The sequence below is a fragment of the Streptosporangium sp. G11 genome (assembly GCF_051192615.1).
Lineage (GTDB): Bacteria > Actinomycetota > Actinomycetes > Streptosporangiales > Streptosporangiaceae > Streptosporangium.
This window is the reverse complement of sequence record NZ_JBPJUQ010000057.1, coordinates 1-56557: the sequence shown is the minus strand read 5'-3', so window position 1 is coordinate 56557 and position 56557 is coordinate 1. Positions and strand designations below refer to the sequence as shown.

Sequence of the window (56557 nt, the reverse complement as noted above, 5' to 3'; positions counted from 1 at the left end):
GTGGTGCCGGTGCCGCTCACCCCCAGGAAGACGTATCCGCCGCGCACCCAGGCCGACAGCGAGTAGGACGAGGACGGCCTGACGCTGACCGTCTGCTGGCAGCGGGCCTGGTCCGAGCCCTGGGGGGTGGCCTGCAGGGCCCTGGTCCCGCCGTGTACGGGCGAGGAGACGGTCGTGGCGCCCGAGGAGGCGGAGCAGGTCCACCCGCTCAGCCCGTTCTCGAAGCCCGGGTTCGTCGCGATGTTGGCCGCGTGGGCCGGTGTCGCGACCAGCATCGTCCCGCCGAGCGCCAGCACGGCGGCCGCGGCGAGTTTCCTGAGATGCATCCGATGTACCCCGCAAAGATCTTTAGGAGGGTGTCGTGGGGGCACGACCCGCACCCCGGGTAGGGGGTGCGGGTCGTGCCGGCCGTACGGGTCGTGCCGGCCGTACGGGTCATGCGGGCCGTACGGGTCGTGCCGGTGGTACGGGTCCGGTCGTTCCGGTCGTGCGGGCTCGCGCCGGGCGTCTCCGCTCGGAGCGGGCCCGCACGGTGCGGGTCAGAAGCCGGCGGTGACGCGGGTGAAGTCCCAGTCGTTCTGGGCGATCCCGCTGCAGTTGGAGGTCACGCCGCCGCCCGGGCAGGGACGGTCGCGGTTGACCGCCCAGTAGGCGAAGCGGGTCAGGCCCTTGGACTTGGCCCAGTCGCGGATCTGGGTCCAGGCCGCCACCGTGGTCAGCTCCTGCTGGTCGGACAGGCCGTTCATGCCGGAGATGCCCATCCGGGCGTACGCCTGCGCGTCGGTCCAGCCGTTGGCGGCCTTGAGGGCGTTCTTCAGGCCCTCGGAGGCGTTGACGGTGTCGTTGTAGATGTTCGAGGCGCCGAAGTCGAACGGCATGATCGTGTAGTTGTCGATCGGCACGGCCAGCGCCTTGGCCTGGTTGATCAGGCGGATGCCGTGGGAGGTCGGGCCGGTGGTCGAGGTGCCGAAGGTGACGGCGATCTTGACGTTCGGGTTGTTCTGCTTGACGATCTTCAGGCCGTTCAGGATGCGGTCCTGGACGGTGTAGTTCTCGAACTCGTCGGTGTTCTCGATGTCGAAGTCGACGACCGCGGGGCCGACGGCGTTGATGACCTGCTGCACGGCTCCGGCGAAGGCGGCCGGGGTGGAGCAGTTCGGGCCGAGCTTGTTGCCCGACCAGCCGCCGAAGGAGATCTGCACGCTGCCGCCCGCGGCCTTGATCTGGTTGATCGCGGTCTGGTCGGTGCCGCCGGTCAGCGGCCTGGAGCCGTCCCAGGCGGGGTTGCAGCCACCGCTGGACAGGATGAACGCCATGGTGAAGGACTTCACACCGGTGGCGCTCATGACGGTCGCGGGGTTGGGCGGGTTGCCCCAGCCCATGTAGAGGTACGGGGCTCCGGGCATCTTGCCGCCCGGGTCGGGGTTGGTGCAGCCGGTGGTGGTGGCGCTCACCGCGCCGCTGGCGGCCGACTCGCCCTGGGCGTTGTAGGCCTTGACCGTGTAGGTGTGCGAGGTGCAGGTGCCCAGCGAACCGATGGTCGCGCTGGTGCCGGTCACCTGAGCCCGCTGCGTGGCGCCCTCGTAGACGCGGTAGCCGGTGACGGTGCCGCTGGAGGCACCCCACGACAGGGAGATCGAGGAGTTGGTCGTCCCGGTCACCGACGGGGTGCCGGGCGTCCCCGGGGTTCCGGGGTTGGTGCCGCCGGCGCAGGACGCGCCGTTGAGGGTGCAGTTGGACGGGGTCGCGCTACCCGGAGAGCCGTTGAAGCCGAAGCTCGCGGTGGCCCCGGGAGCCAGGGTGCCGTTCCAGCCGACGTTGGTGAAGGTGAACCGCTGCCCGCTACGGCTCAGCGACGCGTCCCAGAAGGACCCGATGTTGGCACCCGAGGGCAGATCGAAGGCGACCGACCAGCCGTTGATCGTGGTCGTACCACCGTTGGTGATCGTGTACTTGCCCTCGAAACCGGTGCCCCAGTTGGAGACCTTGGTGAAGACGGCGGTGGGGGGCGCCGCGAAGGCGGGGGTCGCGACCATCGACAGGCCGAGTGACATGCCGAGCGCGGCCAGGACCGCAGTCAGTGTTCGTCGAAATCTCATGGCTCTTCCTCGGTTGGGGGGTGCGAGGTGTTGGGGGCGTTGGGGATGCGGGGTGTTCGAGGTGCGGGATCCGGGGCCTGCCCGGCCGGGTCGTGAGTCGTGGGAGGCCGGGCAGGTCCGGGAGGCGGGAGGCTAGGGCAGGGTCGCGAGGTGCGGCTTGACGGTCCGGGAGAAGTTCCAGTTGTTGCTGGCGTCCCAGTTGATGGACCAGGTCATCGCGCCACGGATCCCGGGGTAGGCGCGCGGCGGCACGAAGCTTCCGCAGTTGGTCCTGGTGGCCAGGCAGGTCAGGGCCTGGTTCACCAGGGCGGGGGCGACGATCCCGCCGCCCGCCGCGCCGGGTCCGGCGGGCAGGCCGAGCGCCACCTGGTCGGGGCGGAGGCCGTTCTCCAGCTGGATGCAGGCCAGCGCGGTCATGAAGTTGACCGTGCCCTGCGAGTAGGCGGCCATCTGGTCGCAGCCGAGCATGGAACCGGAGTTGTAGAACTGGGTGTGGACGACGGTGAGGATGTCCTTGATGTTCAGCGCCAGCTTGAAGTACTCGCCGCCGGTGGACTGCATGTCGATGGTCTGCGGCGCCATCGTGATGATCAGGTTCGCCCCCGCCTTGGCCCGCAGCGACCGGAGCGCCTGGCCCATGTAGGTGGAGTTGAGCCCGTTCTCCAGGTCGATGTCGACGCCGTCGAAGCCGTAGCTCTGCATCAGGGCGTAAACGGTGTCGGCGAACTTGGTCGCGGCGGCGGCGCTGGCCACCTGCACGCGGCCCGCCTCGCCGCCGACCGAGAGGATGACCTTCTTGCCGCGGGAGTGCAGGGTCTGCACGTCGGCCCTGAACTGGGCGTCGGTGTAGCCGCCGAGGGAGGCGGACAGACCCGGGTCCACGCCGAAGACGACCTCACCGGGGGTGGCGGTGGCCTCGCCGAAGGAGACAGCGACCAGGTCGTACTCGTTGGGTACCGCCGACAGCCGCAGCTCGACGGCCGGGTTGTCGAAGTTGTGCCAGTAGCCGGTGAGGAAGTGCTTGGGCAGCGGGCCGCCGCCGGTGCAGCCGGTCGTGGTCGCACTGGCCGGGTCGCTCTTCGGACCCTCGCCCGCGGAGTTGTACGCCGCCACCGTGTAGGTGTGCGCCTCACACACGCCGAGCCCGGAGACCGTCGTGCTCGTCCCGGTCACGGTCGCCCTGACCGTCGATCCCTCGTACACCCGATAGCCCGTCACCGTCCCCGACGACGCGCCCCACGACAGCGCCACGCTGTTCGCGCCGCCCGTCGCCGACACCGCGCCCGGCTTGCCGGGGGCGCCGCTGGTGCAGCCGGTGGTGGTGGCGCTCACCGCGCCGCTGGCGGCCGACTCGCCCTGGGCGTTGTAGGCCTTGACCGTGTAGGTGTGCGAGGTGCAGGTGCCCAGCGAACCGATGGTCGCGCTGGTGCCGGTCACCTGAGCCCGCTGCGTGGCGCCCTCGTAGACGCGGTAGCCGGTGACGGTGCCGCTGGAGGCACCCCACGACAGGGAGATCGAGGAGTTGGTCGTCCCGGTCACCGACGGGGTGCCGGGCGTCCCCGGGGTTCCGGGGTTGGTGCCGCCGGCGCAGGACGCGCCGTTGAGGGTGCAGTTGGACGGGGTCGCGCTACCCGGAGAGCCGTTGAAGCCGAAGCTCGCGGTGGCCCCGGGAGCCAGGGTGCCGTTCCAGCCGACGTTGGTGAAGGTGAACCGCTGCCCGCTACGGCTCAGCGACGCGTCCCAGAAGGACCCGATGTTGGCACCCGAGGGCAGATCGAAGGCGACCGACCAGCCGTTGATCGTGGTCGTACCACCGTTGGTGATCGTGTACTTGCCCTCGAAACCGGTGCCCCAGTCCGAGGTCTTGGTGAAGACGGCGGTGGCCGAGGCTGCCTGGGCGGGGAGTGCGACCGTCATCGCCAGGACGAGGGCCGCCAGGGCGACGAGAGAACGAGCGATGGCGCGTAATTTCACGTTTACCTCATGCATTCGGTGGGGGGTGACCGTACGACCCGCGCCACGTGGGGGGTGCGCGGGCGCGAACGTGGGCGCGAGCCGTACGGCGGGGTGGGCACGGTTCCGCCCGGGGGCGGGACCGTTCCGTCGATCGATGCGGGACGCCGGGGGCCGCCGGGATCGGCGAGTCGTCAGCGGGTCGCCGTCACGCGCTCTGGACGTCGCCGACCGGCGGGTGGCGCCGCCGGCATCCGGCGTCGGTGCTCCGAGGACAGGCCGCGCCCGGCCTTGGGGAGGATCAGGGATCCGGCGGGGGCGTCCGTGGTGGCGCGCTCGCTCGTGGCTCCCGGGCGCCGGTGCTCGCCCGTGGCTCGCGGGCCCCGGCCTGAGGCCTCGGGACGGGCGGCGGCGACGGCGGCGCCGATGGTGGCCGCGGCGGCCGTGCCGGTGGCGGGCGCGGCGATGGCCGCGATGGCGGGGACGGCCGTGACGCCGGAGACGGCGGTGGCGGCGGTGATGCCGGGCGCTGGCAGGCCGGGGTGAAGGCTTGCAGCCGGAGTCAGGACAAGTAAGGGAAAGGTGCGCCGCATGATCGCTCCCATGGACGTGGAACCTGGGGGGTGAGGCGTCCGGACGGTCGGACCTTCAGCGGCGACGGCTGCCGCCGTCGCGTTTTCGCAGCTAGAAATCGGTCGGAGGGGACGCACGGGCCATGGGCACCCCCAGTCGGCATTTCTTTTAGGAAAGTTTCCTAAGAGTTGTCGCGATCGTAGCCTTGACAGACTCCTCCCACAAGGCCCAAAAATGTCCATCGCCGACGCCGTGTCAGGACACGTTCCACCGGTCGCCCCCGGCCACCCGGAGGAACGGCACGGCGACCCCTCGCTCGCCGCCCTCCCCGTCCGCCACTCCCGCGACGGCCCGGCGACGGCCCCGGGGCACGATCCCGTCGCCCCCGGACGACGCGGTCTGCCCTGTCCGATTAACCCGGATCATCGCGTCCGGAAAACCGGATAAGGGGTATATATACCTTTAGGCGGTACGGTACTGGTGCATCCGTAACGCCCTCTGGAGTATCGCCGTGTTCTTTGGCATCACCGACATCTGGACCTACGTGGTCGGCGCCTTCTTCATCATCCTGTTGCCCGGCCCGAACTCGCTGTACGTGCTCAGCACCGCCGCGTCACGCGGGGTGAGGCAGGGCTACCGGGGGGCGATGGGGGTCTTCGTCGGCGACACCGTCCTGATGGTGCTGGCGGCGGCGGGGGTCGCCTCCCTGCTGAAGTCGACGCCGATCCTGTTCAACGTCGTCAAGTACGCCGGCGCGGGCTACCTCGCGTGGATCGGGTTCCAGATGCTCCGGTCGGCCTGGCGCTCGCGGCGCTCTCCCGGGACAGAGGCCGGGACCGGAGCCGAGGCCGCGGGGACGGTTCCCGCGCGGGAGCGGGGCGCGGAGAGCGCCTTCCGCAAGGCCCTGATCGTCAGCCTGATGAACCCGAAGGCGATCCTGTTCTTCATCTCGTTCTTCATCCAGTTCGTGGACCCGGCCTACGGCACCCCCGCGCTGTCGTTCCTGATCCTGGGCGCGATCTGCCAGCTGTTCAGCGTGCTCTACCTGTCGGCGCTGATCTTCGGCGGGACGTTCCTGGCCGGCCAGTTCCGGGCCCGCCGCGGGCTGTCGGCCGCGCTGCGGACGGGCGTGGGCGCGCTGTTCATCGGCTTCGGCGCGAGGCTGGCCACCGCGACCATCGGCTGACGCCGGCCACCCCGGCCCCTGGGGGCGCCGGCCACCGCGCCCCCTCGGGCGACACCGGCCGCCGCGGCCCCCGGTCGGCGCCGGCTACCGCGAGCCCTGGTTGGCCTTGATCGCGACGCTGACGAGCGAGAGGAACAGCTCGGCGTCGGCCCGGCCCTCGATGGACATGGCCACCCACCCGGCGTCGGCGCCGGGGGTGACCCGGTGGCAGTCGGTGAGCACCCGGGCCCACCGGTCGATCACGGGTTTGGTGAGGAGGAGCTCCGCGGTGTGGTCGCCGGACATCCTGACGATCTCCCGGCCGCCGGCCCGGAACCCCAGCCCTTTCCTGGTGCGCTTCAGCGCCAGGTCCGGCCAGCGGACGAGCTGGGCCGCCACATTCTCGACACCCTCGGTGGAACGGCGGGACGCGTGCGTGCGCAGCACTGCCATGTCTCTCATCGTCGTGGACCGGACCCGATCAGGAAAGCTCCCGTTTCTCAACCGTTACCGGCATAGTGATCCTTTTTGTGAATCGTAATGATCCGCACCTGTCTCATCCGTTATTGCAGTGTTATTGAGTTGTTTTCACGAGAGCACGGGACGGGGTCAGGTACCGTGAGTGCCCGGGCGAACACCGGGAACAGCCCTCTCCAGCAACCCCCTGCGACGGCCTGACATGCTCATGTCATGCCGGGGTAGGCGTGAACGCCCAGCGCCTGCCACCGCACCAGTCCGTGGAGTGTCATGAGCCACCAGCCCATCGTCCTCCCCCGCCTCGCAGCTCTCGCCAGGCAGGCGGCGCCGAAGCTCCTGGAGGGCGTCGTCGCCCCCCTCGCCGTCTTCTACGCCGCGCTGGCGCTCCTCGGCCTGAAGGGCGCGCTGATCGCGGCGGTCACCTGGGTGTACGCGGGAGTGGGGTGGCGGCTGGTCCGGCGGATCCCGGTGCCCGGGACGATGATCCTCGCCGTCATCGCGATCACCGTGAGGGCGCTGCTGGGGTTCTGGACCGGGAGCGCGGTGATCTACTTCCTCCAGCCGGAGCTCGGGACGATCTGCATCAGCGTGGTCTTCCTCGCCTCGGTGCGGTTCAACCGCCCGCTGGTGCAGAAGCTGACCCTCGACTACATCCACCTGCCCTCGGCCGTGCTGAAACACGAGCGGGTCCGCCGGTTCTTCGCCCGCATCACCCTGCTGTGGGCCTTCGTGCTGCTGGCCAACTCCGCGGTGAGCATCTGGCTCCTGCTGCACGAGTCGATCGGCACCTACCTGCTGGTCCGCACCGCGGCCGTGGCCGCGATCAGCGGCCTGGCGGTGGCCTTCTCCCTGTACGCCTTCCGCCGGATGCTGCGCCGCCTGCACTACGACCCCGTCACCACCCGGGCCATCGCCGCCCCGTCCGCCTAGGACGCCCGCTCCCCCGTACGAGGAAACCGCCGCGCGGTAGACGTACGAAGAAGGGGGCAGGGAGGTTTCATGGTCATCGCGCAACAACCGAAACGCTGGGCCGGGTTGCCGGTATTCGCCGTCGCGCTCGTGCTGGTGGCGGTGGTGGGATCGCTGGCGGCCGTCAACGCCCGTGGTGAGTACCTGTCACTGGAGCGACCGCCCTGGGCTCCGCCGCAGTGGCTGTTCGGCCCGGCCTGGACGGTCCTGTACGTCATGATCGCCGTGTCCGGCTGGCTCGCCTGGTCGGCGCGCGACCTCACCCCGGCACTCGGCGTCTACGCGGTCCAGCTGGTCCTCAACGCGGCCTGGACGCCGCTGTTCTTCGGCGCCGGACAGTACGGCCTGGCGTTCGCCGAGATCGTCGTCCTCTGGCTCGCGATCGTGCTCACCATCGTCCTGTTCCGGCGGATCAGCCGCCCGGCCGCCTGGCTGCTGGTGCCCTACCTGCTCTGGGTGACGTACGCGGCCTCACTGAACTTCGCCATCTGGCAGCTCAACTGAGCCGCGTCTCCACCGTAAGGAGGAGAGGCCCCCGCCCAAAGGAGGGGGTGGCTCAAGCCGTTCGAGCGATGTGAGCGACTCCGTCCGGTTCCTAGGGTCGACACGACGGACCCCCGGTGATCTCAGGGGCGTGCTCTGAGAACACCGGGGTTCCTCCCCGATGTCCCGGGATCACCGGGCCGTCAGCCTGCTGCGTGAGACATCCGCGACCCCCCGGCTGGAGCCCGACGTGACACAGGCCATCCTCGACGCCCTGCACGATGTGATGACATCCCCCTGGATTTACCTGGTGCTGTTCGCGCTGGCGATGCTCGACGGGTTCTTTCCCGTGGTCCCGGCGGAGACGTCCGTCATCACGGCCGGGGTGTTCGCCGCGGCCACCGGCGCGCCCGACCTGCTCCCGGTGATCGTGGTGGCCGCGCTGGGCGCGTTCGCGGGCGACCACATCTCGTACGCGATCGGGCGTACCACCAACGACCGGCTGCGCAACGGCAGGCGCAGCCGCAAGGCGTTCGCCTGGGCGGAGCGGGCGCTGGCCGAGCGGGGCGGGCTGGTCCTCGTGGTGGCCCGCTACATTCCCGGCGGCCGGACCGCCTGCACCCTGACCATGGGCGCGGTCGCCTACCCCCGGCGCTCGTTCGCCCTCTTCGACGCCGTCGCCGCGGTGTCGTGGGCGGTTTACTCGGGGCTGATCGGCTACGTGGGCGGCGCGGCCTTCGAGAACGATCCGATCAAGGGGCTGCTGCTCGGTCTCGGCATCGCCCTGACGATCACCGCCGTGGTCGAGGTCGTCCGCTACCTCCGCCACCGCCGCACCGCGCCGGAGGCCGAGACGCAGCTGGTCGCCTCCCGCGACTGACGGCGGGACCGCGCCCGGACCCGTGCGGACCCGTGACACGGAGGCGCCCGGCCACGGAGGCGCCCGGCCACGGAGGCGTCGTCCAGGCGCCCCGGCCCTCCCCGGCGCGCCGGGCCTCGACCGCCCGCGCGAGCCCGTACCGAACGCCCGGTGTTCACGACCGCCGCCAGATCAGGGTGTGCCACCGGTCGTCCTCGGCCGCCGCCAGGACCAGCCGGTCATCGTCGACGTTCAGCTCACGGACCTGGACGGTGCCGGCGAAGGCGGGGTTGAGCGCCACCTCGACGTCGTGGGCGACGTGGCCGTCGCGGACCTCGTAGCGGCCCGCGTAGGCGAAGAACGACGTGAACGCCTCGGCCAGCGCCCCCGGGGGCGCCTGCCGGGGACTGACGCCGGGCAGCGGGGCGCGCCCGGCCCGCGCGATGGTCGCGCTCATGTGGCCGTCGGGGGTGTAGCAGAGCAGACCCACCGCGTCCGTGCCGAAGGGATGCGAGACCTTTCCCCCGGCACCGACGATCCGCCACTCGACCAGGCGCCAGGCGCCCACGAGATTCATGCCCGCGAAACTACGATAAGAAAAGCCAGCAGGTCAACAGCCCCGACGCGAATCTCGGGGAATTCCCTGCGAAGTCAGGGTGAACCCCTATGGCTCCGGCACCTTCCGCCGGGGGACGCTTCGACTGTTCACCGCAAGCCCTTCAACGGACGCCTCCACGAGGTGATCCGGTCATCTCGCCATGTCTTCATCTGCTTGGGAGGAGTGCGCATGATTGTGCTGGCGGCCGGCCTGGCGTTGCTGGGTTCCCTGTTCTTCGCACTCGGTGCCGCGCTGCAGCAGTTCGAGGCGGCGGGCACGCCCGGCGCCGGCCTCGGGCATCTGGTCAGGCGTCCCCGATGGCTGCTCGGCGGCCTGGCCATCGCGGGCGGCACGGCCCTGCACATCGTCGCGCTGAAGTACGGCCCGCTCACCCTGGTGCAGCCGATGGGCGTGGCCAGCCTCCTGTTCGCCCTGCCCTGCGCCGCCGCCCTGCAACACCGCAGGCCGCGGGCCGGTGAGCTGGCCTCGGCGGCGGTGATCGCCATCGGGCTGATCGGCCTGGTGATGGTGGTGCCCGAGCACAGCGGGAAACCGCACCTCAGCACCGGGGAGGCGGTGACCCTGCTCGCGGGGGCGGCCACCGCCGCCCTGGTGCTGTGGGTCCTCGCCAGGCAGGTCTCCCCCGCCGCGCGGGCCTGCCTGCTCGCCATGGGGGCGGGCGTGCTGTACGGCGCGACCGCCACGCTCACCCGGGTCCTGGTCGACGGCAACTGGGAGCTCTGGTTCCTGCTCGCCGTCCCGATGCCCGCCCTGATCGCGCTGGCGCTGCTCCAGCGCGCCTACGCCGTCGGCCACTTCGGCGTGGCGTTCGCCGCCCTGCAGGTGGCCGACCCCCTCACCGCCGTCGCCTTCGGTGCCCTCCTGCTCGGCGAACCCCTGCCGACGGGCGCGGCGAGCACGCTCACCGCGCTGGCCGCGGCCGCGCTCACGGCCGCCGGAACCGTCGCGCTGGCCCGTACCACTCCGATGTCCCCCTCGCACGACGTGATAGCACGATGAACGGAGCCTCGATGGCCATGTCAGTCACCACCCTGCACACCCCCGTGCAGGGACCCGCCCTCCTTCCCTCCCGGCCCCGCCGGGTGCTGATCGGGGCCGACACCTACCCGCCGGACGTGAACGGCGCCGCCTACTTCGCCCACCGGCTGGCCCAGGGGCTGGCCGAGCGGGGGAACGAGGTCCACGTGGTGTGCGCCTCGGACGAGGGACCGGCCAGGACCGAGCACATGGACGGGGTGACCGTGCACAGGCTGCGCTCGGCGCCGGTGCTGGTCCACCCGACCATGCGGGTCACGGTGCCGACCCGGCTGGACCGGCTGATCGACAGGATCGCCCCCGATGTGGTCCACGTGCAGGCGCACTTCGTCGTCGGCCGCGCGGCGATCTCCGCCTCCCGGCGCGCCGGCATCCCCGTCGTGGCGACCAACCACTTCATGCCCGACAACCTCTTCCAGTTCGCGCACATCCCCGGACGGCTCCGCGAGAAGGCGGGCGCGCTGGCCTGGAAGGACTTCAACCGCGTCTTCTCCAGGGCCGACCGCGTCACCACGCCCACCGAGATCGCCGCCGGCCTGCTCACGGGCAAGGGTTTCGGCCCCCCGGTGGAGCCCATCTCCTGCGGCATCGACCTGGCGAGGTTCCAGCCGCGCGCCGAGCCGAAGGCCTGGGCCCGCAAGGCCTTCGACCTGCCCGACCGGGACACGATCGTGTTCGTCGGCCGGCTGGACGAGGAGAAGCGACTGGACCAGGTCATCCGCGCCCTGCCGCACGTGCTCAACCACGCCGACGCGCAGATCGCGCTGGCGGGCACCGGCGGCCAGCGGGCCGCGCTCGCCAAGCTGGCCGACCGGATCGGGGTCGGGGACCGGGTGTCCTTCCTCGGGTTCGTCCCCGACGAGACGCTGCCCCAGGTGTACGCCGCCGGTGACGTCTTCGTCATGCCGGGCGTCGCGGAGCTGCAGAGCATCGCCACGCTGGAGGCCATGGCCAGCGGCCTGCCGGTCGTCGCCGCGGACGCGATGGCCCTGCCCCACCTGGTACGGCCCGGCGAGAACGGCCACCTGTTCCGGCCCGGCGACGTCCAGGAGCTGGCCCGGCACCTGGGCGCCCTGCTCGCCTCGCCCGAAACGCGCGCCACGATGGGCGCCGCGAGCCGCGCCATCGCGCTGACCCACGACCACCAGACCTCCCTGAGCAGGTTCGAGAGGATCTACCAGGAAGTGGCGCGGTGACGTCTGGGGCGGCTCGCCGGGGGGCGGAGACGAACTCCGAGACGATCCACCGGCAGGCAGGGCGATGAACTCCGAGGCGATCCACCGAAAGGCGGGGCGATGAACTCCGAGGCGACCCAGCGGAAGGCGCGCCGATGAACGAGGGCCCGCCGTCTCGCTGGCCGGGCGTGGCCGGACCGCTGTTCGCCCTGGCCGCGATGGGCTACGCGCACCTGGTCGCGGCGGACACGGTGAGCCCGCTGGACGGCCTGATCAGCGACTACGCGCTGCTCGACGACAGCGCCTGGGCGATGGTGTGCGGCACGATCGCGCTGGCCATGGGCTGCCTCTGGGTCGCGTACCTGCTGGCCCGGGTGGAGCCGGTGCGCGGCGCCGCGCCGCGGGCGCTGTTCGTGGCCGCGGCGCTGGGACTCCTTCTCACCGCCGCGTTCCCCACCGACGCGGCGCCCGGCGTCGTCTCGATCGCCGGGGAGATCCACCGCTGGTCGGCGGCCGTGGTCTTCACCGCGCTGCCCTGCGCGGGGTGGATGCTCGGCCGCCGGTCGGGAAACGGCCCCCTGGCCGGGGTCTCGGTCCTGTCGGCGCTGCTCCTCGCCTGGTTCCTGGCCGCCCACCCGGGCTCGCTCACCTCGGACCTGATCGACGGCGCCGACCACTACGGCCTGGTGGAACGGCTGCTGGTGCTCTCCGAGATGGCGCTGATCCTCCTGGCCGCCCTCTGGTCGGACCATCGCGACGGCGTGGCCGGTCACCCCGCCCATCGGTCGGCCCTGCAGCATCAGGGCATAACGGTCCCCGCGCAGCCCGGCCCGGACGACACCCGGCACCCTCGCCAGCCGATCGGTCTCGGCTGATGACGAAGGGGCTTCCTGGAATCGCCCACGGGCCAGTAAATGAGACATGCGGCACGTACCTATTACGGCCTTACCTACGCTAACGTAGGTTACGGTTGCGTAGTCTTCGAGGGAGAAACCTGATGCGAGAGTTCAGTGAGACCGAGCTGCTGCTCGAACTTGAGCCTGTCGTCGCGGGGGAGCTGGACCGGCACCACAAGGTGGCCAAGGAGTGGTTCCCGCATGAGTATGTCCCCTGGTCGGAGGGGCGAAACTACGACGGCCTCTACGGCGGGGACGCCTGGGTCGAGACCGACACCAAGATTCCCGAGGAAGCCCGCATCTCCCTCATCGTCAACCTGCTGACCGAGGACAACCTCCCCAGCTACCACCACGAGATCGCCACGACCCTGGGTCGCGACGCGGCGTGGGGCACCTGGGTGCACCGCTGGACCGCCGAGGAGGGCCGCCACGGCACCGCCATCCGCGACTACCTGACGGTCACCCGCGCGGTCGACCCGGTCGCGCTGGAGCGGGCCCGGATGGTGCACATGGGCGAGGGCTTCACCAACTCCTACGAGGGCGTGCTCGCCTCGGTGGCGTACGTCTCCTTCCAGGAGCTGGCCACCCGCATCTCGCACCGCAACACCGGCAGGGCCTCCGAGGACCCCAACTGCGAGCGGCTGCTCGCCCGGATCGCCGCCGACGAGAACCTGCACATGCTCTTCTACCGCAACCTGCTCAACGCGGCCTTCCAGCTCGCCCCCGACCAGACCATGCGCGCCGTGACCGACGTCGTCACCACCTTCCAGATGCCGGGAACCGGCATCGAGGGCTTCACCCGCAAGGCCATGACGATCGCCAACGCCGGGATCTACGACCTGCGCCTGCACATCGACGACGTCCTGCAGCCGGTCCTGCGCCAGTGGGACGTGTTCAACATGAAGAACCTCGGCGCCGAGGGTGAGAAGGCCCGCGAGGAGCTCTCCGACTTCCTCGGCCGGCTGGAGACCACCGCCTCCCGCTTCGTCGAGCGCCGCGAGGCCCGCCGCGCCCGCCAGGCCGCCGGGGCCTGATTCCTTTTCCGGCCGCCGCGTCCCTCTCCGCGGTACCGCATCCCTGTCCGGGCTACCGCGGCATCCGCTTCGCGGTGGCCCGGCGTCAACCGCCGTCGCCCGGTCATCCGGCACGCTCTCTGCCGCGACCTCAGCCGCGCGCGCGGATCAGCATGACCAGCCCGGCGACGAACGACCCGAGCAGGACCGGCGACAGGACCGCGAGGCCGCCCCACACGAAGAGGCCGAGATAGCCGAGCGCGGACGAACCGTACGCCGGGTCGGCGTCAGCGGCCGCGAACAGCCCCAGGCCGAGGACGACACCGGCCACCGTGAGCGCGATCGGCGTCCACAGGAGGGCGCGGGCCCACACGCGGTACGTCCGGCTGCGGACACGCCGGGCCGACGGCACGTTCGGCTGCCGGGGATACCCGACGGATTCGCTCATGCCGCATTTGTACCAGCCCGCGTGGGTCCCGCACCGCGATTCAGCGGCCCTGGCGGCCTTCACGTTCCCGGTGGGCCCTGGCTTCCCGACGGCGCAGGTTGACCCGGCCCTGCCATTCGTAGATCGCGTCGTACCCCGCCATGCCGAGCGCGATCAGGCCCAGGAGGCCGGTGATCACCGTGACCGGGATCAGGTTCAGCGCCCTGCACAGCACGGCCACGACCAGGAGCCCGACGCCGACACCGAGGCTCCACCTCCCAAGGCCGCTCATGTCGCCACCAGCTCTCCGGGCAGCGCACGCGACCCGTTCGTCCCGACTTCCTGGAGTGTGTATGTCACCGGTGTCCGTTCGTCGTCGTGCCCGTTGCCCCGCAACACGCGGAGTACGCGGAGTACGGAGCATAGAAGATCCCCATACTGGGCGTGTACGGCCGTTCTGACAACACCGCCAGATTCGTCGGACATGACCTGGCTGTACCGTCCCGGCAGGTCGGCGACACGGCTGACGGGTGGTTGACCTCCGGGCTCGGTGTCTCTCAGACCGTGGCGACCAGTTCGCGAGCCGGGGAGCCGCCGGCCCCCGGCCGCAGGCTGCGCAGGAGGAGCAGTACGAGCAGGGCGGCCATGCCGGTCGTGACCGGGGGGACGAGGAAGGCGAACGCCGCGCCGAAGCGGTCCACGAGCTGGCCCGCGACGGACGCGCCGGCGGCGATGCCCACACCGACGGAGCCGTTGAGCCAGGTGAAGGCCTCGGTCCTGACCTCGGCCGGGATGAGGCCCTCGATCAGGGTGTAGCCGGTGATGACGGCCGGGGCGATGACGAACCCGGCCACGGCGGCTCCGGCGTACAACAGCGGCACGGATCCGGCGAGCGTCAGGACGACGGTGGCCGCGGAGAGCAGTCCGAGGGCGGCGGCCAGCCTGACCGGGGCGCCGACCCGCCAGCGGACCATGCCGTAGAGGATGCCCCCGACGAAGCTGGCGCCGGAGAAGGTCGCGTACACCGGTCCGGCGGCGGTGGCCTGGCCGAGGGCCGCGGTGTAGGAGGTGACGCCGACCTGGAGGCTGCCGAAGACGCTGCCGAGGGCGACGAAGGCCGCCGCGAGCACGGCCACGCCGCGCAGCCGCAGCACCCCGTGCTGGGAACGGACCCGGACCGGCATCGGTTCGGGGGCGCCCCTGCGGACCCCGGCGAACGCGAGCGTCCCCACCACGACCATGACGAGCGCCACCGACAGCGCCCACACCGGCGAGAAGCCGGTCGAGATGGCCACGAGCAGCACCGGGGCGAGGGTGAAGGTCAGCTCGTCGGTGATGGATTCGAGGGCGAAGGCCGTGTCCAGCCTGCCCGACCCGCCGAGCACGTGCGCCCAGCGGGCGCGGACCATCGAGCCGACCTGCGGCATCGTGGCCCCGGCCAGCGCCGAGACGACCACCAGCCAGACCGCGGAGGCGTGCGCCGAGGCGAGCACCAGCAGGGCGCCCAGCGCGGAGGCGTGCACGATGACCTGCGGGACCAGTACCCTCGCCTGTCCGTACCTGTCGGCCAGCCGCCCGGTCCGCGGGCCCACCAGCGCGGGTGCCACCGCCGCGGCGGCGGCGGCCACACCGGCCGCGCCGTACGAGCCGGTGGACCAGTGCACGAGCAGCAGCACGCCGAGCTGGAGCATCGCGTTCGGGAGGCGCGCGACGAAGGCGGGAAGAAGGAAGCGCCACGCCCCGGGCGAACCGAGCACGGCGAAGTATGAGGTCAACGGATCTCCGTCCATCATCCAGACGGAGACTCCGCCCGGTTCGGGAGCCCGCCGGGGAGGCGGGCTTCGACCGGGGTTGATACCGCTTTCGCGGCCGCCGTGCGGTCATCGTGTGCGTCCATCCTGAACGCACCGACGAGCCACCTTATGCCATCTTTCTCACATGCGAGGGCCGGGGGGTGTGCGAGGACCCGGAACGGCGGTCGGCGGCCTCCTCACCCGAGGAGATCGGATCGTGGTCTTCGGCGGATCGAAAGCCGGCGAGTCATCGTGGGGTGTGAGCGGTGACGTCCTTCACGCGGTCGAGGTCGCCCCGAGGCGAGTCCCACGGGGATCCGGCGCCGACGGCCGAGCGCAGCAACGGCCACGCCAGGACCGCGAGGGCGGCGGCCAGGGCTGCCACGGCCACCATCGCCCCCGGCAGGCCGATCGTGTCGGCCCAGCGCCCCACGTAGACCGGACCGGCGAGAAATCCCAGGTAGGCCACGGTGGTCACCACGGACGTCGCCCTCCCCCTCGTCTCCTCGCCCACGTGTGCCGCGACGACGCCCATCAGCATGGGGAAGAGCACCGCGGTGCCCGCGGCGGCCAGGGCCAGTCCCAGCAGGACCACCGGGACGGCCGTCGCGACGGAAACCAGCGCGGTCCCGGCCGCGGCCGTCATGGCGCCGGAGACGAGCACGGTTGTGGCGTGCCGGGAACCGACCGCGCCGGCTGCGAAGCGGGTGAGGGCCACGACGGCGGCGAAGACCGCCGGACCGGCCGCGGCGAGCGCGGGCCCCGCGTCGGCCACGTCGGCCAGGTAGACCGCACCCCAGCTCTGGTGGGCGTTCTCCACCGCGAAGGCCAGCGCGCCCAGGCCGCCGACCACGAACAACGGGAAGAGGCCCACGGCGTACCCTCGCCGCTCGCCGTCCCGGGCGGCCCCCGCCGCGACCGGGATGATTCCCTCGGTGACCGGAGCAGTCCCTTTGAGGACCGAAGCGACCGGAGCGGCCCCTTCGACGACCGGGACAGTCACCTCGATGACCGAGGCGTTCCCCGCCTCGTCCGAGACGGCCCCCTTGACGAGCGGGGCCGCCCGCCGATCGGCCACGACGCTGAGTGCCGCGCCGACCGCGGCCCCCGCGACCAGCAGGAACGGTACGACGACCGGCACCCCCAGGCCGCCGAGCAGCAGCCCGGTGGAGAGGCTGCCGACCACCACCATGGCGGAGAAGGTGCCGTGCGCGCGGGTGATGACCGGCCTGCCGGACGCCCGCTCCGCCGAGGCCGCCGCCGCGTTGATCGCGACGTCGGCCGCCCCCGAGGAGGCTCCGAGCAGCGCCAGCCCCGCCGACAGGCTCCAGAAGTCGCGCCCGGCCACGGCCACCAGCGTCCCCACCGCGCCGAGCGTCACCAGCAGGAACGCGGCCACCCGCAGCCCCCAGCGGTCGACCGCCCTGCCGGTGACGAGCATCGCGGGCAGCGCCCCCGCCCCGACGAACAGCAGCGCCGTGCCCAGCTGCCCGTCGCTGAGCTCCGCCTGGGCGCGGATCGCGGGCACCGAGGCACCCCACACCCCCCAGAAAGTGCCGAATGCGGCAAAGCCCATATAAGCCGTACGCGCCCGGACCCCGCTCTTTCCTCCTGACATGCGTGTAACGATACACATATCTGCTGTGTATCGATACACAGCTATCCTCGGCCCATGAGCGGACGGGCGAGGCGACGCCGGGTGACCATGGCCGAGGTCGCCCGCGCGGCAGGGGTCTCGGTGATGACCGTCTCGTACGCCTACGGCCGGCCGGGCCGGGTCTCCGACGAGGCGCGGGCCAGGGTCCGCGAGGCCGCCGAGCGCCTCGGCTACCCGGGCCCGCATCCCGGCGCGCGCTCGCTGCGCAGCGGCCGGACCGGCAATCTGGGCGTCGTCCTCGGCGAGCACCTCACCTACGCTTTCGACGACCCGCAGGCGACCCGCTTCCTGTCCGGCGTCGCCCAGGTCTGCGCCGACCACGGCATGGCACTCACGCTGGTCCCCGTCACCGGAAGCCCCTCCGACGTCGACCGGGTCACCGAGGCCGCCGTCGACGCCTTCGTGGTCTGGACGACCGCCGACGACGACCCCGTCATCGACGCCATCTCCGCCACCGGCCTGCCCGCCGTGATCCACGGAGGGCCGCGCCGCGACGGCCTCTCCTTCGTCGCCGCCGACGACCGCGCCGCGGCGACGGCCGTGGGCCGCGAGGTCTTCGCGGGGGCGCGGCGGCCCGGGGTGCTGAGTTTTCCGCTCGACCGCGCGAGGATTTCCAGCATCGCCTTCGGTGCCTCCGGCGGGCCACCAGGAACCACCGGCACCGGTTCCGGCGATGCCTCCTCCGGAACCGCCGGAGTTTCCCCGCCCACCTCCGGAGCCACCTCGGACGACGCGTCCCCGGGCATCGACCCCGACGCCTCGACCTTCCGGGTGACCCGCCAGCGCCTGCGCGGCTACCGCGACGCCTGGGCCGAGACCGGCGGCGACTGGTCACAGGTCCGCGTGGCCGTCTGCTCCGTCAACAGCGCCCGCGAGGCCGAAACACTCGCGGCCGAGCTGCTCACCGGCCCGTACGCCTGCGACGCGATCGCCGCCATGGGCGACGAGCTGGCCCTCGGCGTCCTGCGGGCCGCCACCCGTCTGGGCCTGGCCGCCCCCGGCGACTTCACCCTCAGCGGCTGGGACGACTCCGACGCCGCCGCCCCGGCCGGGCTCACCACCGTCGCCCAGTCCCTCCGCGACCAGGGCGCCCGCTGCGCCCGTACCGCCCTCGACCACCTCACCCCGGCCGACCGGGAAACCGACGTCGCCTGGCAGTTGATCAGCCGTTCCTCCACTCAGCGACCTTGAAGGTCACTCCAGGCCGCCACCGCGCCGCCCGGGAAGGAAAGCCTGGGTCACGGCTGGTACGGCGGGGCGACTCCCCATCCCCAGCGCGGGACCGGTGCCTGCGGGGGCGGGGTGGCGCCCGGCCGGGAGTTCTCCACCGCGAGGCGGGTGCCCCACTCGATGTATCCGGCGAACGCCGCCCGGAACTCGGGATCGGCGGGGAGTCCCACCTCATCGGCAGTGTCCATCAGCAGGCTCACCCACCTGCGACGCTGCCGCTCGGTGAGGTGCTTGCCGAGATGCTGGGAGAGCATGTGCGGGTAACCGCCGCGCTCGCGGGTGTAGCGGTCGGGGCCGCCGAAGACCTCCGCCAGCCACAGCGCGACGTACTGCGGATGGTCCGGGTCCATGTGCGCGAACAGCGGGCCGATCACCTCGTCCTGGCGCACGTGGCCGTAGAACGTCTCGGTCAGCCGCTCGAACGCCGCCGCGCCGCCCGCCCAGTCGAACAGCGTCGGCTCGGTTTTCTCGAGCACCGGCTCGGTCTTCTGGAGCACCGGCTCGTAGTGCCGCATCTCCTCGATGTCCGCGACGTACGGCTTTATCTCGGCGAAGAACTCCGTGAAGTGCTCGCTGCCGCGGAAGCCCTCCAGGTGACCCTTCGCCGAGGTCCAGACGATGCGCAGGATGTAGATGCCCGGCTCGTCGGCACACCTCGACAGCTCGTAGTCCAGGCACTGGGGCGCTCTGCCCAACGGCACCGCCGCCCGGCGGTAAGCGGCCTCGAACTCCTCGGCCTGGGGGACGCGGTAACGGATGTACTCAACGATCATCATCTCCACCTTAGAGAGATCAAGTAAGCATGTAATCACCCTATAAGGCCGACGATCGCGACCGGAAGGGCCGATCCCGCTCCCCCACCGGCCGCGAGGAAACGCGGTCGTCACGATGTCCACCCGGCCGACGCGGAACGGCGGGCGGATGCCGTAGAGTGAACATTGGTTCATTCAAAATTGCCGATCACCGGATGCCGAGGAAACCCCGATGCCGCGCACGGTCGAACAGAACGAGGTGTTGCGGGCGACGACGCGGGAGGCCGTGCGGACGGCGGCGATCCGCGTCTTCGCCAGGGAGGGGTTCGCCACCGCGAGCATCCGCCACATAGCGGCGGAGGCGGGGCTGAGCATCGGATCGATCTATCGCCACTACGCGACGAAACACGAGTTGTTCGACGAGTTCCTCGACCAGGCCGTCACCGGTCTCGGCGCGGCGGCGACGCGGCTCGGGGGGGAGGGCCGGCCGCTCGACCTGGTCCGCGAGTTCACGACCGCCTATCTGTCGGACCTGGCCGGCGACGACGGCGCCGCCGAGTTCTTCGAGGTCGTCAACCAGGGGTTCAACACCGATACCCCGCCCGGGACGACGGCTCGGCTCCTGGCCTCGCATCGGTCACTCTGGCAGGCCTTCGCCGCGGTCGTGCGACGCGGCCAGGAGGCGGGCCAGTTCGCCCACGGCGACCCCGAGAGCATGACGGTGTGCTACTTCGCGACGCTCGCAGGCCTCACCACGATGCGCCTCGCGCCGCACGACGATCTGACCATGCCCGGCGCCGACCTGGTGCTTCGCGTACTCACGGCGGGAAACGACGATGACTGACATCAAACGCGGCGACGAACTGGGCGAGTCGTACCGGCGCGGGATCACGGACGTGCTCGTCCGCGGATTCGCCGAGGACTTCGCCTTCTTCTCCGGTGTCCCCCAGGTCCTGGCGGACGCCTTCGAGCACATGGTCCTGCTCGATCGCTTCTACGTCGCCCTCGTGGACGGCGAACCGGCGGCCATCGCCTCCGTCACCGAGGGCGCGCAGGAGTGCTTCGCCCCACGGTGGGACGAGATCCGGCGGCACCTCGGTCCCGTCCACGGGACGATGAGCTACGTCATCGTCCGAAGCCAGTTCCTCGGCGCCTACGACGGCGCGCGGGAGGGGCTCGCGGAGATCGGATTCGTCACCACCGCGCCCCGGTTCCAGGGACGCGGCGTCGCGACCGCGCTCATGCGCCACGTGCTGGCGCTCCCGGAGTACGAGGAGTACGTCCTCCGCGACATCAAGGACACGAACGCTCCCGCTCTCGGCCTGTACGCCAAGCTCGGCTTCGGCGAGTTCCGGCGGCGTCCGATCCGGTTCGCGAAGCGGGCGGGCTTCTCCGCCTACATCTCCATGAACCTCGTGCAGGCCGACCGTCTCGCGGGACGATGACGTGAACGCCGGTCGTGCGCTGACGGCGGAGGCGATGCGCGGGTTCGTGCGCGGTCCGGGCGGAGGTCGAGGACGGACAGGCGTCGGTGTCACGTCGCCGAGCCCCTGTCCGGGCGCCTCAGCACCCCTTGGCCGCGACGCACACCAGGTGTGCCGGCGTCGAGGGAGGATTCGCCAGCACGGTGGCGGCCAGACCGTGCGCGGCGACGACGGGGGCACTTCTCGGCGATCTCCCTGGCGCGACCGGCTCCGGGCGGCTCGTAGAACAGGTAGAGGCCGCCTCCCGGCGCCGGCCAGCGCTTGAGGAGCTCCATCTCCTTCGCCGGGGAGCGCGACCAGAAGAGGTTGACGTTGACGGCGAAGATCTTGTCGAAGGAGTCGTCCTCGAAGGCACCGTCCTCCAGGGCCGCGACGCTGAGGACCGCCTTCCCCGCGGCCACGTTCCTCGCGTTCCGCCGTCTCGCCGCGTCGATCGCCTTCTCCGAGCGGTCGACGGCCGTGATCGTGCCGTCCACCAGCCGGTCGCAGACCAGGTCGACCGCGACGCCACGGCCGCACCCGATCTCCAGCACGCGATCGGCGGGATCCACGGCCAACGTCTTCACCGCCCAGGCCAGGCGTTCCGGCACCGCCATGATCGGAAAAATATCAGGCGTCCGGCGCTTCGGGGGTGTCATCCGCTCCCCCACTTCCTCGGATGACGACTCCGTCGCTTGCCAAGCTCACCACGATCGCCCGGTCCCTGCGCGACCAGGGCGCCCGCACCGCCTTCGGCCATCTCGCCCCCGCCGGCCGGGACATCGACACCGCCTGGCATCTGATCAGCCATGCCTCTACCCGACGACCTTGAAAAAGCGGACTTTTCCACCCGACCAGACCGGAGAATACGGCTTCTCTGTGGAAATGGTACGGAGGCAACGTGTAGGCAAGCCACTTTTCCTATTTTCGAACCTTCTCGTCTCTTGCCCGATACTCTCACAACTCGGAAATATCCCAACGATTCCGAGGACGGAGCGTCGCTATGGGCGAACACAGTGCCCTTAGGAAGCAGAACAAGATCAAAATTCTCGTGCCGCTGACGATCGTCACGATGGCGATCTCGGCGGCGATCTGGCTGCGCCGCCGCCCCAACCAGCCGATACAGGTCTCGGTCCACGTCTAGAGAACCACCTTCTTCGTCCGTCAAACCGACACCAATTCACATATGGGCGATATTCCCGCGATATCCGAATTCTGTCGATCTCGCGGTCTCATTGTGGCTCTGTGGCGATTGTCCGCGGTGACGCACAGGACGCTTCCGCGGTCTTCTGACTGCCGGTATCGCGGGCGGGTCCGATTCTGTCGGTCCCGCCTGCCACTCTCTCCCGAAGCAATTTCTCGCGGTCAGACAACACAGAGAGGTGTTCGCGGTGAGCACGAGCCTTTCGGCGCGTCTTCTGGACGCGCTCGGCGATGACAGGAAGCACACGGCGCTGGTGGTGCGGGCCGGATACCAACCGGTCGGCGGTGAGGGCAACGTCGTGATGCCCCCCACCTTCCCCGTCGACAAGAACGAGAAGGACCTCACGAAGAAGTACGTCGTCGCCGATCGCCTGGTCGACGGCGAGCGGGTCGGGACGGTGACGATCGACCAGGAGCAGTCCCAGTCCAACCGGCTGGAGGAGGCCCTGCGCGACGCCCGCGACGGAGGTCGTCTCACCCTGCCGATCTTCGAGCTTCGGACGAAGACGTCCCGGGGTGAGATCCGGCTGACCTCGCTCGACTTCCCCCACCGCTACGCCGACGCCTACCTGCGCGACAGCACGATCGGAGGGGTCCGCTTCGACCAGAGCGGGATCGGCGAGCGGCTGCGTGCCGTCAGCGTGACCGACGTCCGGCCGCTGTTCGAGCGAGAGCCCCTGTCCCTCGTGCTCGGCGCGTGGGACTCCCATCGCAAGGGTCGCTGGCCCAAGTTCGCCCGCCTCTACACCGCGACCATGTACGGCGTGGCCCCCTGCTTCACCGCGCGACGCGGCGGGCGCCTCGACCCGCAGAACCTCACCGGCTCGGTCGACGACAAGGCCAAGGCGGAGAACCACTGGAAGTTCGTCGCCGACGGCGAGAAGAAGAAGGGCGGCAAGCTCAGCGAGATCGGGCACGGCAACATCGCCCCCAACCCGGTGCCGGGCGGAGCGACCGTCAGGGAGATCCGCCGGATCGCGAGCATCTCCTTCGCGGGCCTTGAGCGCCTGCGTTTCGGCGACGCCTCGGCCGAAGCCTGCGTGGCCGCCCGCGCCACGCTCGCCGCCCTCACCCTCGTCGGCGACCGGCTCGCGTTCGGGCGCCCGTCGGTCTGGCTGCGTTCGGGCTGTGACCTGGCCAAGGCGTCCGAGACGGTCGGCCTGGAGCTTCCCGGCGGCAGCGTCGACGAGCTTGAGGTGTCGGTACGAGAGGCGCTGGACGCCTACCACGAGCTGCGCGACGAGGCGGCCCGGCTGGGCGTGCCGATGGCCGACGACACGATCGAGGTCACCCCGATCCCCTCGCTCCAGCAGGCGATCGAGTTCGCCTTCGCCCAGTCCGCCGCCGACGAGGAGTAGCAGCCGTGGCGCTCACTCTCACAGTGCGGCTGCGTCATGGCCGCTACGACGCCGGTGACATGCGGCCCAGCCGGGCCGAATGGCCCCCTCACCCGGCCCGGCTGTTCTGCGCCCTCGCCGCCTCGGCGGTGCAGGCGGATGACTGGGACGCCCTGCGCTGGCTGGAACGCGCCGGGGCTCCGGTGGTGCGCGCGGCCATGGACGACGCGCGGCCGGGCCGGACCGACTCCTACGTGGTGACGAACCAGACCGAGCAGAAGAGCGGCAGCCAGAGCTGGCCGGGCCGCACGAACGGGGCGCGCAGCCGCGCGTTCGTCACCCCGGCCTGCGACCGGTTCGCCGTGGTGTGGCCGGGCGCCGACCCCGACCCCTGCGTGCTGGCCAAGCTCGGCGCCCTGGCCCGGCGGGTGCCGTACGTCGGCCGCTCGACCAGCCAGGCCGAGGTGACCGTGACCGGCTCCCTGCCCGACGACGAACCGTCCTGGTCGGAGCTGGCCCCGGTCGCGCTCGGCACCCCCGGCGCGATCGAGCTGCGCGTGCCCTACGTCGGCTACACCGACGCGCTCCGAGACGCCTACGACCGTGGCGGGAGAGCGTGGGAGGCCGCGCGGGCGCTGCCGTACTCGCCGGTCGTGGTGGCGGAAGAACCCGTCCCGACGCACCTCTCCCCCTGGGACGACCTGATCGTCTGGGGATTCGAGCGGCCCAGTGCCCGCGTCAGTGGCGACCAGGTCGCCCGGCTCACGCTCGCCCTGCGCAAGGCAGTCATGTCCAGGGTCACCGAGCCGATCCCCGCCCAGGTGAGCGGGCACGGGGCCGACGACAGGGCCCACGTCGCCTTCCTCGCGCTTCCCGACGTCGAGCAGGAGCACTCCGACGGCCACCTCCTGGGAGTGGCGTTGGCACTCCCTCGCCACATGCCCGCCGAAGACTGGAACCGGCTGGCCAAGGCCGTCATGGCCGACCCGCTGACCAGGCTCACCCCCTGGCCGGGCGAGCCCGTATGGCTCAGCCAGGGGCAGAACCTGCGCACCCTGCGTCGCGGCCGGTGGTCCGGCCGGGCGGAGGGGACCCGCACCTGGGTCACGGCCACCCCGATGATGACCGACAGCTTCGCCCGTCCCGGCCGCTCGTACGAGCAGATGGTCACCAAGTCGCTGCGCCGGGCCGGTTTCCCCGATGTCATTGACGTAGAGGTCTCGACGGCGCCGCTGACGCGCGGGGCGATCTGGCGTCCTCGCCCGGGATCCCTCCCTGCCAACCGGCCGAAGAAGCCCATCGTGCACGCCCGGGTCGTCTTCGACCGGCCGGTGGTGGGGCCGGTGATCGCGGGCTCCCTGCGCTACCTCGGCCTCGGCCTCTTCATTCCCGAGGGGGTCTCCGGATGAGTGCCCTCGCCGTCACCGACTTTCCCGCCTTCTACAAGGAGGTTCACGGGTACGAGCCCTTCCCCTGGCAGACCGCGTTGCTCGGCCGGGTGGTCCAGGAGGGCTGGCCAGAGCTGATCGACGTTCCCACGGGCCTGGGGAAGACGTCCGTGATCGATGTCGCCCTCTTCGCAGCGGCCCTCGGCAGGGTTCAGGCTCGCGTTGGGGTCCCCAGGCGCGTCTTCTTCGTCGTCGACCGCCGGCTCATCGTCGACGAGGCATACCGGCACGCCGAGACCATCGCCGAAGCCCTCCGCACCTCCGAACGAGGGAGCCTCGCGGCCAAGGTCGCCACCGCCCTCCGGATGGAGGGAGACACCGCTGGGACACCGGTGGAGGTCACCCGGATGCGCGGCGGGGTCAACTGGTCGTGGCGGTGGGTCGAGCGACCTGACCGGCACGCGATCATCGTCGGGACCGTCGACCAGGTGGGCAGCCGGTTCCTCTTCCGCGGCTACGGCGTCGGGGAACACCTGCGTCCGATCGACGCGGCGCTGGTGGGCACCGACAGCCTGATCGTGGTGGACGAGGCCCACCTCTCGGAGGCGTTCCTGGCCAGCGTGCGCGGGGCCACGACCTGCGACGAGACACCGGCCCTGATCCGTCCGACCGTGGTCAGCATGTCCGCCAGCCCCGAGGCCGACATCACCAACGTGCACGGCATCACCGAGGCGGACGAGAACCATCAGGAGGCGTCCAAGCGGTTGAAGGCGTCCAAACGGCTCCACCTCGTGGAGGTGCCGACCACCAAGGCCAACACGGCGAAGGTGATGCCCGACGCCCTGGCCCACTGGGCGCGAGAGCTTCACCGCGAACACCCGGTCGTCGGTGTCGTCGTCAACACCGTGGCGCGGGCGCGGGCCGTGTTCGAGCTCCTGCGCACTGACCGCGAGAGCCGCTGCGTGCTGCTGACAGGCAAAATCCGTCCGCTGGACCGCGACTACCTGCTGGCCGACCACTACGAACGCATCAGGGCGGGCCGCGACCGCGCGACCGCCGAGCCGATGTACGTCGTGGCGACCCAGACGATCGAGGTCGGCGCGAACATCGACCTGGACGCGCTCGTGACCGAGTCGTCCTCGCTGCCCGCGCTCATCCAGCGCTTCGGCCGCCTGAACCGCCTCGGCGACCAGAAGACCACCGCCTCGGCGGTCGTGCTGCACGGCTCGGCGGACTCCGACGGCGTGTACGACACGGCCCGTCCGGCGACCTGGGCCTGGCTGTGCGAACAGGGAGGCCCACTTCTCACTCACTCGCAGAAGGCGCGGCTCCCCGCCGAACCGGCGGGCATGGACGTCTTCCCCTCGGCACTGCGCGCACTGGTGCGAGCCATGCCCCCCGGCCAGTGGGCGACGCTGCGCGAGCCCCGTTCCTACGTCCCCTTCCTGGGCCGGACCCACCTGGACGTCTGGGCCCGCACCTCACCGATCCCCCTCAACGACATCCCCGTGGCCCCCTACCTGCACGGAATCGAACGGGAGACAGCCCAGGTGACGGTGGTTTGGCGCGACCTCCCCGACGACAAGGAGCTGTGGCCCGACCTTGTCGGCCTGGTGCCACCGACTTCGGTCGAGAGCATCGAGCTGCCACTCCCCGCCGTGAAACGCTGGCTCAGCGGCGAGCCCGGCGGAGACGACATCAGCGACCTGGATGCCGAGCACCTCCCCGACGTCACCGTCCCACCCGGCGGCAGGTCCGTGCTGCGCTACCGCCCACGCGGCAGCGCCGAAGTGGTCGACTCCGCAAAGATCCGCGCGTCCGATCTCGTCGTCGTCCCCACCTCCTACGGCGGTTGCGACGAGTACGGCTGGCACCCCGACAGCCGCGAGCCCGCGATCGACATTGCCGACCTCGCGCAGTTCGGTGTCCGGGGAGGAATGACGATCCGCGTCGGCCCAAGCCTGGTCCGCGCGATGAAGACCTACGCTCCTGACATCGCCCCCGAGGTCGCGGCCTGGGTCGAACGCCTGCGAACCGACCACCAGGACGCCCCCGCATCAAACCCCACGCTGTCGCTCCGATCTACACTGAACAAACCTCAACCGGGTCAGGACGAGCTGCCTCACCTGGTGATGCTCAGACGGCTCACCGGCCGTCCTCAGGGTCGGCTGATCCACCACATCGACACCTGCACCCTCCTCCTGTCGTTCGGGACCACCGCTTTCCGCGAGGATGCCACCGCCGCAGGGTCCTCCATCTCTGCCGCGAAGCTCTCCCTGGCCGTCCACCAGCAAGAGGTGGCGGAGAAGGCCGAGGAGTTCGCCCGCAACCTGGGCATGGAGCCGGAGGTTATCCGGGCCGTCGGGCTCGCCGCGCTCTGGCATGACGAGGGCAAACGCGATCCGCGCTTCCAGGTCATGCTCCACGGCGGCGACCGCTGGGCGGCAGCAGCCAGTGACGAACCGCTCGCGAAGTCGGGCATGAACCCCGGCGACCGCGCCGCCTTTCGCCAGGCCCGCCGAAGGGCGTCCTATCCGGGCTCAATGCGCCACGAGGTGCTCTCCGTCCAGATCGCGACCGCCCTGCTGGCCGACGTACGCGACGTCGACCACGACCTGGTCCTGCACCTCGTCGCCAGCCACCACGGACGGAGCCGCCCGCTGTTTCCCTTGGTCATCGACCCCGCACCAACCACCAAAATCGAGCGAGACGGCCAGCCCATCGAGGTCGACACCTCCCGGTCGGTCGACTGGACGTCTCCGGGCCGTTTCGAACGCCTCAATCAGCGATATGGCCGCTGGGGGCTGGCCCGGATGGAAGCCGTGGTCCGGCTGGCCGACATCTGGTGCTCGGCCCTCAGCGAGGAGCGGACATGACGACCTTCAGCACGGAGCTCCCCGCCCTCGACGGACGAGACCCGCTCGGCTTCCTCGCCGCCCTGGGCCTCCTGCGCGTCTGCGCCGACATCTGCCGCGTACCGACGGCGCTCTCCTTCTCCGACACCACCGCCTGCGCGATCCTGCACAGCCCGTACGAGACGGCCGAGGAGATAGCGAACACCCTGCGCGGTGTCGTCGCGTCGATCCCCGACTCGGCAGTCCTCCCCGACGGCGGAGCCGGTTTCCCACCGCCGTCGGGTTCAGGAAAGGACCCGCTGCGCCGATCCCGCGAGGACTTCCACCAGCTGATGGCAAGCCATCCCGAGGCGGTGGAAACCTGGTTGCCGTCCTTGGTCACCGACCTTGCCTTGGACAAGCAGGGACGCTGTGCCATCACACCGTTCACTGCCCCCAGCGGACAGCAGAAGCTACGCACGTTCTTCGAGAAACCCCTGGAGGCGGTACGGAACGGACCGGAGCGACTGCTGGAAGCCCTCGTCGGCTGGCGACGCATCGAGGGATTCACCGGCGAATACCTCGACCACCGGGTGCTGCGCAGCAACAGCGACGACCCCGAGGGCCGCCCCGGCCGAGAAAGTGGCGTCCCCGGAGCTACCTGGCTGGCCACCATGGCCCTGCCCCTCCTCCGCATCACAGGCGACGGCCACCGCCTCCGCGCCACCCTCTGGCACCGAACAGGCTCCACTTCCGTCATGCTGTGGCCCCTCTGGCGCCCCGCCCTCGATCTCCCCTCCGTGAGGTGTCTCCTCGACCATCCCGCCCTCGCCCCTCGTGACCGCGTCCCTACGATCGACTCCACCCTGTGGCCGGCCCTCGGCGTCTTCAACGTCTACGGCGCAGAACGCCAACGCATCCCCGGCCGCACCTTCGACGGTGTTTTGGCGCCGCTTTCCGTGACGGTCACCTGATTTCTGGCACGTACGCAAGACTCGCTATTTGAAAACCACAAAGCGCCTAATCCCCGTCCCGACGGGAACCTCGTCTTGCTCCCCCGTCTCGGCGGCGGTTAGGAATCCTAAGCATGCCCACTTTTTCCGGGGGGTTCCGAAGTTCAAACGAAGACTTGAAACACCAAATCGGATACCTCGTCGATTTATCCTAGTTACTCTTGGTCATAAAGCCAGATCGCGAACCGTTTCACCCCGGTCTCCGGACCGCTCTCATTGCGGCGTCAGGTTGGGATCGGCATATCCCCCTTCTGGTCTTCGTTTCACCCCGGTCTCCGGACCGGTCTTATTGCGGCAAGGCGTCTGAAGCGATTCCAGAGTGGGTCCAGATTTATTTTATCCTAGTCTCCGGACCGGTCTCATTGCGGGATCAGATGACTGAATCATCGAATTTTCCACTCTTAATGCCACCGATGAAGGCATGCCACTCAGTAGACGTAAAGATCAGAGCTGGACCACTTCGGTTCTTGCTGTCGCGGACACCGACGCGGCCTGCGGTCAGCGAGGCGACCTCGACACAACTTCCACCGTTGCCACCGCTGCGAGTGCTTTTACGCCAAACGGCTCTGGATAGTTCTTCGCAGGACACCTGCATCCTTTCCTCCCGCAACATTAGAGATCTTCTTTGGCGAGCTTCGCGATCATGGTGGTCGATGCCCTTGGGTCGAGGGCCGAAGCGCGTAGGTGATCGTATGTCAGCGTATATGCCCTGAGTTCTTCGGGCTTCTCCAAATAGAGGCTGCCGGTCACGTACTCCAGATAGGCCACCTCGCCAGTTCCTTCGGAGAAGGAGAGGATGGCAAAAGATCCCAGCATCGCCGCGTGTGCGCCGATCTCGTACGGTAGGACCTGGAGGGTCACGTTGGGCTGGGCTGAGATGTCTGCGAGATGTCGCAGTTGCTTCTGCATGACGTGAGCACCGCCGACACGGCGGCGTAGAGCCGCCTCGTTGACGATCGCCCAGAGGTTCATAGGCTGCTCAGAGCGGGTGATGACGTCTTGTCGTGCCATGCGGAGACCGACGTGTCGTTCTATCTCGTTGGGCGCATCGGTCATCCTTGCCGCCTGGTAAACGGCGCGAGCGTAGTCCTCGGTTTGTAGCAGGCCGTGAACGAGTTCGGGTTCGTAGTTGCGGAGCGATGATGCCTCTGCCTCAAGGCCCACGTAGACCTGGAACCACTGGGGGATGACGTCGCTGTAGGCATGCCACCATCCTCGCTCCCTGGCCTGCCTGGCCAGTTGGAGGAGCGCTTCGTATTTTGTGCCCTCGCGGAGTCCGTAGAGCTGAAGCATGGCGCGGACGTCGTTGACGGAGATCCGGAGTGTCCCGCTTTCGACCTTGGTCATTCTGGATGTCGACCAGTCAAGGTGATCGGCCACTTCCTCCTGTTTGAGACCGGCTGAGCTGCGGAGTTGCCGTAGTTCCTGCAGTAACCGCCGGTGGCGGACAGTGGGCGAGAAGTTGGCCACGGGATTCCCTCCTAGGCGATCCGGTCCATGACACATCGTAATGAATCTTTGACTGATAGTGCGAAAGTGCTTGCGGGCCCCGTTTTGCAGGTGCAGATTTAGCATGTGCTCTTCGAGCGTACGCAGATACGGAAGGTCATATCACCTGTTCCGTGAAGCGGCTTCAAGATCGACGAAGGGGTGAGCGAGCAGATGAGAGTGCGTGATCTTCGGGGGTGGGGCGGGCGGCTGATCGAGCTGGCCTGGGAGTTGAACGAGTTGGGGTTCGACTCCGTGGTGCGGTTTCCTCCCGATCAGCAGGCGAGCATGGAGATCTTCCTGTCGCCCGGACAGCGAAGGCCCACGACCGAACAGCGGGGCCGCGTCTCGGGGTGCGCCTGGGGCCGAAGGCACGAGCAAGGCACCCGGACCAGGGCGCGGAAGGTCTGCGAGCGGATCACGCGGGGGACGCGGTGAGGGCGCTGGGGCTGCTGGGCCGGGTCGAGGTGCCCGCGCAGGTCGCCGCCGTTCCCCGGGCCCGCCACTACGTCCACGACCTGCTGAAAGGGATCGACCACCCGCACACCGACGACGCACTGCTGCTCGTCACCGAACTCGTCACCAACGCGATCCGCCACTCCGACTCCGGCCGGTGCCCCGATGGCCGGGTCATCATCGCCGTCGCCAACCACCTTGGAACGCTCCATATCGATATCGTCGACGCCGGATCGACCGGGCAGCGGCCTCGCCTCTGCCCGGGCGTAGGGCCCGACAGCGGTGGAGGACGCGGGCTCTGGCTGGTGCAGGAACTGTCCTCCGCCTGGGGTTGGTACGAGACCCTGGCCGGGCGCGTGGTCTGGTTCCAGCTGAGCGGACAGTGACATTGTGATCAGCTGGGACTACTCGCCCCGCTGCATCAGCCCGCACGTCCTCCCCGCCCGCTCTCACTCCGAGACGCTGACCTGGCACCCTCTGCGCAGGGACAGGCAGGCTCGGGTCGCCAGGTGGACTTGCGACTGCGACACCCTGTTCTACGAGCTGCGCCAGGCGGGCGGGCTGAGGTTCATCCGCCGCACGCGACGGCATCATGCGATCGACAAGAGTGACCGCTGGCAGGCCCAGGAAGCGGACGCGATGTGGATCGCCCTGCTGCATGGCCTCGTACGGTAATCCACTACTGAATTCGCTCCCATCAAATCCACACCCCTCCAAAAGAGCATGACCAATCCCGCTTTCGGACCGGCCTTGACCCACCTCACCGTCCGTTGGACCCTTGACTTGCCCTGGTGTCTCGGCTTGGAGGGAATGTCTCGTGCGGAGCGATGTCACGCGGGCCCACTACGATCGCCTCGCTGACAAATATGACGAGAACTGGGCATACAGTCCGGAATTCATTCAATGGATGACCGGAAACATTCTCGACCGGCTCCGGATCACCCCGGATCACCGGGTGCTGGACGTCGGGGGCGGGACCGGCCTGTACGCGCGGGAGCTCGCAGAGCACGCCGAGGTGGTGGTCTGCGCCGATCCCTCCCCCGCGATGCTCGACCAGCTTCCCGCCCATGAGCGTCTGGTCCCGCTGCACGCCGGGGCCGAGGAGCTCGCGGAGCAGCGCGTACGACCTCCACACGACGGCTACGACGCGATCCTGCTCAAGGAGGTGATCCACCACGTCGCCGATCCGCCACGGGTCCTCAACGGGTTGGCCCGTCTCCTGCGGCCGGGTGGACGGATGCTCGTGGTCATGCTGCCGACGAGCATCGACTACCCGCTGTTCGACGCGGCGCTGAGGCTGTTTCGCGAGCGCCAGCCCGATCCCGTCGGCATCGCCGACGCGATGAGCGGCAGCGGACTCGACACCGAGCTCACCTACGACGAGTTCCCGCTCACTTTCAGTACCGAGCGTTATCTGCAAATGGTCCGAAACCGCTACATGTCACTGCTTTCCAGCTTCGATGATGCAGAGTTGGAAAAGGGCATCGAGGAAATCCGGGGCAGGCATCCGGGTGCCGAGTTACAGTGCCTCGACCGGTTCGCCTTCGTATTTGGGGTGAAAGCGTGAGCAGCGTGGAGCTCGACAGCCGTCTCTACCAGCTCCGCAACGAGTTGGACGATCACTCCCGCGTCGCCCGTCACCTCGGCCTGGACTTCGAGCGGCCGATCAAATCGCTCGGTGACGGCTATCCCGAGAACGCGATCGCGCTGGTCGGGAAGATCACCGAGCGGATCCTCAAGCAGCTCTGGCGGCACCACAACGTCCCCGGCGACCCGGGTGGGAAGGCTCTGAGCGAGCTGATCAAGGGAGCTCAGCCGCACATCCGCAGCAGCAGCGTGCTCGACTCGCTGCGCGACATCCAGCGCCTGCGCAACCGGTCCACCCACGACGGCTACGAGATCGCCGACGAGGACGGGCTGACGGCCGTACGCCGGTTGCTGGACGTGCTGGCCTGGTTCGGCAGCACCGGCAGCGGCATCCTGACCGGGGACGTGCCCAAGCTCTCCCCCGAGGTGGCGCTCAAGGCGGAGTTTCTCGCCGGGCTCTACCTGACCCTCGACTACAAGCCGGTCAAGCGCTTCGAGCTGTCGCGCAACACCGTCTACCAGCTCTTCTTTCGCGAACGGGGGCTGCGCAGCGAGTACGTCGAGCTGCTGCTCAGCAAGAACGTCGACGACGTGGCCGCGGTGCTGGAGACCACCGGCGGTGAGCTGTTGCAGACCCAGCTGCCCAAGCTCACCCGGTTCCTGATCCTGGAGGAGAACGGCGTCCACGTGGTCCCGAGTCCGCTCGGGGAGGACTATCGGATCGTCACCTACGACCGCTTCATGGACGCCTTCGTCGACCTGGACCAGCATCTGGCGGACGTCTTCGGCGCCTACCCGGAGCTGCTCGACCCGGCGGGCCTGACGATATCCGGTGACCTGCTCACCACGGACGAACGTACCGGCGAGCAGCGGATCTCCCGGGTCGGTGCCGCCGACCAGCTACTGGACGAGGTCTCCTCCTCCGGCGGGAACCTGCTCATCGTCGGCCGTTCGGGAAGCGGCAAGTCGACGCTGCTCAAGCAGCTGGTCGCCGGGTCGGCGACGGCGAGCCGGCGCCGTTACCGCTTCTACTTCGACATGAGCCTCAAGGGCCGCAACGAGGAGTTCCGGGAGTTCGTCACGCGCACGCTCGCGCCGTACATGGCCGTCGAGAGCTCGTACGTCTTCGATGTCTTCCACTACTTCGCGCGGTCGGGGTCGGTGGCGTGCGCGCTGGACGGCATCGACGAGGCGGTGCCCTCGATGACCCAGGAGGGGTTCCTGGAGCTGTTCACCGAGCTCGCCCAGGTGTTGTCAGCGGAGTCGGCGGTGGTCACGAGCTCGCGGGTTTCCTTCCTTGAGGACTCCCCGCAGGTACGACGGCTGCTGGACGGTACCGCGCTGGTGTCGGAGAAGCTCGTCCAGCAGTTCCACGCGCAGGGCGTCAACCCGCTGCGCGTGCCCCGCTTCTCGGCGCTGCGGCTCCAGGACGCCACGGACGCCGGGACGCCCCTCGAACGCCGCCTGGCACGCGAGCTGGAACTCGACGGCGGCGACGATCGCCCGCAGCTCGTCGATCTCGCCTGGCGGCACATGAGGCGGGTGGCGTCCTCCGCCGGTCTTACCGATGCCCTGCCGTCGATCGTCGCGTACTTCGGCTCGGCCTTCCTGCGTGGCCGTACGACGTTCACGTTCGTCGAGCTCGTCAACGAGCTGGGCATATCCCTCTTCGAGGGAGGGCGGCTGACCTATGACGCCTTCCGGTTAAAGGAGTTCTTCCGGCCCGTCGACTCGTCCGGGATCGCGTTCGCGCACTCGGCTTACCAGGAGCTGCTGGCGGCCGAACACCTGCGTACCCGTCCGGCCGGGAGTCGGCCGTCGAGGAGGGTCCGCGCCTGACCGAGCAGGTCCGGGAGTTCCTCTACCGGCGTTCCCGCCAGGTGCCGCAGGCTCCGGCCGACGACTGCGTCCTGCCCGCGGGCGCGTACCTCGTCGGGCCGAGTCACCACCTGATGCTCCGGCACGTCGAGCGCCCGGTGCGCTTCGACCGCTTCCCCGTCACGGTCGGCCGCTACAACCGCTTCCTGGAGGCCGTACGGGAGCACGGTTCGCAGCAGTGGGACCACACGAACAAGCCACCGGAGTTCTCCCACGAGCCGTGGCAGGAACGCCTCAAGGTGCAGGAGTACTTCACCGACCCGGCGTACGAGAACCATCCGGCGATCTGCGTCAACTACTGGAGCGCCTACGCCTTCGCTCGCTTCGAGGGCAAGCGCCTGCCGACTTCCTTGGAATGGGAGGCCGCCGCGCGGGGTGGTGACGGACGGCTGTTCCCCTGGGGTGACGACATCGACCTGGAGATCGTCAACTGCGCCGACTCGTGGAGCGGACGGCCCCTGATCACGTACGAGGCGTGGCGAGAGGAACTCGACCGGGGGCGGCTCAGCCAGGCCATGCCGGGACCGGTCGACGCGCATCCGGCGAACGTGTCGCCGTTCGGGGTGCGGGAGATGGCCGGGAACGTCTGGGAGATCACCGACACGGTGCTGGAGAACCTCAACGAGGTGGTCATCTGCGGCGGCTCCTACGACAACCCGTACCGGGCGTTGCAGGTCTCCTCCAAGGGGTTGTCCCGGCGCCGGGGATGCAGCAACGCGGTCGGTTTCAGATGCGTCGAGGAGCTCGGATGAGCATCGAGGAGACCGCGGCGGCGAGCGGCCAGCGGTTCGGTCACATCGTCGACCGCATGCCGCTGGGCAGCGGGCACGACGGTCGGCAGGGCACGTACGTGGTCCGCGACATCGAGACCGAGACGCACCACTCCTTCATGTACTCCGACATCGTGACCGAGGGGTTCCGTACAATCCGGACCGGCGAGCGGGTGAGGTTCATGGTCGACCCGGACGATTCGGAACGAGCACGCTATGTCATCCGGCTCGATCTCCCGGACATCGAGGACTACTACCGGTGACCCGGCTGGCGAGACAGGTCGTTGTCGCCGTCTACGAGGCCCGGTTCCCCTCCACACCCGAGTGGGCACCCGGGCCGCTGGTCCTTCAACATCGGCAGATGCGCTCCACCGCCGAGGCGCGCAGCGAGTACTACAGCGACAAGGCCACCCGCGTCCTGTACGGGCGGGACGATCGCCCCCCGCCGCTGGCACGACCCCGTTCACCGTGTCGTCGGCGATGTCGAGGTCTTAGGCGTCGAGGCGCTGCGGGCATCCGACGAGCCGGACGTCTGCGGGCTGGTCGCCATTCACCTGCGGCCCCGGCGAGGGGCGCCCCTGTCGCTGTTGCGCGGCCTGGCTGGTCGCCGGGACGCGCCGCCCGTCGGCTTCGACCCGCAGTCCCTTGTCGAGGGTCAGGCGAAGATCGAGCCCGGACGCCCTTTCACGGTCTGCTTCGTGACCCCTGGTGGCAGAGGACTCCCTCGCCTCTATCGCCAGACCCGATACTGGCGCTGGCCCGCGACACACCAGTGGCTGTGGGCTCTGGCCTCACGCACCACCCTGACGGACTATCCACCCGACCCCCAGAACCTCGAACCGGCCGACAGCGAGATCATCAGGCTCTCCGTCGACTGGCACGCCGCCGTCCTACGCGACGGTGTGGGCGTGATCGGCGTCCGCACCGACGACGGGGCCGAGGATCGGTTCTTCGGGTACGGGGAGTTGTACGTGCGCTCCATCTATCTGGACGCCCTCATGCTCGGCCTGCTCCAGAACCAGGGACTCAGACACCTTGAGGAACACAGTGTGGCCGCGCTCGACTCTCCCCGTCCGGAGGCGATGGCCGAACTGGAACGAGAGGTCGGCTCCTTCCGGCGCCGCCTGTGGGCCCAGCACCTCACCAGCCACGGCATCCCTAATCGGCTCCTGACCGCTTACCAGCGCCAGCACGGCCTCCGTGAACGCTTCGAGCAGATTCTGACCGAGATCAGCGACGCCAACCGGCTCACCCGAGAAGACGAGACCCGCCACGTCAACAGCGCGGTGGTGGTGTTCACACTCATCACCGTCCCGGCCGGAATCGCGCTCGCACTGCTCCAAGTCGTGGAACCGGACAACCCCTGGTTCTACGCCTCCGTCGGTGCGGCCCTCATCGTCCTGACGGCCCTGCTCCTACGCACCCGCTCTGCACGTGTTGCCCTCCGAGCGCTACGGCGTCGCTTCACGGCGTAGGGGAAATGCAAGTTGTCAGAGCAGGTCCGCGAGGGCATCCTGTCTCGTACGCACTCCTCGCCATTTGAAAACGCACAGCGTCTCGATCTTTGCCCTGCTGGAGTTCCTCGGTCCACGCCATCGACTTCTGGCAGCGGTTAGGAACCCCAAGCACGCACGCTTTCCCTGGAGGGTTCCTAACCCCAGACAAACAGTCATGGGGTCAAACCGGACACTTTTCCAACATGGACTTGACTGCTTTTCGCTGTATGGCCAGCTCGCGAACCGTTTCACCCCGGTCTCCGGACCGGTCTCATTGCGGGCTTGTCGGCATGAGCCAGTTTCTCCCACAGCTTCGGTTTCACCCCGGTCTCCGGACCGGTCTCATTGCGGGTTGAGCTTCGCCTGGGCGGCCTCGATCTTCTCCCCGGTCTCATTGCGGCTCCTGCCCAGCCAACACCGTTTAGGTATGATGCCGAGTATGAGCGGAGAGAAGAAGGAACGAATCACGATCACCGTCGACCCCGACGTCGCCAGATACGCCGAACACCTGGTCGCCACCGGCAAAGCAACCAGCGTCGCCGCCGTCTTCAACGACTCCGTCGCCGCCAAACGCATCGCCGACCAGCACGGCCTGGCCCTCCTGCGGGAACGCGCCCGCAGCGCCGACCCCGACCGGGTGGCGCGCATGCGGCGGCACGTGAACCTCCAACTCGCCGAGCAGGGGTTCCCGGCGGCGCCCGGTGAGTGACTTCACCCCCACCCCATACATCCTCGACTCCAGCGTCCTCGTCGATGTCGCCCGCGGTGACGCCGATCTGATCGGCTTCCTGCAGGACTTCGACCAGGCAGGTCACTCCCTGGTCATCCCGTCCCTCACGGCGGCCGGCGCCTTGCTCGACAGCCAGGGCCTCCCGGACGCGCAGGCGCTCCTCACCGGCCTGGCCGCGTTCGAACGCACCACCGTTGCTCCGCTTGACGGCATCCCCCAGGCCGCGAAACTCGCCGCCATGGTGAATCTCATGTCGTCAACCGAGCTCAACTCGTTCGACGCCCACGCGGCCGCGATCGCTGACGTGGCGATCTGCCCGATCCTCACGCTCAAAGCCTCCAAGTGGGCGTGGCTGTCGAGCACCCTGGATGCGCCGCTGCACATCATCGAGATCGCTGACCCAGACCAGTAAGGAGAACATCTCTCACGATCGAGTACTCCGTCGCTCTCACCAGCACGAACGGCAAGCACGGGCTCGAAGCCCGCATGCTTCACCCCGGTCTACGGACCGGTCTCATTGCGGGACGAATCCAGCCAAGACTCGCAAACTGAACAAGTGAGTTTCTCCCCGGTCTCCGGACCGGCCTCATTGTGGGTGGGGCGACACCGTCGAGCGGATGGCCCGGGCCGCGGATTTCATCCCGGTCTTTAAAACTCCTGGCAGAACGAGGTCCGCAGCATCCGAGACCGTGATCAATTGTCGGACCGTTGTGAGGAAGGGTGAGCGGCCACCATGGATCGTCCCCCATCAAAGCCGGCGATGCATCGAGTCGCGACTTCTCCGTCTGGCGGCGACAAGGAGTGCGATAACGCTGACCGCGTAGGCGACGGGAGCCAGAGCCCAGAGCCCTCCGTCCGGGAGCGTGCCGAAGTAGTAGTCCGGTTGGCTGCCGGCGAGCATGTCCGGGGTGGCGTCCGCCGGCGGAAGGGTTATCGGCAGCGCTCCCAGCACGAGACACAGATGGAGCAGGGCCAGGACACCGCAGATCACGCTGGCGGTGCCGATCAGCGTGCGAGATCTTTTCATGGCGGCGACGCCTAGCAGAAGCGGCAGAACGCCGATGACGAAGAGATCGAAAGCTATGAACTCCCGGTTCGAGACTCCGGGGAAGAAAGTGGCGAGCATTGCCAAAGGCAGGGGAGGGGAGGACCGTTCGCCCTCCGTCGTAGCGAGCAACGCCCATGGCACCAGCGAAGCGCCTATCGCCGTTACGAACCACGCCCACGAACCACGGGCCGTTGGCGGACTCTTCCACGTCGGCATCGGAAGATCGTATAGGGCACTTCCAGAGTTGCCCTGGTTTGAGTAGACAGCCCACTCCAAAAACCAATCATGTTCTTAGACGTGGCCGACCTCATTCTGTCAGGAGTGCTCAGGCCGGTCTCATTCGGTTGCCGCCCCGCCCGACTCGTCCGCAACCCCGGGATGGGCTCGACCTCCTCGGTAGCGCCGCAGCAGGGCGGGCAGCCAGGGCGCGACGCCGATGACGAGCAGCAACGCCAGCAGCGGCATGCGCCACCACCACGAGATGGTCGCCGGTGGCGGGGAAGGGATTGACGACACCCAGGGGCGGGCCGTCTTCGACCAGGCCAGGAAGGCATCACCGATGGGGAGCAGACCGAAGACGTATCTCTTGGTCCACGGAGTGTCGATCGGGAGGCCGGCCAGTTCGCCGTAGTTCGCCAACGCCTCGGCGAGGGGGGCGTCGCCGTGGATCTGGGCGGTGCCGAGGGCGACCGCGGTCGCCGAGAGGCTCACGCCGAGTGGGAGGGGGCCGGAGTCGACATCCCCCGGGCCGTCCATGCCGACGGGATACTCGCGTACGGCCGGGCCGATGCCGAGCGGGGAGACGACGTAGTGGTCGCGGAAGCGCCGGTACTGGTCGGCGGCGAAGGCCGGGTCGATCTCGACGAGGAAGCGCTGGCCGAGGCTCTGCGAGCTGCCCCTGGCCACCTCGGCCGGGGCGCCGGTGCCGGGTTCGGCCTCGTGCGGGAGCAGGCCGGTGCGGGGGTCGAGCCGCTGGCGTACCGCCTGGAGCCACCGGTCGGCGGTGCCGGCGAACTTGGGCGGCAGCAGCGTGTCGTGCAGCCGCAGCGACGCCATGGCCACGGTCGAGTCGACCGGCCACGCCTGCCCGTGGTAGGCCTCCAGGTAGGGCGACTCCGACGCGCCGAACGCCTCGCCGAGGGCGGCGGAGTCGTCGGCGAACCGGCGCAGCTCGGCCGGGTCGCGTCGCGTGGACGGTTGCAGGGCGAGCGTCCCGCCGCGCAGCCAGTTGGTCCAGCCCCGGTAGAAGACGCCGTGCGGCGGGGTGAGGTCCGGGCTGAACGGGGCGCGGCCGGACGGCGATTCCAGCTTCGCCAGCGCCCAGCGCGCTTCGCGCAGCGCCGCCGACCGCTCGCCATCCGGTGCGCGCATGCCGAGCTCGACCCAGCTCAGGCCGTACAGCGCGTGCAGGAAGAAGTATCCCTCGGGGAACAGGCCCTGCGCCTGGTCACCGGCGCCGCCGTCGAGCGCCGCGCGCAGGAACGTCAGCTGCCGCCGGACCCCGGGCGGCTCGTCGGTCGTGCCCGCGGTGGCGGGCACGACGAGCCGTACCGCGCCCAGCAGCGCGCAGACGCTGACCGCGACGGCGACCACCCGCCGCAGCACCCGGCCCACCCTCGGACGCGTTCTCGGGGGCGGTGTCACCTGCGCTGCGGAGGGCGGCTTGAGCATCTGTTGATCTTAGTTAGACGCACGGCCAGGTACGTGGCCAAGTGGGCAAACGGACAATCAGGTGGACGCTTCGCCGGGGTGACCGCCCATGTTCCGGGACATCGTTCCAGGACGTCCGGTCGCGCCGTCTGTGGTTTCCCCGGCCGCCATCCCCCTGTCGGGATTACGACATGTCCTAAATTAGCCATACAGGATTGTTGATATACGCCCGTTTTATCCCGAATCATGGCCCCTGATCTTTTTGTACCATAGCCACTTCGGGAGAAACTCCTTGCACGGCACTCCCCCACGGAGGCACGGGCTGCTCGCCCTCGCCTCCGCGCTCACGGTTCTCCTCGCGGCCTCGCCGGTGTCGGCCTCTGCCGCTGCCGTCACCGGATCCGCCGGCACGACAACGAAAGCCTTCGCGCGAACGTCCGCGACCGCCTCCGCGAACGCTCCCGGGGACACCCCGGCGAAGCTCGCTGTCGAGGCCGCAGCCGGGACCCAGTTCACCGTCACCCTGATCACCGGGGACAAGGTCACGCTCGCGCGGGTGGCCGGTGTCCTGTCCGTCGTGTCGATCACGGGCCCGGACGGCGGGCGCGTCGGCGCCCGGGTCAGCACCGTTGACGACCACATCTACGTATATCCCGACTCGGCCGTGCGATACGTCGGCGCCGGGCTCCTCGACGAGGGACTGTTCGACGTCACGCGGCTCGTCGCGGACGGCTACGACGACGCGCACAGCGACCACCTCCCCCTGATCGTCACCTACACCGACGACGCGGTGGGCAGGCGCGCCGAGAAGGTGCCGTCCGGGGCGGAGAAGGTCCGCGCGCTCAGCAGCATCCAGGGCGCCGCGCTGTCCGCCGACCGTGACGGCACGGCGGGCTTCTGGACCTCGCTCACCGGCTCGGCCCCGGGGGCGGAGTCGCGTACCGCGACGACCGCTCCCTCCCTCACCTCGGGGATCGCCAAGGTCTGGCTCGACGGCAAGGTCAAGGCGAATCTGGCCGACACCGTCGCGCAGACCGGCGCCCCCCAGGTGTGGGCGGCAGGGAACACCGGCGAGGGGGTGAAGGTCGCCGTCCTCGACACCGGGGTCGACGCCGACCACCCCGACCTCAAGGACCGGGTCAAGAACACCGCCACCTTCGTCCCCGGCGAGGACGTCAAGGACCACCACGGCCACGGCACGCACGTGGCCTCGACGATCGCCGGTACCGGCGCCGCCTCCGCGGGCCTGGAGAAGGGCGTCGCCCCGGGCGCGGACCTGCTGGTCGGCAAGGTCCTGGACAACCTGGGAAGCGGCCAGGACTCCTGGATCATCGCGGGCATGGAGTGGGCCGCCCGCGACCAGCGCGCCAAGATCGTCAGCATGAGCCTCGGCGGCGGGCCCACGGACGGCACCGACCCGCTCAGCCAGGCCGTCAACGAGCTCAGCGCCGAGACCGGCGCGCTGTTCACCATCGCGGCCGGCAACGCGGGCCCCGACGAGAGCACGGTCAGCGCGCCGAGCACCGCGGACGCCGCGCTGTCGGTGGCCGCGGTGAGCGTCGCCCCGAAGGGCACGGCGCTGGCGCCGTTCTCCAGCCGGGGCCCCCGCGTGGAGGACTACGGGCTCAAGCCGGAGATCTCCGCGCCGGGCGTGGACGTGCTGGCGGCCAGGTCGCAGTACGCCACCGAGGGCGAGGGCTCGTACCAGACGATGAGCGGCACCTCGATGGCCACCCCGCACGTCGCGGGAGCGGCGGCCCTGCTGTCGAAGACCCACCCCGAATGGACCGGGCAGCAGCTCAAGGACGCCCTGGTCAGCAGTAGCAAGCTGCTGCAGCAGTTCAGCGCCTACCAGGTCGGTGGCGGCATGCTCGACGTCGCGGCGGCCACGCGGAACACCGTCTTCGCCACCGCCACCGCCCACGTCAAGGTCCGGTGGCCCTACGCCCCCGGACAGAAGGGCGAGCGGCCGGTCACCTACACCAACATCGGGGAGAACCCGGTCACCCTCGACCTCGCGGTCACCGGCGGGGCACCCGAGGGCCTGTTCGACCTGTCCGCGGCTCAGGTCACGGTTCCGGCGCGCGGCACCGCCACGGTGAACGTGATCCTGAACGTCGACCAGGCCGAGCTCGACGGCCACCTCAGTGCACGGCTCGACGCGAGGGACGCCGAGGGCACCCTGCTGGCCCACACCGCGATCGGCTTCTACAAGGAGGGCGAGCGGGCGAAGCTCACCGTGCACGCCAAGGACCGCGCGGGCAAGCCCCTCGCCGGAGACCTGCTGATCACCCGGGACCTGCCCGACGGTCACCAGACGTTCGAGTACTACGGGGTCGACCCGTCCGGCACCGCCGAGCTGCGGCTGCCGACCGGCGACTACGCCCTCTGGATGTGGGGCGACGTGGAAGGTGTCAACGGCGCGTACTCCCTGGGCAGGGTCCTGCTCAGCAAGCCGAAGATCTCCCTCACCGGTGACACGCAGATCACCCTGGACGCCTCCACCGCGCGCCAGGTCAAATCCGTCCTGCCGCCCGGCAGGGACCAGGCGCGGACCACGACGCTGGCCAGGATGGACTTCTACCGGGGCTTCGGCAACGGCGCCGTGGCCGACGCCTATCTCCTCGGCGTGCAGCACGACAGCCTCTGGGTACAGCCCACCGGCGAGAAGGTCACCGACGGGAAGCTGACGTTCGCCGCGCGCTGGCGCGACGAGCAGCCCCGCCTGGCGGTCTCCTCGGAGACGCACGACTTCGACGACCTGCTGATCCAGACCCGTTCCAAGCCGCTGCCCGAGGGACGCTGGATCTACGGCTCGGTCTTCGCCGGTGAGGGATCCGCGGCGGAGTTCGCCAAGGTCAGGGCATCGGGCAAGGTCGCCGTGGTGCGGTGGAGCGAGTCCGTCACGCCGGAGGCACAGGCCGACGCCGCCGCGAAGGCCGGGGCGAAGCTCCTGCTGATCGTCAACCCCGGTCGCGGCCGGCTCGACGCCTGGGACGCGGTGCAGACCGACGCCCCGCTGGCCGTGGCGTCGATCACCCGCGACGAGGGCGAGCAGCTCATCACCCGCCTTCAGCGCGGCTCGGTGCCGCTGCGCGTGGTCTCCCACCCGACCGTCGCCTACCTCTACGACCTCGTCCACAAGTGGGAGGGGGCCATCCCCGCCGACCCGACCTACCGGCCCCGCAAGGACGACCTGGCCCGCGTCGACGTCTCGCTCGACAACTACAGGCAGGACGCGGCCGTGGAGATCCGCATCGATCTCCAGGACGGCCTGCGCTCCGGGTTCAGCGGCTACACCAGCGCGCTGCCGGCGCAGAGCAGGCGCACCGACTGGGTCTCCACGGACGACTCCGTCCGCTGGCACGAGTCGCTCTACGTCATCCCGGACGAGACCCAGCAGCGCTCGGACATCCTCACCTACCGGGGAGGCACGACCAGCGAGGTGCGGTGGCTCGGCCCGATCCAGCGCCCGCGGATGAACGGGGCGTCCCTGCTCCCGACCCGCGCGGGCGACGGGCTGGTCGTCATCGTGCCCTCCTGGGGAGACTCGGGTGGCAGCCACGCGGGTGAGGCGCTCTTCAACCCGGACGCCACGCAGACCCTCTCGCTCTACCAGGGCGACACCCTCCTGGAGCAGGCGAAGACCGAGCGGCTCGACCGGACGCTGATGCTGGCGCCGATCGTCAGCCCCGACCGGCTTCCCTACCGGCTGGTCAACGAGGCGTCCCGCAGCGCCTCGGTGTATCCGTACTCGACCCGCACCCTGACCGAGTGGAACTTCACCACGGGGTACGTCGAGAGCAACTCGACCAGGGACCTGCCGCTGATCCAGCTCGACTACGACGTCGACGTGGACCGGGCGGGCCGGGCCGACCGCCGGGCCGAGCTGACCGTCACCCCGCTGCACCTGGCGACGGCGGTGGACTCGGGCCGGATCGGCACCGTCACCCTGGACGTCTCCTACGACGACGGCGCCACCTGGAGCAGGGCGAGCCTCGACCACGACAAGAAGGGCTGGGCGACGAAGCTGCGTGCCCCGGGCAACGCCCGCACGGTCACCCTGCGCGCCGGCGCCCGGGACAGCGCGGGCAACAGCATCAGCCAGACCATCGTGCGGGCCTTCGGGCTGAGGTAACCGGAAACGGACGAGCCCGGCGGGCCCGACGGCAACGGATCGGTCGGCCGGATCGGTCGGCCAGCCGGATCGGCTGGCCGGTTCCTCGCCGGGCTCGGTGCGAAAGCGCCCGGATCCGCCCGCGTGCCGGGTAAGTCCGGGCGTACGTGTACACGCTCCAGACGCACCGTGGCAGGGCCCTGCCAGGCGGCGGGGCCCTGTCGGGTGAACGGGTTTTGCCGGGTGAACGGGCCTGTCGGGTGGAGGGCATGCCCCTCGTACGCGGCGAGGCCGGGAGCGAGGCTGTTCCGCTCCGGTCTCCGGACGGGACCGGCTCAGGCGGCTCGTGGCCGATGAGGAAAGTTTCATTTCATTCTTCGGATCCGGTCTCATCGCGGCACGCTCAACGAGCTGGAAACGGATCGTTCCATCCCGGCCTCACGCTGCGACCCCATTATCAAAAGACCTTATTAGCCCTTTCGGGCCTCCTTTGCCGTCCTCTTACGAGAGAAGTGAATATTCCATTCAATGAGGGGCGGCGATGATCGTACTTCGGAGGGGTCTTCCCATGGGAATTCGTATGCGCACGCTGTCGGCGGGACTTTTCGCGGTGGTCGCCTTCGCGTTCACCGGTGGTGTGGCGACAGCCGCGTCGGCTGGCCAGGGCGCCGGCGACACGAGCCTCAGCGCGATGGACTACTGGCAGTACCACGGCCACCACCAGACCCACGGCGAGTGCGTCGCCGTGGGCGAGGAGTATCTGTGGCCCCACAATCCCGGCGGGGCCGATGACTACGAATGCCTGGCATCCGGCGGCGGCTGGAACCTTTGGTTGATCTTCGGGAGCTGATCACGAAAGCACGGGTGCCGGCGGCGCGAACCTTCTCGCGGGCCCGAGCGAGCGCGCCTCCGCCCACTCCACGCCTGGGTCTAACCGGTCGTTCGCCACACGTCGGCCACGAGTCCGGCCGCCTCGGCCGCCTGGGCGCGGCCGGCACGGGCCACGGCGGGACGACGGGCCGGATCGAGCATGTTCCGCGCGCTTGACCCCATCGACCGCCGGGTTTCCTCGTCCGGGGAGATCAGCGCGACGCGCGCGTTCGGCCCCAGTTCGGCGACCTGGTCCGCCACGGCGGGCATCGGCCCGCCCCCGCGTGTCACCGGCGCCAGCACCACCACCCGCTCGTAGCCCGCCGCCAGATCCGCGTTCGCCGCCGAACGCATCCCGCCGTCGATATGACGACGGCCACGGACGGTCGCGGGCGGCCGGACTCCGGGGGTGGACGCGCTGGCCGCCACCGCGTCCACCAGATCGACACCGCTCGCCGCGTCGAATGTCACGAACTCTCCTGACTTCGCGTCCACGGTGGTGATCACCAGCCTGCGCTCCGGCCATGTGACGACGCCCCCGAGCCACCGGACGATCTCCGCCCGCCGTTCGGCCTCCGACGGGGTCCTGGCGGCGAGTGCCATCCTGCCCATCCGTACCCGGAACTCCGCCGGATCGCCGGCCCGGATCGTGGTCCACACCAGCCGGGTCAGGTACAGGTGGGGAATGCGCGGCTTCGCCTCCCCGCCGGGTGGCCTCAGCTGGGCCGCGTACCGCTGCTCCAGATCGAGGCCCGACAGGAGTTGCACGCCCACGACGGCTCCGGCTGAGGTCCCGACGACGAGGTCCGCCTGCCCCAGGTCGACGCCCGACTCGGCCAGGCCCGTGAGCATGCCCAGTTCCCAGGCGATTCCGGTGATGCCTCCGCCGCCCAGCACCAGCGCCCTGCTCCCCATCGCGCCCCCTTCCAACGTGGAGATTGGATACGCGTATTCATTCTGCGGCGATTTATAAAAAGTCGGCGGATTCCTGTCCGCAGAATTCGGCTTCTCGGCCGGGGCGGGGCGGCATGGGAGCCGGGCCGGGATTCAGGCGACCTTGGGTGTGACGCGCATGCCGATGTACACGCATTCGGTGCCGTCGGTCAGGGTGGAGAAGACCACGGGAATGTGGTCCTCACCGAAGGAGGGGCCGCCCGAGGCGGCGAAGACGGTTTCCGACACCGGCAGCAGGTCCATTTCCAGGGGCGGGGAGAAGTCCTTCATGCCGTCGACGAACTCGTACCGGATGTGCGCGCCGTCGTCGTCCTGGGTGACGGTGGTGACGACGCCCTCGCGCCGGTAGGTGCCCACCAGCCGGGTCATGTCCACCGCGGGCGGGTTCGCCGCCGGTCCGAAGGCGTCCGGCATGCGCACCCCGGCCAGCTCGTCCAGCAGTTCCCGGAACAGGTCGGCGTACAGCCCGCCGGTGCGGCCGCCGTTGGCCAGCAGGACGACGGCCACCCCCGCGTGCGGGATGACGCGCAAGTAGGAGTACTGGCCGATCGCGGCGCCGTCGTGGCCGTAACCTGGGACGCCGTCCCAGTCGTACAGGGTCCAGCCCAGGCCCCAGCCGTCGGCGCTGACGGTCCACTTGTCCGGGCTGTCGACCACGCGCCGCCGCATCTCCGCGACGGCGTCGGCGGACAGGACGCGGGTGCCGTCGGGGGCGACGCCGCCGTCCAGATGCGCCCGCGCGAACCGGGCGACGTCGCCCGCGGAGATGATGACCCTGCCGTACGGCCCGGCGGAGCGCGGCATCAGGTCCCAGGCCGGGGCCGGGTCGGGGTCGGCTCCCGGCTCCCCCAGGTGGCTCATGGCCACGCGGAACCGCAGCGCCTCCTCGGGCAGCGTCATCGAGTGCTCCAGCCCGAGCGGGGTGAGGAGTCGCTCCTTCAGCGCCTGGTCCCAGGTCAGACCGGTCAGCACCTCGACGACGCGGCCCAGCACGGCGTACCCGACGCTGCTGTACGACAGCGCCGTGCCGGGCCGGCAGTCCAGGGCCACCTGCCTGGCGGCCTCGACGTACTTGGTCAGGCAGTCGTCGCCGCGACCGGAGTCATAGGTGAAGTCGCAGGTCAGCCCGCCGGTGTGACTGAGCAGCCGGCGAATCGTGATCGCGTTGGTGGCCTCCGGGTCCGGGGTGGCGAACTCCGGCAGCACGCTCACGACGGGCGTGTCGAGGTCCAGCTCGCCGGAGTCGACCAGCTGCATCACCAGCGTGGCGGTGTAGACCTTGGCGAGCGAGCCGGACAGGAACACCGAGTCGGTCGTCACCTCCACCCCGGTCGCCCGGTGCAGCACACCGCTGGCCAGTTCGTGGACGTTCCCGTCGACCAGTACGGCCAGCGACGCCCCGGGCACACGGTGGGCGGCGCGAAGCTCGTCGAGCCGGGCCTGCCAGCGGGCGGAGTCGAAAGTCATGGGGGATCTCCTCAGTTCTGATGCCGGGCTTCGAATGCCGGGCTTCGAATGCCGGGCGAGGCGTCCACCGGTCGAAGGGGAACGCGAGCCGGGGCATGCGGACGACACCGGTGCCGTCGGAGCACCGGCTGGAAAGCTGGAAAGGGGGAACCGCCCTCAGGGACGGCCTGACGGAGTTCGGGGTAGGGAATCGCCCTCGGGAGACGGCCCGGTGACGCTTCGTCGTAACCCCGAGGGGGATGACCCTCGTGGCTCCGGGTTGAGGAGGACCGCCCTCGCGGACGGTCCGGTGACGTCGAGCTAGGGCCGGCTCGCCCCGGCGTCGTCGGGCAGCTCACCGGAGGCGCGCAGGGCGTCGCGGCGCTCGCGCCACTCGGCCGCGAGCGCGGGCATCCGCTCGACGAGGAACTCGGCGAAGGCGGCCCCCTCCAGGAGACGTGCCCGGCGGGCCGCGGGCGCCTCGTCCAGCACCTTGAGGCCCTGGCGCGCGAGCGCGCCGAGCGAGACGTACTCCGAGGGCTTGTCGACCATCCTCAGCCAGATCGCGGGATGGATGCTGACGCGGTCCACGCGTTCACCGGCGGCGCGTGAGCGCTGGATCCAGGACCACTCCTCAAGCATGGAGACGGCGCCACTGACGGCGGTGCGGCTGGCCCGCAGCGCCTCGCTGAGCTCGGCGATGGTCTGCTGCGGCGGATCGCAGATGAGGAGCCATCCTGCCACCCGGCCGGTCATCGGGGGCAGGCCGTTCTGCCGTGCGAAGTGGCGGCCGACCTCGTCGGCGTAGGCAAGCTCGGCCTCGTAGTCCATATAGCCGACATTACCCATATAACTGAAATAACGCAAATATCTGACATTTGAGATGCGGTTGGCTTGTCGTCTCAGACTTGTGGACGGCCACGGCGAGCCGATGCGACCGCGATCGGCCCAGGTCAGCTCGGTCGGCCCTGCCCCTGTCTCGTGCCGTACGGCGAGCGAGCGGCCCGCCCGACCGCTCTCGCCCTGCCCGACCTGCCCGACCTGCTCCGCCCGACCGGTCCTGCCCTCCGGTTCCCCCGGCCCGGTTCCCGCCGGTTCCTCAACCGCCGAAAGCGGGGTATCCCGGCAGCGGGGGGACGTCCCAGCCTCCGGCCACCTCCCGGAGCAGCAGCCGCATCGTCTCCGAGAAGGCCGGGAACTCCTCCAGGGTGCTCGCCGTCTCCCAGCGGTATCTCAGCAGCTGCCGCAGCGTCGGGACAGGACGCCGGAACCGGTGCGCCGGCCTGTCCTCCGCCACGCGCGGGATCAGGTCGGCCGTCATGTACACCGTCCAGAGCGCGACCGCCCGCCGGATCCCGGGCTGCCATATCTCGTCCCTGACCAGCTCCGGGTACGCCTCGACGACCTCCGCGCGGTAGGTCTCCTCGATCCTCTCCGCCAGCCCCGCGGGCAGCGTGAAGACGCACCAGCAGGTGGCGAAGGGCATCCGGCAGTACGCGGCCGTCATGAAGACCGGCTGGTAGCAGGCCGACTCGAAGTCGATGAGCCGCAGGCCGTCCGGGGTGAGCAGGTTGTTGTCCGGGCAGGTGTCGCCGGGAGTGAAGGCGAGATACTCGTCCGCGCCCGTCGTCGCGATCCGTTCCAGTTCCCCGGCCAGCTCCGGCGGTGCCTCGACCCCGATCCCGGCGAGCGCCGAGGGGAACTCGGCCGCGTACCGGGCGAGCCACGGCTCCTCGTCCCAGGAGGGCACGCCCAGGCCGTACCGGGCCGACAGGGCGGCCAGGTCGGCGCGCCGGTGAACCGAAGCGGCGGACAGCCGCCCGAGCCCGCGCGCCCAGGCCGACAGGCCGTCCAGGGCAGCCTGCGGATCGTCGCCGAGCAGCACGTCCGCCAGTGTCGGCGCGGACCCCAGGTCCTCCATCACCAGCAGCGGGACCGAGGCGTCCACGCCCAGCAGCTCGGGACCGGCCAGCTCCAGCGAGAGCCCGGCCGCCTCCGCGGTGAAGGCGCGCAGGCCTTTGGAATCCGTACCGAAGCTCTTGACGACGACGCTGCCGCCCGCGGCCGTCCGGCAGCGCAGGACGACGCTGCGCGGGTTGCCCCCGAGGTCGACCGGATCGGACAGCTCGGCACCCACAACTTCACTCGCGGCGCGCAGGATCGTATCCATCCCGGCATTCTGCCCTTCGCGAGCAGGGTGGCGGGCTCCGGCGGCCGCAGCCGAACCTCAGGGTCGTTTCCTGAGGGGGTGCGAGGAGCACGGGCCGCCGAGGGCCACCGCGCTCTGCCCCACCTGGCCGGATGGGCCCGCGGGGCGGCGCAGGCGCTGCGGCGCCGGTGGCCGGACGCGAACGCGGACCCGACGGGGTATCCCCCCGTATGCCCCACGCAGGTGAGATACCCGTCGTTACCGTCACGGGTAGCGGAAGCGGACACGGTGACGCCGACACTGACGGACACAGTGACGGTGACGGACGCGATGACGGACGCGGAGGCGGGTGACGTCGATGCCTCGAACGACCGGGACCGTACGACGAGCATCCCGGTGGGACGGAGCCACTGGCTTCCGGACGATTCCCAAGGAATCACACATGGCGAGATGACGGGGCGGGCCGGCGCGGGAAGGAAGGCATCCGGGATCACCCCCGCGCCACGCGGCCCCTGGAGTACGCGTACGGCCGCGAGGGCGCCTCGGCCGGGCCGTGCCAGGCGGGCGGCAGGGCCCAGCGGCCGAAGACGACCTTTCCGCCGTTCGGTGAGCGGTAGTGACCCCACTCGTCGGTGCACAGGCCGACGAGTCTCAGGCCCCGGCCGCTCTCATCGTCCTCCCCGGCCTCGGCGACCTCGGGCGAGCCTTCGCAGCTGTCCCAGACCTCCGCGAACAGGCCCTCGGTGGTGAGGCGCAGTCGCAGGAGGATCGGATACGGGCCGGCGGTTCGCGCGCGGGCGCAGGCGGGCGGGCAGGCGGAGGTGTGCGGGCAGGTGTAGCCGTACGGGATGGGCGGGACGGCGGTGGCCTTGACGGCGTTGGTGGTCATCTCGGAGACGACCAGGACGCAGAGGTCGGACAGCCCTTCCAGGCCCCACGCCCGCAGTTGCGCGCGCGTGAAGTCGCGCGCCCGGGAGGCCGCGGCCGGCTGCGCCGCCAGCCGCAACTCGTTCGCGTCCAGGAAGTCCTGGGAGTCCCGAGAGTCCAGGAAGTCCAGGAAGTCCGGGGAGTCCGGGGAGTCCGGGGACAGGTGGTCGGCGGCGTCCAGATCAGGGTGAAACGGTGAGTGCATCGGTCCCGGCCGTTCGACGGGGAGCACGGTCATTGATGGCTCCAGGGAGTTCAACGGAGGTTCGGTCACGCGCCCCCGGCGCAGTTGGGGACGCCCCCGCCCGAGCGGTGAGACCACGCGAATCTGACGGCTCCGGCGTTGTCCTCCACCCTGCTGCACGGAGCGTGCTGGAAACAGGTGACGACACCGAGTCTGTTCGTCACTCTCGGGCGTCAAGTCGCCCCGCAGAGCGATGGCGCGACAGGAAGCGGTGATCTGGTCGCCGATTCCTGCACTCGGCAGTCACCGAACGTGATCGACCAGTAACGTTCGGCCCGAAGAATCGCCGCCGGAGAAACCCGCCGGGAGGGGCCGAGCCGATGCCACGTGCACCGCGCAGCGTCAAACAGCAGATGGACGCTTTCAGCGCTGAGCTTCGCGAACATGGTTTCACGTGGGCCGAGGTCGCCGCCGAGTTCATGCGACGCTGGCACCTGAACTCCCGTCAGGGCTTCCGTGAGGCGCATCGCCTGACACAAGCCAAGGTCTGTCATCTATGGAACGAGTACTGGCCGAACGAGCCGCTGACGACCCGAAAACTCGGGTCGTGGGAAGCGTGGCCCGGCCCCACCGGCAACGAGCCGCCGATCGCCGGCCTCAACCGGCTGGCCCGCATCTACCAGTGCCGCACCGCCGACCTGGTCGACGGTGAAGATCACCGCGATGCCGACGAGCACAACACGCCGGCCGTCCGCTCCCGTGGACGGGCACTGGTGGCGGCCGGGGCGGCGGGCAGCCTCGGCCCCGAGGACATCCAGGGGGTGCTGGCGGCCATGCCCGCCCTGCCCACGGGCCCCGTCCCGTTCGGGACCTCGCGCGACGAGGAGTACGACGCCCTGGTGCAGGCGCTCGCCCAGTGGGCGGCGAGCATGAAACGACGCGACGTCCTGGCCCTGATCAGGGCCGCCGCCGCCGCGGCCGCGGCCTCTCCGCTGCTGGCCAGGCTCAACGACGACGAGCTCGACCGGCTCGCCCTGATCGCCGCCGAACCGTCCCGGGTGGACGAGGCCACCGTCGACCACATCGACGCCGTGCTGCACCACTGCATGCGCCAGGAGGACAGCCTCGGCCCCCAGTCGGTACTGGGGACCGTGCTCGCCCAGCACCACCTGGTGCGGTCGCTGATCCCGGCCGCGTCGACCGGAGAGGTACGCGAGCGGCTGCTGTCGCTGCTGGCCAACATCTGCCGGTTCACCGCCTGGGTGCTGTTCAACCTCAACGACTTCAACGGGGCGAACCACTACTACGAGCAGGCCAAACTGGCCGCGCACCAGGCCGACGACGACGCGATGAACAGCTTCGTCCTGGCCAACTGGTCGCAGCTGGCGACCTGGCGGGGCGATCCCCGCCAAGGCGTCGAGCACGCGCTGGGGGCTCTGGCCTGGGGGCAGCGCGCCAACAGCAAGCTGCTGGTGTCGTACGCCTGCGACGTGGGGGCCCGCGCCTATTCGGCGGTGTTGCGCCGCTCGGCCAAGAGCGACCGCCACAACGACCATGCCCGGTGCATGACCAGCCTCGACCAGGCCCGCCGCGAGCTGGGTCACGCGGGCGAGGGCGACGTGGGGGCCAAGTTGCTCTATTTCTACGGTGACGGGCAGTATCTGTCGACCAAGACCAAGTGCCTGCTGGACATGGGCGACGCCCAGACCGCGGTCGAGATGGCCTCCCGGTCCCTGGCCCGGATCGACCCGGCGTTCGTCCGCAACATGGCGTTCAGCCGCCTGGACCTGGCGCGCGGGCACCTGCGGCTGCGCTCCATCGACGAGGCGTGCGAGCAGATCGGCGAGGCCGCCCGCCTCACCTGCAGGAACACCTCGCCGCGGCTGGCCCGCTCGGTGGTGGAGGTCCGCGAGACGCTGAATCCGTGGGCGAGGACCCGGCAGGTCGCCGCCCTGGACGAGAAGCTGCACGCCTTCCAGCTCATCGCCTGACGGCCGGCCTTGCCCCTCACGATCGATCAGCGCGCCCTGGGCATCTCCTCCAGCACCATGATGTCGAAGACCGGGGCGGGGATCGGCGGGTCCATCAGCTTGTGGGACACCTTCCGCCATCCCCACCTCCGGTAGATCTCCCGGGTCCTTACGGCCTTGGGCTGCACCGCGAGCGTGGCCCGCTCGGCCCCGGATCCCGACAGCAGCTCGTCGTGGATCCGGTGCCCGGCTCCGGCGCCCCGCCGGTCGGGCAGCACCCCGTAGTCGATGACGGCGAACGTCCTGGTCCCGGTCTCGGCCGCGAACTCCTCGTCGACCGGCTCCGCCAGCGTGTTCCACCACAGGGTGCCGGCCGGCAGCAGGTATCCGTACCCGAACCCGATGAACTCCGGCCCGGACCGCGCGGTGGTCAGCCGGAACCCGGGCCGGTCGACCAGCTTGGGGAAGTAGGAGCGCTGGTTGGCGAACTCCGCGGCGTTTCCGTCGAACGGAGGCAGCGAGAACACCGCCTCGTACAGATCACAGATCGTCCCGGCCAGCGCCAGTGCCTCCCGGTGGCCGTGCGTCTCTACGGTCATCTCGTCGGTGGGGGTCGTGTCGGTCATTCCCGCCTCCTCGCTTCCGTCGCGCCGCCCTCCCCTGGGAAGGCTCCTTACCCGTGGACGGGTGGGTTAGCCGCCCGGTTCCTTCGGAGAGGGCGAGAGTGAGGGGCGGGAGCGGGTCAGCCCTTCGCGAGGCCGGCCAGCGGCACGGAGAGGTCGGCGAGCCGGTCGGGGTCGACGGTCGCGCCGCCGCGGATCAGCTCCTGCGCCGGCGAGATGCCCTCGTCCCACTGGTTGACGTGCATGCCGGCCACGACGCGTCCGCCGGCGAGCCAGAAGGCGTGGAAGGCGCCCGACTCCTGGTCCCCCCGGATGACCACGGAGTCGTAGCCGCCGGGCGCGAACCAGCCGGAGAACTCCATGCCGACGTCGTACTGGTCGGTGAAGAAGTACGGCGGCCTGTCGTAGACCACCTTCTGCCCGAGCATGGCCTTGGCCGCGGCCACTCCCCCGTTGAGGGCGTTGGCCCAGTGCTCGACGCGGATGCGGGTGCCGTACAGGGGGTTGAACGCGTTGGCCACGTCACCGGCGGCGTAGACGTCGGGGTCGTCGGTGCGGAGGGACTCGTCGACGAGGATCCCGTTGTCCACGGCCAGGCCCGCCCGCTCGGCGAGTTCGGTGTTGGGGCTGACGCCGACACCGACGATCACGATGTCGGCCGGGAGCTCCTCCCCGTCGTGGGTGGCGACCGCGCGGACGTGCCCGGCGCCGAGGATCCCGGTCACCTCGCGGCCGAGCCGTACGTCGACGCCGTGGCGCCGGTGCACGCCGGCGAAGAAGGCGCCCAGCTCGGGGCCGAGCGCGGCGTGCAGCGGCACCGCCCTCGGCTCGACGACGGTCACCTCGCAGCCGTACTCCCTGGCGGCCGCGGCGGTCTCCAGCCCGATCCAGCCCGCGCCGACGACGACCACCCTCCTGCCGCCGTCGCGGACGGCCTCGCGCAGCCGCTCCGAGTCGCCGAGGTCGCGGAGGTAGTGCACACCGTCCAGGTCGGTGCCGGGTACGTCGAGGCGGCGCGGGGAGGAGCCGGGGACGAGCAGCAGCTTGTCGTACCGGAGGCGATTCCCGTCGTCGAGTTCCACGTGGTGCGCGGCCCGGTCGAGGGACGTCGCGCGTCGCCCGAGCAGTGTTTCCACGGAGTTGGCGGCGTACCAGCCCTCGTCGTGAACGTAGAGCTTGGCCTTCTCCTCCTTGCCGAGCAGGTAGCCCTTGGAGAGCGGGGGCCTCTCGTAGGGAGGCTCGGTCTCGGCGCCGATCAGCGTGATCGCGCCCTCGAAGCCCTCGTCGCGCAGGGACTCCGCCGCCTTGGCACCCGCCAGGCCCGCTCCGACGATGACGAAACTCTGCTCGGTAGTCATGGGTTCCTTCCTACTCCGATTCCCCCAACGGTTCCAACGATCGCGGGAAGCGGCGGGCCGTTCACCCGTTCCTCCGGAAGATGACCACCAGTACCCGCAGTCCCAGGATGGCGCTGACGAGCAGGAGGTTGTAGCCGATGAGCTGGTGGAGCCCGACCCCCGGGGTGACGCGCGGGCCGGTGTCGGCCCCGAGCAGCAGCGCGGCCATGAGACCCGTGGTGGCCGCCAGCACGGTGAGCAGCACCTGGTGGAGCATCCCGGTGACGTGCCGCCGGTCGCGCTCGTCGGAGAAGAGGCGCACGTTCAGGCTGAAGCGCCCGTGCTCGGCCGCGTCGGCGATCCGCTCGATCCGGCGGGGCAGGCGGCGCATCATGGGAAGCAGGCCGAGCACCTCCCGGGTGACCTCGTCCCGTACCCGCTGGTGGTCGGGGCGTTCGGTGAGGTGACGGAGCGCGAACGCGCGTGCCTCGGCGACGATGTCGAACCCGGGGGCCAGCCGGGCGAGCGTGCCCTCGATCGTCGCCAGGGCCCGGAACACCGCGGCCACCTCGGGCGGGAGGGACAGGCCGTGCGAGGAGACGATCCGGAAGAGCCTGCCGAACATCTGCACGTCCGGAGGGGTGCCGGCGAGCAGGTGCCGGGCCATGAACCGGCCGAGCTCGCGTTCCAGCTCCCGCTCGTCGATCTCGTCCGGCCGCGGCACCACCTCCAGCAGGGCGTCGCTCACCCCGAGCGGGTCCCCCCGGTCCATCGCGCCGAGCAGGCGCCCCAGCGAGTCGCGCAGCGAGCCGTCGAGCCGCCCCACCGAGCCGAAGTCGAGCAGTGCCAGGCGCCCGTCGGCGAGGAACATGAGGTTGCCCGGGTGGGGGTCGGCGTGGAACACCCCGTGCAGCATGATCTGGCGCAGCAACGTGTCGAGCAGGGTCCTGGCGAGCTCCTGCCCGGCCTGCCCGCCGGGCGCGGCGGCCCCCAGCGGGGTGCCGTCCAGCCACTCCATGACGAGCACCCGCCGCCCGGACTGCTTCGGGTACGGCATCGGCACGTGGACCGGCTCGCCCGCGGAGACCGCCGCCACGGCGGCCATGTTGCCGGCCTCGATCCGGAAGTCGAGTTCCTCCCGCAGCGCGTCGGCGAACCCCCTGGACAGGGCGGCGACACCGAACGCGCGCCCCCACCGGGTACGCCGTTCGAGCGAGTGGGCGAGGCGGTCGATGATGTCGAGATCCTGCTCGACCACGGTGGCGATCCCCGGGCGCTGGACCTTGACCACCACCTCCTCGCCCGTCCGCAGCCGGGCGCGGTAGACCTGCGCGATCGAGGCGGCGGCGAGCGGTTCGCGGTCGAAGCCGGTGAAGGTCTCCTCCACCGGTCCGCCCAGCTCGGCCACGAGCACCGGCTCGATCTCCGTCCACGGCGCCGAGGCCGCGCCGTCCTGCAGCAGGCGCAGTTCCTCGACGAACTCCACCGGCAGCAGGTCGCTCCGGGTGGACAGGATCTGGCCCAGTTTCACGAACGTGACCCCGCCGTCGTCGAGGGCCTCGCGCAGCGACCTGGCCAGCCGGGCCCTGCTGGAGGGCGCGCCGAGGTCGGGGTCCCGGCCGCGCAGGTACGGTCCGAGACCGTGCCGTACGAGGATGCGCGTGATGCGGAGGTAGCGGCGCGAGCGGATCAGGTGACGGCGCAGCCCCCCGGCCAGTTCCAGCGGTCCCGGCAGCGATCCGGACGGTATCAGGGCCTCGGCGATCACCAGGGGTACCAGCCCGGCGAGCAGGGCGCAGACCACGGCGAGGATGAAGAACCAGATCGGGGTGACACCGGGGTCGTCCGGGGCCACCGTTCCCGCGAACGCCTTCATGAGCGGTCCGGCGATCAGGACCACGAAGGTCCCGGCCAGCAGCGTGCGGACGATCCCGAACCGCAGGTCGAGCAGGCGCCGCGCGGCCACCGTGAACGCGGTCACCAGGACCAGCACACCGATCACGAGCGTCAGGGTCGTTAGAAGGTCCACATTCGTTCCGTTCGCTCCGTCAGGTACGCCGTCGTGTTCGTCGTGTTCGTTATGTTCGTCGCGGGGTGGGATCCAGCGCCCCGGCCGTGGCCCGGCGATGCCCTCGCCCCATGGGTCCATGACGCGCGGTGGCAGGACGGGCAGCATGATCGACGGCGAACAGACCAGATGACCCGCTTCGAGGACAAAGGGGTTCCGGGCAGGCCGAGGCGGCCTGCCCGGAACCGGTCCGGTACGGAACGCTCCCGGGGCGGACGACGACAGGGCGGGACGCGGTCCATGACATTCCGACACGCGAATCCGTAATAGTGCACCTTGGGGGTTGAGTGTGCATTCCTGCGCAGAAGGAAGTGTCGGCGGTTTCTAGTGTTCGTGGTGTCCGAACGGCAACACCCCTCCACCGCACAGGAGCATGACGATGAGCACCACGCGCGC

General features: G+C 70.0%; 54 protein-coding genes (1 of these 54 cut by a window edge). 30 read left to right on the top strand and 24 right to left on the bottom strand.

The window, feature by feature from the left end; translation table 11 throughout:
- The 4 genes from ACSDR0_RS36815 to ACSDR0_RS36800 all read right to left on the bottom strand — a co-directional run.
- Window positions 1-326: the 5' end (the start) of a carbohydrate binding domain-containing protein gene (locus tag ACSDR0_RS36815; protein WP_435293571.1), read on the bottom strand. The gene continues 1345 nt to the left of window position 1, outside the view; 326 of the gene's 1671 nt are visible here — the first part of the coding sequence; it begins with the start codon at window positions 324-326; the stop codon falls past the left edge of the window.
- Window positions 327-539: 213 nt separating this feature from the next.
- A complete protein-coding gene (locus tag ACSDR0_RS36810) occupies window positions 540-2099 on the bottom strand; it encodes a cellulose binding domain-containing protein (RefSeq protein WP_435293570.1) in 1560 nt (519 codons plus the stop codon).
- A gap of 132 nt (window positions 2100-2231) precedes the next feature.
- On the bottom strand, window positions 2232-4073 hold the full coding sequence (locus tag ACSDR0_RS36805) for a cellulose binding domain-containing protein (RefSeq protein WP_435293569.1): 1842 nt from the start codon (window positions 4071-4073) through the stop codon (window positions 2232-2234).
- Window positions 4074-4246: 173 nt separating this feature from the next.
- On the bottom strand, window positions 4247-4645 hold the full coding sequence (locus tag ACSDR0_RS36800) for a hypothetical protein (RefSeq protein ID WP_435293568.1): 399 nt from the start codon (window positions 4643-4645) through the stop codon (window positions 4247-4249).
- A gap of 491 nt (window positions 4646-5136) precedes the next feature.
- Between ACSDR0_RS36800 and leuE the strand changes: the two genes are divergently transcribed.
- On the top strand, window positions 5137-5811 hold the full coding sequence (gene leuE / locus ACSDR0_RS36795) for a leucine efflux protein LeuE (protein WP_435293567.1): 675 nt from the start codon (window positions 5137-5139) through the stop codon (window positions 5809-5811).
- 84 nt (window positions 5812-5895) lie between these two features.
- Here leuE and ACSDR0_RS36790 read toward each other — a convergent pair whose 3' ends face one another.
- A complete protein-coding gene (locus ACSDR0_RS36790) occupies window positions 5896-6243 on the bottom strand; it encodes a luciferase family protein (protein ID WP_344919426.1) in 348 nt (115 codons plus the stop codon).
- 294 nt (window positions 6244-6537) lie between these two features.
- On the opposite strand from ACSDR0_RS36790, the gene ACSDR0_RS36785 reads away from it, so the two are divergent.
- The 3 genes from ACSDR0_RS36785 (at window position 6538) to ACSDR0_RS36775 (ending at window position 8599) form a co-directional block, all read left to right on the top strand.
- Window positions 6538-7197, top strand: coding sequence for a VC0807 family protein (locus ACSDR0_RS36785; protein ID WP_435293566.1), 660 nt, complete (start codon window positions 6538-6540; stop codon window positions 7195-7197).
- Between the two features lie 69 nt (window positions 7198-7266).
- Entirely contained in the window at window positions 7267-7740 is a 474-nt protein-coding gene (locus ACSDR0_RS36780) for a TspO/MBR family protein (RefSeq protein WP_435293565.1), read from the top strand.
- 160 nt (window positions 7741-7900) lie between these two features.
- Entirely contained in the window at window positions 7901-8599 is a 699-nt protein-coding gene (locus ACSDR0_RS36775; RefSeq protein ID WP_435293564.1) for a DedA family protein, read from the top strand.
- A gap of 154 nt (window positions 8600-8753) precedes the next feature.
- Here ACSDR0_RS36775 and ACSDR0_RS36770 read toward each other — a convergent pair whose 3' ends face one another.
- Window positions 8754-9155 (bottom strand): lipocalin-like domain-containing protein, encoded by a 402-nt coding sequence (locus ACSDR0_RS36770; RefSeq protein ID WP_435293563.1) that lies wholly within the window; start codon window positions 9153-9155, stop codon window positions 8754-8756.
- 210 nt (window positions 9156-9365) lie between these two features.
- Between ACSDR0_RS36770 and ACSDR0_RS36765 the strand changes: the two genes are divergently transcribed.
- The 4 genes from ACSDR0_RS36765 (at window position 9366) to ACSDR0_RS36750 (ending at window position 13337) form a co-directional block, all read left to right on the top strand.
- Window positions 9366-10196 (top strand): DMT family transporter, encoded by an 831-nt coding sequence (locus ACSDR0_RS36765; RefSeq protein ID WP_435293562.1) that lies wholly within the window; start codon window positions 9366-9368, stop codon window positions 10194-10196.
- Between the two features lie 17 nt (window positions 10197-10213).
- Window positions 10214-11428, top strand: coding sequence for a glycosyltransferase (locus ACSDR0_RS36760; protein ID WP_435293578.1), 1215 nt, complete (start codon window positions 10214-10216; stop codon window positions 11426-11428).
- Window positions 11429-11562: 134 nt separating this feature from the next.
- Window positions 11563-12282: a DUF998 domain-containing protein gene (locus tag ACSDR0_RS36755; protein WP_435293561.1), complete on the top strand. Its 720-nt coding sequence runs from the start codon at window positions 11563-11565 to the stop codon at window positions 12280-12282.
- A gap of 122 nt (window positions 12283-12404) precedes the next feature.
- Window positions 12405-13337, top strand: coding sequence for an acyl-ACP desaturase (locus ACSDR0_RS36750; protein WP_435293560.1), 933 nt, complete (start codon window positions 12405-12407; stop codon window positions 13335-13337).
- Window positions 13338-13467: 130 nt separating this feature from the next.
- Here ACSDR0_RS36750 and ACSDR0_RS36745 read toward each other — a convergent pair whose 3' ends face one another.
- The 4 genes from ACSDR0_RS36745 to ACSDR0_RS36730 form a co-directional block, all read right to left on the bottom strand.
- A complete protein-coding gene (locus ACSDR0_RS36745; RefSeq protein WP_435293559.1) occupies window positions 13468-13764 on the bottom strand; it encodes a hypothetical protein in 297 nt (98 codons plus the stop codon).
- 40 nt (window positions 13765-13804) lie between these two features.
- Window positions 13805-14035, bottom strand: a complete 231-nt coding sequence (locus ACSDR0_RS36740) for a hypothetical protein (RefSeq protein ID WP_435293558.1) — start codon at window positions 14033-14035, stop codon at window positions 13805-13807.
- A 265-nt stretch (window positions 14036-14300) separates the two neighbouring features.
- Complete coding sequence (locus ACSDR0_RS36735) at window positions 14301-15518, bottom strand: MFS transporter (protein ID WP_435293557.1); 1218 nt, start codon at window positions 15516-15518, stop codon at window positions 14301-14303.
- Between the two features lie 265 nt (window positions 15519-15783).
- Complete coding sequence (locus tag ACSDR0_RS36730; RefSeq protein WP_435293556.1) at window positions 15784-17064, bottom strand: MFS transporter; 1281 nt, start codon at window positions 17062-17064, stop codon at window positions 15784-15786.
- A 144-nt stretch (window positions 17065-17208) separates the two neighbouring features.
- On the opposite strand from ACSDR0_RS36730, the gene ACSDR0_RS36725 reads away from it, so the two are divergent.
- Window positions 17209-18384 (top strand): LacI family DNA-binding transcriptional regulator, encoded by a 1176-nt coding sequence (locus ACSDR0_RS36725; RefSeq protein ID WP_435293555.1) that lies wholly within the window; start codon window positions 17209-17211, stop codon window positions 18382-18384.
- Between the two features lie 47 nt (window positions 18385-18431).
- On the opposite strand, the gene ACSDR0_RS36720 is transcribed toward ACSDR0_RS36725, so the two are convergent.
- On the bottom strand, window positions 18432-19199 hold the full coding sequence (locus ACSDR0_RS36720) for a group II truncated hemoglobin (protein WP_435293554.1): 768 nt from the start codon (window positions 19197-19199) through the stop codon (window positions 18432-18434).
- 208 nt (window positions 19200-19407) lie between these two features.
- Between ACSDR0_RS36720 and ACSDR0_RS36715 the strand changes: the two genes are divergently transcribed.
- The gene (locus ACSDR0_RS36715) at window positions 19408-20019 is read left to right on the top strand and encodes a TetR/AcrR family transcriptional regulator (RefSeq protein WP_435293553.1); all 612 of its coding nucleotides are present in this window, start codon (window positions 19408-19410) and stop codon (window positions 20017-20019) included.
- Window positions 20012-20620 carry a GNAT family N-acetyltransferase gene (locus ACSDR0_RS36710; RefSeq protein ID WP_435293552.1) on the top strand — a complete coding sequence of 203 codons (609 nt, stop codon included), beginning with the start codon at window positions 20012-20014 and terminating at the stop codon, window positions 20618-20620. Before ACSDR0_RS36715 ends, ACSDR0_RS36710 begins: the two co-directional genes overlap by 8 nt.
- 89 nt (window positions 20621-20709) lie before the next feature.
- Here ACSDR0_RS36710 and ACSDR0_RS36705 read toward each other — a convergent pair whose 3' ends face one another.
- Window positions 20710-21255 (bottom strand): class I SAM-dependent methyltransferase, encoded by a 546-nt coding sequence (locus ACSDR0_RS36705; protein WP_435293551.1) that lies wholly within the window; start codon window positions 21253-21255, stop codon window positions 20710-20712.
- 62 nt (window positions 21256-21317) lie between these two features.
- On the opposite strand from ACSDR0_RS36705, the gene ACSDR0_RS36700 reads away from it, so the two are divergent.
- The 6 genes from ACSDR0_RS36700 to ACSDR0_RS36675 all read left to right on the top strand — a co-directional run bounded on the left by ACSDR0_RS36700 (window position 21318) and on the right by ACSDR0_RS36675 (window position 28374).
- Entirely contained in the window at window positions 21318-21470 is a 153-nt protein-coding gene (locus tag ACSDR0_RS36700; RefSeq protein WP_435293550.1) for a hypothetical protein, read from the top strand.
- Between the two features lie 171 nt (window positions 21471-21641).
- Window positions 21642-21782 carry a hypothetical protein gene (locus ACSDR0_RS36695; RefSeq protein WP_435293549.1) on the top strand — a complete coding sequence of 47 codons (141 nt, stop codon included), beginning with the start codon at window positions 21642-21644 and terminating at the stop codon, window positions 21780-21782.
- A gap of 247 nt (window positions 21783-22029) precedes the next feature.
- Window positions 22030-23199 (top strand): type I-G CRISPR-associated RAMP protein Csb1/Cas7g, encoded by a 1170-nt coding sequence (gene cas7g / locus ACSDR0_RS36690; protein ID WP_435293548.1) that lies wholly within the window; start codon window positions 22030-22032, stop codon window positions 23197-23199.
- Window positions 23200-23204: 5 nt separating this feature from the next.
- Complete coding sequence (gene csb2, locus ACSDR0_RS36685; protein ID WP_435293547.1) at window positions 23205-24587, top strand: type I-G CRISPR-associated protein Csb2; 1383 nt, start codon at window positions 23205-23207, stop codon at window positions 24585-24587.
- Window positions 24584-27442, top strand: coding sequence for a type I-G CRISPR-associated helicase/endonuclease Cas3g (gene cas3g, locus ACSDR0_RS36680; RefSeq protein WP_435293546.1), 2859 nt, complete (start codon window positions 24584-24586; stop codon window positions 27440-27442). The genes csb2 and cas3g overlap by 4 nt, the downstream gene beginning before the upstream one ends.
- Complete coding sequence (locus ACSDR0_RS36675; RefSeq protein ID WP_435293545.1) at window positions 27439-28374, top strand: type I-G CRISPR-associated protein, Cas3-extension family; 936 nt, start codon at window positions 27439-27441, stop codon at window positions 28372-28374. Before cas3g ends, ACSDR0_RS36675 begins: the two co-directional genes overlap by 4 nt.
- Window positions 28375-28783: 409 nt before the next feature.
- On the opposite strand, the gene ACSDR0_RS36670 is transcribed toward ACSDR0_RS36675, so the two are convergent.
- Together ACSDR0_RS36670 and ACSDR0_RS36665 are read right to left on the bottom strand one after the other, a co-directional pair.
- Window positions 28784-29008, bottom strand: coding sequence for a DUF397 domain-containing protein (locus ACSDR0_RS36670; RefSeq protein ID WP_435293577.1), 225 nt, complete (start codon window positions 29006-29008; stop codon window positions 28784-28786).
- A gap of 17 nt (window positions 29009-29025) precedes the next feature.
- Window positions 29026-29883 (bottom strand): helix-turn-helix domain-containing protein, encoded by an 858-nt coding sequence (locus ACSDR0_RS36665; protein WP_435293544.1) that lies wholly within the window; start codon window positions 29881-29883, stop codon window positions 29026-29028.
- A gap of 192 nt (window positions 29884-30075) precedes the next feature.
- Here ACSDR0_RS36665 and ACSDR0_RS36660 point away from each other — a divergent pair, with 192 nt between their 5' ends.
- The 10 genes from ACSDR0_RS36660 to ACSDR0_RS36615 all read left to right on the top strand — a co-directional run bounded on the left by ACSDR0_RS36660 (window position 30076) and on the right by ACSDR0_RS36615 (window position 37230).
- Window positions 30076-30339 (top strand): hypothetical protein, encoded by a 264-nt coding sequence (locus ACSDR0_RS36660; protein ID WP_435293543.1) that lies wholly within the window; start codon window positions 30076-30078, stop codon window positions 30337-30339.
- On the top strand, window positions 30336-30743 hold the full coding sequence (locus tag ACSDR0_RS36655; RefSeq protein WP_435293542.1) for an ATP-binding protein: 408 nt from the start codon (window positions 30336-30338) through the stop codon (window positions 30741-30743). The genes ACSDR0_RS36660 and ACSDR0_RS36655 overlap by 4 nt, the downstream gene beginning before the upstream one ends.
- Window positions 30744-30747: 4 nt before the next feature.
- Window positions 30748-31032 carry a hypothetical protein gene (locus ACSDR0_RS36650; RefSeq protein WP_435293541.1) on the top strand — a complete coding sequence of 95 codons (285 nt, stop codon included), beginning with the start codon at window positions 30748-30750 and terminating at the stop codon, window positions 31030-31032.
- A 142-nt stretch (window positions 31033-31174) separates the two neighbouring features.
- Complete coding sequence (locus ACSDR0_RS36645) at window positions 31175-31924, top strand: class I SAM-dependent methyltransferase (RefSeq protein WP_435293540.1); 750 nt, start codon at window positions 31175-31177, stop codon at window positions 31922-31924.
- On the top strand, window positions 31921-33783 hold the full coding sequence (locus tag ACSDR0_RS36640) for a hypothetical protein (protein ID WP_435293539.1): 1863 nt from the start codon (window positions 31921-31923) through the stop codon (window positions 33781-33783). The genes ACSDR0_RS36645 and ACSDR0_RS36640 overlap by 4 nt, the downstream gene beginning before the upstream one ends.
- A 41-nt stretch (window positions 33784-33824) precedes the next feature.
- Window positions 33825-34574 (top strand): formylglycine-generating enzyme family protein, encoded by a 750-nt coding sequence (locus ACSDR0_RS36635; protein WP_435293538.1) that lies wholly within the window; start codon window positions 33825-33827, stop codon window positions 34572-34574.
- Window positions 34571-34855 (top strand): hypothetical protein, encoded by a 285-nt coding sequence (locus ACSDR0_RS36630; protein WP_435293537.1) that lies wholly within the window; start codon window positions 34571-34573, stop codon window positions 34853-34855. The genes ACSDR0_RS36635 and ACSDR0_RS36630 overlap by 4 nt, the downstream gene beginning before the upstream one ends.
- Before the next feature lie 435 nt (window positions 34856-35290).
- On the top strand, window positions 35291-36067 hold the full coding sequence (locus ACSDR0_RS36625; RefSeq protein WP_435293536.1) for a hypothetical protein: 777 nt from the start codon (window positions 35291-35293) through the stop codon (window positions 36065-36067).
- Between the two features lie 460 nt (window positions 36068-36527).
- Window positions 36528-36797 (top strand): hypothetical protein, encoded by a 270-nt coding sequence (locus tag ACSDR0_RS36620; protein WP_362698125.1) that lies wholly within the window; start codon window positions 36528-36530, stop codon window positions 36795-36797.
- Entirely contained in the window at window positions 36790-37230 is a 441-nt protein-coding gene (locus ACSDR0_RS36615) for a hypothetical protein (protein WP_435293535.1), read from the top strand. Before ACSDR0_RS36620 ends, ACSDR0_RS36615 begins: the two co-directional genes overlap by 8 nt.
- A 336-nt stretch (window positions 37231-37566) precedes the next feature.
- Here ACSDR0_RS36615 and ACSDR0_RS36610 read toward each other — a convergent pair whose 3' ends face one another.
- Together ACSDR0_RS36610 and ACSDR0_RS36605 are read right to left on the bottom strand one after the other, a co-directional pair.
- Complete coding sequence (locus ACSDR0_RS36610; RefSeq protein WP_435293534.1) at window positions 37567-38082, bottom strand: hypothetical protein; 516 nt, start codon at window positions 38080-38082, stop codon at window positions 37567-37569.
- A gap of 120 nt (window positions 38083-38202) precedes the next feature.
- The gene (locus tag ACSDR0_RS36605) at window positions 38203-39537 is read right to left on the bottom strand and encodes a hypothetical protein (protein WP_435293533.1); all 1335 of its coding nucleotides are present in this window, start codon (window positions 39535-39537) and stop codon (window positions 38203-38205) included.
- 271 nt (window positions 39538-39808) lie between these two features.
- Between ACSDR0_RS36605 and ACSDR0_RS36600 the strand changes: the two genes are divergently transcribed.
- Together ACSDR0_RS36600 and ACSDR0_RS36595 are read left to right on the top strand one after the other, a co-directional pair.
- Window positions 39809-43654 carry a S8 family serine peptidase gene (locus tag ACSDR0_RS36600; protein ID WP_435293532.1) on the top strand — a complete coding sequence of 1282 codons (3846 nt, stop codon included), beginning with the start codon at window positions 39809-39811 and terminating at the stop codon, window positions 43652-43654.
- 547 nt (window positions 43655-44201) lie between these two features.
- On the top strand, window positions 44202-44483 hold the full coding sequence (locus ACSDR0_RS36595; RefSeq protein ID WP_435293531.1) for a hypothetical protein: 282 nt from the start codon (window positions 44202-44204) through the stop codon (window positions 44481-44483).
- A gap of 80 nt (window positions 44484-44563) precedes the next feature.
- Here the strand turns inward: ACSDR0_RS36595 and ACSDR0_RS36590 are convergent, their stop codons facing one another.
- The 5 genes from ACSDR0_RS36590 to ACSDR0_RS36570 form a co-directional block, all read right to left on the bottom strand.
- Window positions 44564-45418 carry a patatin-like phospholipase family protein gene (locus ACSDR0_RS36590; protein WP_435293530.1) on the bottom strand — a complete coding sequence of 285 codons (855 nt, stop codon included), beginning with the start codon at window positions 45416-45418 and terminating at the stop codon, window positions 44564-44566.
- A 132-nt stretch (window positions 45419-45550) separates the two neighbouring features.
- The gene (locus ACSDR0_RS36585; RefSeq protein WP_435293529.1) at window positions 45551-46924 is read right to left on the bottom strand and encodes a serine hydrolase domain-containing protein; all 1374 of its coding nucleotides are present in this window, start codon (window positions 46922-46924) and stop codon (window positions 45551-45553) included.
- Window positions 46925-47224: 300 nt separating this feature from the next.
- Window positions 47225-47734, bottom strand: coding sequence for a GbsR/MarR family transcriptional regulator (locus ACSDR0_RS36580; protein WP_435293528.1), 510 nt, complete (start codon window positions 47732-47734; stop codon window positions 47225-47227).
- A gap of 268 nt (window positions 47735-48002) precedes the next feature.
- Entirely contained in the window at window positions 48003-49073 is a 1071-nt protein-coding gene (locus tag ACSDR0_RS36575) for a hypothetical protein (RefSeq protein WP_435293527.1), read from the bottom strand.
- Between the two features lie 469 nt (window positions 49074-49542).
- Entirely contained in the window at window positions 49543-50217 is a 675-nt protein-coding gene (locus ACSDR0_RS36570) for an ATP-binding protein (protein WP_435293526.1), read from the bottom strand.
- A gap of 326 nt (window positions 50218-50543) precedes the next feature.
- Here ACSDR0_RS36570 and ACSDR0_RS36565 point away from each other — a divergent pair, with 326 nt between their 5' ends.
- A complete protein-coding gene (locus tag ACSDR0_RS36565) occupies window positions 50544-52154 on the top strand; it encodes a hypothetical protein (RefSeq protein ID WP_435293525.1) in 1611 nt (536 codons plus the stop codon).
- A gap of 26 nt (window positions 52155-52180) precedes the next feature.
- Here the strand turns inward: ACSDR0_RS36565 and ACSDR0_RS36560 are convergent, their stop codons facing one another.
- From ACSDR0_RS36560 to ACSDR0_RS36550, 3 genes are all read right to left on the bottom strand, one after another.
- Window positions 52181-52759, bottom strand: coding sequence for a GNAT family N-acetyltransferase (locus tag ACSDR0_RS36560; protein ID WP_435293524.1), 579 nt, complete (start codon window positions 52757-52759; stop codon window positions 52181-52183).
- Between the two features lie 116 nt (window positions 52760-52875).
- Window positions 52876-54114, bottom strand: coding sequence for an NAD(P)/FAD-dependent oxidoreductase (locus tag ACSDR0_RS36555; protein ID WP_435293523.1), 1239 nt, complete (start codon window positions 54112-54114; stop codon window positions 52876-52878).
- Window positions 54115-54175: 61 nt separating this feature from the next.
- Window positions 54176-56122, bottom strand: coding sequence for an ABC1 kinase family protein (locus ACSDR0_RS36550; protein ID WP_435293522.1), 1947 nt, complete (start codon window positions 56120-56122; stop codon window positions 54176-54178).
- Window positions 56123-56557: the final 435 nt, after the last annotated feature.

Bases quoted from the DNA above. Each gene is read 5' to 3' on its own strand.
- ACSDR0_RS36710 (WP_435293552.1), top strand. From the start codon at position 20,012: ATGACTGACATCAAACGCGGCGACGAACTGGGCGAGTCGTACCGGCGC.
- ACSDR0_RS36790 (WP_344919426.1), bottom strand. From the start codon at position 6,243: ATGGCAGTGCTGCGCACGCACGCGTCCCGCCGTTCCACCGAGGGTGTC.
- ACSDR0_RS36675 (WP_435293545.1), top strand. From the start codon at position 27,439: ATGACGACCTTCAGCACGGAGCTCCCCGCCCTCGACGGACGAGACCCG.
- ACSDR0_RS36800 (WP_435293568.1), bottom strand. From the start codon at position 4,645: ATGCGGCGCACCTTTCCCTTACTTGTCCTGACTCCGGCTGCAAGCCTT.
- ACSDR0_RS36725 (WP_435293555.1), top strand. From the start codon at position 17,209: ATGAGCGGACGGGCGAGGCGACGCCGGGTGACCATGGCCGAGGTCGCC.
- ACSDR0_RS36630 (WP_435293537.1), top strand. From the start codon at position 34,571: ATGAGCATCGAGGAGACCGCGGCGGCGAGCGGCCAGCGGTTCGGTCAC.
- ACSDR0_RS36660 (WP_435293543.1), top strand. From the start codon at position 30,076: ATGAGAGTGCGTGATCTTCGGGGGTGGGGCGGGCGGCTGATCGAGCTG.
- ACSDR0_RS36560 (WP_435293524.1), bottom strand. From the start codon at position 52,759: ATGACCGACACGACCCCCACCGACGAGATGACCGTAGAGACGCACGGC.
- ACSDR0_RS36810 (WP_435293570.1), bottom strand. From the start codon at position 2,099: ATGAGATTTCGACGAACACTGACTGCGGTCCTGGCCGCGCTCGGCATG.
- ACSDR0_RS36775 (WP_435293564.1), top strand. From the start codon at position 7,901: ATGTCCCGGGATCACCGGGCCGTCAGCCTGCTGCGTGAGACATCCGCG.
- ACSDR0_RS36595 (WP_435293531.1), top strand. From the start codon at position 44,202: ATGGGAATTCGTATGCGCACGCTGTCGGCGGGACTTTTCGCGGTGGTC.
- ACSDR0_RS36750 (WP_435293560.1), top strand. From the start codon at position 12,405: ATGCGAGAGTTCAGTGAGACCGAGCTGCTGCTCGAACTTGAGCCTGTC.
- ACSDR0_RS36620 (WP_362698125.1), top strand. From the start codon at position 36,528: ATGAGCGGAGAGAAGAAGGAACGAATCACGATCACCGTCGACCCCGAC.
- ACSDR0_RS36765 (WP_435293562.1), top strand. From the start codon at position 9,366: ATGATTGTGCTGGCGGCCGGCCTGGCGTTGCTGGGTTCCCTGTTCTTC.
- ACSDR0_RS36715 (WP_435293553.1), top strand. From the start codon at position 19,408: ATGCCGCGCACGGTCGAACAGAACGAGGTGTTGCGGGCGACGACGCGG.
- ACSDR0_RS36570 (WP_435293526.1), bottom strand. From the start codon at position 50,217: ATGACCGTGCTCCCCGTCGAACGGCCGGGACCGATGCACTCACCGTTT.
- ACSDR0_RS36565 (WP_435293525.1), top strand. From the start codon at position 50,544: ATGCCACGTGCACCGCGCAGCGTCAAACAGCAGATGGACGCTTTCAGC.
- ACSDR0_RS36670 (WP_435293577.1), bottom strand. From the start codon at position 29,008: ATGCAGGTGTCCTGCGAAGAACTATCCAGAGCCGTTTGGCGTAAAAGC.
- cas3g (WP_435293546.1), top strand. From the start codon at position 24,584: ATGAGTGCCCTCGCCGTCACCGACTTTCCCGCCTTCTACAAGGAGGTT.
- ACSDR0_RS36785 (WP_435293566.1), top strand. From the start codon at position 6,538: ATGAGCCACCAGCCCATCGTCCTCCCCCGCCTCGCAGCTCTCGCCAGG.
- ACSDR0_RS36705 (WP_435293551.1), bottom strand. From the start codon at position 21,255: ATGGCGGTGCCGGAACGCCTGGCCTGGGCGGTGAAGACGTTGGCCGTG.
- ACSDR0_RS36740 (WP_435293558.1), bottom strand. From the start codon at position 14,035: ATGAGCGGCCTTGGGAGGTGGAGCCTCGGTGTCGGCGTCGGGCTCCTG.
- ACSDR0_RS36605 (WP_435293533.1), bottom strand. From the start codon at position 39,537: ATGCTCAAGCCGCCCTCCGCAGCGCAGGTGACACCGCCCCCGAGAACG.
- ACSDR0_RS36745 (WP_435293559.1), bottom strand. From the start codon at position 13,764: ATGAGCGAATCCGTCGGGTATCCCCGGCAGCCGAACGTGCCGTCGGCC.
- ACSDR0_RS36610 (WP_435293534.1), bottom strand. From the start codon at position 38,082: ATGCCGACGTGGAAGAGTCCGCCAACGGCCCGTGGTTCGTGGGCGTGG.
- ACSDR0_RS36760 (WP_435293578.1), top strand. From the start codon at position 10,214: ATGTCAGTCACCACCCTGCACACCCCCGTGCAGGGACCCGCCCTCCTT.
- ACSDR0_RS36755 (WP_435293561.1), top strand. From the start codon at position 11,563: ATGAACGAGGGCCCGCCGTCTCGCTGGCCGGGCGTGGCCGGACCGCTG.
- ACSDR0_RS36585 (WP_435293529.1), bottom strand. From the start codon at position 46,924: ATGACTTTCGACTCCGCCCGCTGGCAGGCCCGGCTCGACGAGCTTCGC.
- ACSDR0_RS36555 (WP_435293523.1), bottom strand. From the start codon at position 54,114: ATGACTACCGAGCAGAGTTTCGTCATCGTCGGAGCGGGCCTGGCGGGT.
- ACSDR0_RS36580 (WP_435293528.1), bottom strand. From the start codon at position 47,734: ATGGACTACGAGGCCGAGCTTGCCTACGCCGACGAGGTCGGCCGCCAC.
- ACSDR0_RS36780 (WP_435293565.1), top strand. From the start codon at position 7,267: ATGGTCATCGCGCAACAACCGAAACGCTGGGCCGGGTTGCCGGTATTC.
- ACSDR0_RS36695 (WP_435293549.1), top strand. From the start codon at position 21,642: ATGGGCGAACACAGTGCCCTTAGGAAGCAGAACAAGATCAAAATTCTC.
- ACSDR0_RS36575 (WP_435293527.1), bottom strand. From the start codon at position 49,073: ATGGATACGATCCTGCGCGCCGCGAGTGAAGTTGTGGGTGCCGAGCTG.
- ACSDR0_RS36770 (WP_435293563.1), bottom strand. From the start codon at position 9,155: ATGAATCTCGTGGGCGCCTGGCGCCTGGTCGAGTGGCGGATCGTCGGT.
- ACSDR0_RS36720 (WP_435293554.1), bottom strand. From the start codon at position 19,199: ATGATGATCGTTGAGTACATCCGTTACCGCGTCCCCCAGGCCGAGGAG.
- ACSDR0_RS36590 (WP_435293530.1), bottom strand. From the start codon at position 45,418: ATGGGGAGCAGGGCGCTGGTGCTGGGCGGCGGAGGCATCACCGGAATC.
- ACSDR0_RS36700 (WP_435293550.1), top strand. From the start codon at position 21,318: ATGACGACTCCGTCGCTTGCCAAGCTCACCACGATCGCCCGGTCCCTG.